The organism is Ligilactobacillus araffinosus DSM 20653, from assembly GCF_001435375.1.
GTDB classification, from domain to species: Bacteria; Bacillota; Bacilli; order Lactobacillales; family Lactobacillaceae; genus Ligilactobacillus; species Ligilactobacillus araffinosus.
Map to the genome: position 1 here is coordinate 128,607 of NZ_AYYZ01000029.1, position 57,671 is coordinate 186,277.

Annotated in this window: 55 protein-coding genes (2 of these 55 cut by a window edge); 48 read left to right on the plus strand and 7 right to left on the minus strand. The window is 38.4% G+C overall.

The features are described from left to right. The 25 genes from FC64_RS05130 to recD2 form a co-directional block, all read left to right on the plus strand. A protein-coding gene (locus FC64_RS05130; RefSeq protein WP_057906851.1) for a DUF3397 family protein crosses the window boundary here: on the plus strand, nucleotides 1-24 show its 3' end. It extends 339 nt beyond the left edge of the window; only the last 24 of its 363 coding nucleotides appear in the window; the start codon falls outside the window, past its left edge; the stop codon is at nucleotides 22-24. Nucleotides 25-243: 219 nt separating this feature from the next. After that, nucleotides 244-675 carry a division/cell wall cluster transcriptional repressor MraZ gene (gene mraZ, locus FC64_RS05135; protein WP_057827717.1) on the plus strand — a complete coding sequence of 144 codons (432 nt, stop codon included), beginning with the start codon at nucleotides 244-246 and terminating at the stop codon, nucleotides 673-675. An 8-nt stretch (nucleotides 676-683) separates the two neighbouring features. Beyond that, on the plus strand, nucleotides 684-1,631 hold the full coding sequence (gene rsmH / locus FC64_RS05140) for a 16S rRNA (cytosine(1402)-N(4))-methyltransferase RsmH (protein WP_057906852.1): 948 nt from the start codon (nucleotides 684-686) through the stop codon (nucleotides 1,629-1,631). 23 nt (nucleotides 1,632-1,654) lie between these two features. Then, a complete protein-coding gene (gene ftsL / locus FC64_RS05145) occupies nucleotides 1,655-2,014 on the plus strand; it encodes a cell division protein FtsL (protein WP_057906853.1) in 360 nt (119 codons plus the stop codon). Further along, complete coding sequence (locus tag FC64_RS05150; protein ID WP_057906854.1) at nucleotides 2,014-4,164, plus strand: penicillin-binding protein; 2,151 nt, start codon at nucleotides 2,014-2,016, stop codon at nucleotides 4,162-4,164. The genes ftsL and FC64_RS05150 overlap by 1 nt, the downstream gene beginning before the upstream one ends. 17 nt (nucleotides 4,165-4,181) lie before the next feature. Next, nucleotides 4,182-5,144, plus strand: coding sequence for a phospho-N-acetylmuramoyl-pentapeptide-transferase (gene mraY / locus FC64_RS05155; protein ID WP_057906855.1), 963 nt, complete (start codon nucleotides 4,182-4,184; stop codon nucleotides 5,142-5,144). 24 nt (nucleotides 5,145-5,168) lie between these two features. Then, nucleotides 5,169-6,548 carry a UDP-N-acetylmuramoyl-L-alanine--D-glutamate ligase gene (gene murD, locus FC64_RS05160; protein ID WP_057906856.1) on the plus strand — a complete coding sequence of 460 codons (1,380 nt, stop codon included), beginning with the start codon at nucleotides 5,169-5,171 and terminating at the stop codon, nucleotides 6,546-6,548. Then, entirely contained in the window at nucleotides 6,545-7,642 is a 1,098-nt protein-coding gene (murG, locus tag FC64_RS05165; protein WP_057906857.1) for an undecaprenyldiphospho-muramoylpentapeptide beta-N-acetylglucosaminyltransferase, read from the plus strand. Before murD ends, murG begins: the two co-directional genes overlap by 4 nt. A gap of 23 nt (nucleotides 7,643-7,665) precedes the next feature. Then, a complete protein-coding gene (locus FC64_RS05170; RefSeq protein ID WP_057906858.1) occupies nucleotides 7,666-8,496 on the plus strand; it encodes a cell division protein FtsQ/DivIB in 831 nt (276 codons plus the stop codon). 128 nt (nucleotides 8,497-8,624) lie between these two features. Further along, complete coding sequence (gene ftsA / locus FC64_RS05175) at nucleotides 8,625-9,995, plus strand: cell division protein FtsA (RefSeq protein WP_057906859.1); 1,371 nt, start codon at nucleotides 8,625-8,627, stop codon at nucleotides 9,993-9,995. A gap of 39 nt (nucleotides 9,996-10,034) precedes the next feature. Then, entirely contained in the window at nucleotides 10,035-11,276 is a 1,242-nt protein-coding gene (ftsZ, locus tag FC64_RS05180; protein WP_057906860.1) for a cell division protein FtsZ, read from the plus strand. An 18-nt stretch (nucleotides 11,277-11,294) separates the two neighbouring features. Then, on the plus strand, nucleotides 11,295-11,726 hold the full coding sequence (locus tag FC64_RS05185) for a cell division protein SepF (protein WP_057906861.1): 432 nt from the start codon (nucleotides 11,295-11,297) through the stop codon (nucleotides 11,724-11,726). A 14-nt stretch (nucleotides 11,727-11,740) separates the two neighbouring features. Next, complete coding sequence (locus FC64_RS05190) at nucleotides 11,741-11,998, plus strand: YggT family protein (RefSeq protein ID WP_057906862.1); 258 nt, start codon at nucleotides 11,741-11,743, stop codon at nucleotides 11,996-11,998. A gap of 16 nt (nucleotides 11,999-12,014) precedes the next feature. After that, nucleotides 12,015-12,797 (plus strand): YlmH family RNA-binding protein, encoded by a 783-nt coding sequence (locus FC64_RS05195; protein ID WP_057906863.1) that lies wholly within the window; start codon nucleotides 12,015-12,017, stop codon nucleotides 12,795-12,797. Nucleotides 12,798-12,862: 65 nt separating this feature from the next. Beyond that, a complete protein-coding gene (locus tag FC64_RS05200; RefSeq protein WP_057906864.1) occupies nucleotides 12,863-13,657 on the plus strand; it encodes a DivIVA domain-containing protein in 795 nt (264 codons plus the stop codon). 232 nt (nucleotides 13,658-13,889) lie between these two features. After that, on the plus strand, nucleotides 13,890-16,685 hold the full coding sequence (gene ileS / locus FC64_RS05205; protein WP_057906865.1) for an isoleucine--tRNA ligase: 2,796 nt from the start codon (nucleotides 13,890-13,892) through the stop codon (nucleotides 16,683-16,685). Between the two features lie 120 nt (nucleotides 16,686-16,805). Beyond that, nucleotides 16,806-17,348, plus strand: a complete 543-nt coding sequence (locus FC64_RS05210; protein ID WP_057906866.1) for an NUDIX hydrolase — start codon at nucleotides 16,806-16,808, stop codon at nucleotides 17,346-17,348. A gap of 4 nt (nucleotides 17,349-17,352) precedes the next feature. Then, nucleotides 17,353-17,718, plus strand: coding sequence for a hypothetical protein (locus tag FC64_RS05215; RefSeq protein WP_057906867.1), 366 nt, complete (start codon nucleotides 17,353-17,355; stop codon nucleotides 17,716-17,718). A 9-nt stretch (nucleotides 17,719-17,727) separates the two neighbouring features. Further along, nucleotides 17,728-18,420, plus strand: coding sequence for a 5'-methylthioadenosine/adenosylhomocysteine nucleosidase (locus tag FC64_RS05220; RefSeq protein WP_057906868.1), 693 nt, complete (start codon nucleotides 17,728-17,730; stop codon nucleotides 18,418-18,420). Between the two features lie 2 nt (nucleotides 18,421-18,422). Beyond that, complete coding sequence (locus FC64_RS05225) at nucleotides 18,423-19,577, plus strand: cysteine desulfurase family protein (RefSeq protein WP_057906869.1); 1,155 nt, start codon at nucleotides 18,423-18,425, stop codon at nucleotides 19,575-19,577. An 11-nt stretch (nucleotides 19,578-19,588) separates the two neighbouring features. Further along, nucleotides 19,589-19,930: a DUF1831 domain-containing protein gene (locus FC64_RS05230; RefSeq protein ID WP_057906870.1), complete on the plus strand. Its 342-nt coding sequence runs from the start codon at nucleotides 19,589-19,591 to the stop codon at nucleotides 19,928-19,930. A 128-nt stretch (nucleotides 19,931-20,058) separates the two neighbouring features. Then, a complete protein-coding gene (gene mnmA, locus FC64_RS05235; RefSeq protein WP_057906871.1) occupies nucleotides 20,059-21,186 on the plus strand; it encodes a tRNA 2-thiouridine(34) synthase MnmA in 1,128 nt (375 codons plus the stop codon). A 93-nt stretch (nucleotides 21,187-21,279) separates the two neighbouring features. Continuing rightward, complete coding sequence (locus FC64_RS05240) at nucleotides 21,280-21,942, plus strand: histidine phosphatase family protein (RefSeq protein WP_057906872.1); 663 nt, start codon at nucleotides 21,280-21,282, stop codon at nucleotides 21,940-21,942. An 11-nt stretch (nucleotides 21,943-21,953) separates the two neighbouring features. Next, nucleotides 21,954-22,628 carry a tetratricopeptide repeat protein gene (locus FC64_RS05245; RefSeq protein ID WP_057906873.1) on the plus strand — a complete coding sequence of 225 codons (675 nt, stop codon included), beginning with the start codon at nucleotides 21,954-21,956 and terminating at the stop codon, nucleotides 22,626-22,628. After that, nucleotides 22,621-25,092, plus strand: a complete 2,472-nt coding sequence (recD2, locus tag FC64_RS05250) for an SF1B family DNA helicase RecD2 (protein ID WP_202987280.1) — start codon at nucleotides 22,621-22,623, stop codon at nucleotides 25,090-25,092. The genes FC64_RS05245 and recD2 overlap by 8 nt, the downstream gene beginning before the upstream one ends. A 128-nt stretch (nucleotides 25,093-25,220) precedes the next feature. On the opposite strand, the gene FC64_RS05255 is transcribed toward recD2, so the two are convergent. The 3 genes from FC64_RS05255 to FC64_RS05265 all read right to left on the minus strand — a co-directional run bounded on the left by FC64_RS05255 (nucleotide 25,221) and on the right by FC64_RS05265 (nucleotide 28,200). After that, complete coding sequence (locus FC64_RS05255; protein WP_057906875.1) at nucleotides 25,221-26,177, minus strand: diacylglycerol/lipid kinase family protein; 957 nt, start codon at nucleotides 26,175-26,177, stop codon at nucleotides 25,221-25,223. A 127-nt stretch (nucleotides 26,178-26,304) separates the two neighbouring features. Further along, nucleotides 26,305-27,984 carry a ribonuclease J1 gene (rnjA, locus tag FC64_RS05260; RefSeq protein WP_057906876.1) on the minus strand — a complete coding sequence of 560 codons (1,680 nt, stop codon included), beginning with the start codon at nucleotides 27,982-27,984 and terminating at the stop codon, nucleotides 26,305-26,307. Between the two features lie 3 nt (nucleotides 27,985-27,987). Next, nucleotides 27,988-28,200: a DNA-directed RNA polymerase subunit epsilon gene (locus FC64_RS05265; protein ID WP_057827743.1), complete on the minus strand. Its 213-nt coding sequence runs from the start codon at nucleotides 28,198-28,200 to the stop codon at nucleotides 27,988-27,990. Between the two features lie 185 nt (nucleotides 28,201-28,385). Here FC64_RS05265 and FC64_RS05270 point away from each other — a divergent pair, with 185 nt between their 5' ends. Then, on the plus strand, nucleotides 28,386-28,868 hold the full coding sequence (locus FC64_RS05270; RefSeq protein WP_057906877.1) for a hypothetical protein: 483 nt from the start codon (nucleotides 28,386-28,388) through the stop codon (nucleotides 28,866-28,868). Nucleotides 28,869-28,914: 46 nt separating this feature from the next. On the opposite strand, the gene def is transcribed toward FC64_RS05270, so the two are convergent. Beyond that, complete coding sequence (gene def, locus FC64_RS05275; protein ID WP_057906878.1) at nucleotides 28,915-29,472, minus strand: peptide deformylase; 558 nt, start codon at nucleotides 29,470-29,472, stop codon at nucleotides 28,915-28,917. A 104-nt stretch (nucleotides 29,473-29,576) separates the two neighbouring features. Here def and FC64_RS05280 point away from each other — a divergent pair, with 104 nt between their 5' ends. From FC64_RS05280 to holA, 12 genes are all read left to right on the plus strand, one after another. Further along, on the plus strand, nucleotides 29,577-29,855 hold the full coding sequence (locus FC64_RS05280; RefSeq protein WP_057906879.1) for a UPF0223 family protein: 279 nt from the start codon (nucleotides 29,577-29,579) through the stop codon (nucleotides 29,853-29,855). Continuing rightward, nucleotides 29,852-30,625, plus strand: a complete 774-nt coding sequence (locus FC64_RS05285) for an inositol monophosphatase family protein (protein ID WP_202987281.1) — start codon at nucleotides 29,852-29,854, stop codon at nucleotides 30,623-30,625. The genes FC64_RS05280 and FC64_RS05285 overlap by 4 nt, the downstream gene beginning before the upstream one ends. A 122-nt stretch (nucleotides 30,626-30,747) precedes the next feature. After that, on the plus strand, nucleotides 30,748-32,589 hold the full coding sequence (typA, locus tag FC64_RS05290; protein WP_057906881.1) for a translational GTPase TypA: 1,842 nt from the start codon (nucleotides 30,748-30,750) through the stop codon (nucleotides 32,587-32,589). Nucleotides 32,590-32,749: 160 nt separating this feature from the next. After that, on the plus strand, nucleotides 32,750-33,949 hold the full coding sequence (locus FC64_RS05295) for an FtsW/RodA/SpoVE family cell cycle protein (RefSeq protein WP_057906882.1): 1,200 nt from the start codon (nucleotides 32,750-32,752) through the stop codon (nucleotides 33,947-33,949). An 11-nt stretch (nucleotides 33,950-33,960) separates the two neighbouring features. Next, nucleotides 33,961-34,278 carry a YlbG family protein gene (locus tag FC64_RS05300; RefSeq protein WP_057906883.1) on the plus strand — a complete coding sequence of 106 codons (318 nt, stop codon included), beginning with the start codon at nucleotides 33,961-33,963 and terminating at the stop codon, nucleotides 34,276-34,278. Beyond that, complete coding sequence (rsmD, locus tag FC64_RS05305) at nucleotides 34,275-34,832, plus strand: 16S rRNA (guanine(966)-N(2))-methyltransferase RsmD (RefSeq protein ID WP_057906884.1); 558 nt, start codon at nucleotides 34,275-34,277, stop codon at nucleotides 34,830-34,832. Before FC64_RS05300 ends, rsmD begins: the two co-directional genes overlap by 4 nt. A gap of 1 nt (nucleotide 34,833) precedes the next feature. Next, the gene (gene coaD, locus FC64_RS05310; protein ID WP_420805060.1) at nucleotides 34,834-35,322 is read left to right on the plus strand and encodes a pantetheine-phosphate adenylyltransferase; all 489 of its coding nucleotides are present in this window, start codon (nucleotides 34,834-34,836) and stop codon (nucleotides 35,320-35,322) included. Beyond that, nucleotides 35,306-36,355, plus strand: a complete 1,050-nt coding sequence (locus FC64_RS05315; RefSeq protein WP_057906885.1) for a SepM family pheromone-processing serine protease — start codon at nucleotides 35,306-35,308, stop codon at nucleotides 36,353-36,355. Before coaD ends, FC64_RS05315 begins: the two co-directional genes overlap by 17 nt. Nucleotides 36,356-36,442: 87 nt before the next feature. Further along, the gene (locus tag FC64_RS05320; protein WP_057906886.1) at nucleotides 36,443-37,120 is read left to right on the plus strand and encodes a helix-hairpin-helix domain-containing protein; all 678 of its coding nucleotides are present in this window, start codon (nucleotides 36,443-36,445) and stop codon (nucleotides 37,118-37,120) included. Between the two features lie 42 nt (nucleotides 37,121-37,162). Beyond that, a complete protein-coding gene (locus tag FC64_RS05325; RefSeq protein ID WP_057827754.1) occupies nucleotides 37,163-37,645 on the plus strand; it encodes a ComE operon protein 2 in 483 nt (160 codons plus the stop codon). A gap of 89 nt (nucleotides 37,646-37,734) precedes the next feature. After that, complete coding sequence (locus FC64_RS05330) at nucleotides 37,735-39,867, plus strand: ComEC/Rec2 family competence protein (protein WP_338033962.1); 2,133 nt, start codon at nucleotides 37,735-37,737, stop codon at nucleotides 39,865-39,867. Nucleotides 39,868-39,872: 5 nt separating this feature from the next. Then, a complete protein-coding gene (holA, locus tag FC64_RS05335) occupies nucleotides 39,873-40,907 on the plus strand; it encodes a DNA polymerase III subunit delta (protein WP_057906888.1) in 1,035 nt (344 codons plus the stop codon). A gap of 32 nt (nucleotides 40,908-40,939) precedes the next feature. On the opposite strand, the gene rpsT is transcribed toward holA, so the two are convergent. Further along, nucleotides 40,940-41,194 carry a 30S ribosomal protein S20 gene (gene rpsT / locus FC64_RS05340; RefSeq protein ID WP_057906889.1) on the minus strand — a complete coding sequence of 85 codons (255 nt, stop codon included), beginning with the start codon at nucleotides 41,192-41,194 and terminating at the stop codon, nucleotides 40,940-40,942. A gap of 267 nt (nucleotides 41,195-41,461) precedes the next feature. Here rpsT and rpsO point away from each other — a divergent pair, with 267 nt between their 5' ends. The 5 genes from rpsO (at nucleotide 41,462) to tig (ending at nucleotide 47,346) form a co-directional block, all read left to right on the plus strand. Next, nucleotides 41,462-41,731, plus strand: a complete 270-nt coding sequence (gene rpsO, locus FC64_RS05345) for a 30S ribosomal protein S15 (protein ID WP_057827758.1) — start codon at nucleotides 41,462-41,464, stop codon at nucleotides 41,729-41,731. A 142-nt stretch (nucleotides 41,732-41,873) separates the two neighbouring features. After that, complete coding sequence (locus FC64_RS05350; RefSeq protein WP_057906890.1) at nucleotides 41,874-43,583, plus strand: ribonuclease J; 1,710 nt, start codon at nucleotides 41,874-41,876, stop codon at nucleotides 43,581-43,583. 45 nt (nucleotides 43,584-43,628) lie between these two features. Next, nucleotides 43,629-44,519: a hypothetical protein gene (locus FC64_RS05355; RefSeq protein WP_057906891.1), complete on the plus strand. Its 891-nt coding sequence runs from the start codon at nucleotides 43,629-43,631 to the stop codon at nucleotides 44,517-44,519. Nucleotides 44,520-44,693: 174 nt separating this feature from the next. Further along, complete coding sequence (gene tuf, locus FC64_RS05360; protein WP_057906892.1) at nucleotides 44,694-45,881, plus strand: elongation factor Tu; 1,188 nt, start codon at nucleotides 44,694-44,696, stop codon at nucleotides 45,879-45,881. A gap of 154 nt (nucleotides 45,882-46,035) precedes the next feature. Further along, nucleotides 46,036-47,346, plus strand: coding sequence for a trigger factor (gene tig, locus FC64_RS05365; protein WP_057906893.1), 1,311 nt, complete (start codon nucleotides 46,036-46,038; stop codon nucleotides 47,344-47,346). A gap of 27 nt (nucleotides 47,347-47,373) precedes the next feature. On the opposite strand, the gene FC64_RS05370 is transcribed toward tig, so the two are convergent. Then, complete coding sequence (locus FC64_RS05370; protein WP_057906894.1) at nucleotides 47,374-48,033, minus strand: TetR/AcrR family transcriptional regulator; 660 nt, start codon at nucleotides 48,031-48,033, stop codon at nucleotides 47,374-47,376. A gap of 219 nt (nucleotides 48,034-48,252) precedes the next feature. Here FC64_RS05370 and FC64_RS05375 point away from each other — a divergent pair, with 219 nt between their 5' ends. From FC64_RS05375 to FC64_RS05395, 5 genes are all read left to right on the plus strand, one after another. After that, nucleotides 48,253-52,485, plus strand: a complete 4,233-nt coding sequence (locus FC64_RS05375; RefSeq protein ID WP_057906895.1) for an MMPL family transporter — start codon at nucleotides 48,253-48,255, stop codon at nucleotides 52,483-52,485. A 125-nt stretch (nucleotides 52,486-52,610) separates the two neighbouring features. Then, complete coding sequence (gene clpX / locus FC64_RS05380) at nucleotides 52,611-53,849, plus strand: ATP-dependent Clp protease ATP-binding subunit ClpX (RefSeq protein WP_057906896.1); 1,239 nt, start codon at nucleotides 52,611-52,613, stop codon at nucleotides 53,847-53,849. Between the two features lie 62 nt (nucleotides 53,850-53,911). Beyond that, nucleotides 53,912-55,336 carry an NADP-dependent phosphogluconate dehydrogenase gene (gene gndA / locus FC64_RS05385; RefSeq protein WP_057906897.1) on the plus strand — a complete coding sequence of 475 codons (1,425 nt, stop codon included), beginning with the start codon at nucleotides 53,912-53,914 and terminating at the stop codon, nucleotides 55,334-55,336. Between the two features lie 81 nt (nucleotides 55,337-55,417). Continuing rightward, the gene (locus FC64_RS05390; protein WP_057906898.1) at nucleotides 55,418-56,104 is read left to right on the plus strand and encodes a response regulator transcription factor; all 687 of its coding nucleotides are present in this window, start codon (nucleotides 55,418-55,420) and stop codon (nucleotides 56,102-56,104) included. A 4-nt stretch (nucleotides 56,105-56,108) separates the two neighbouring features. Further along, nucleotides 56,109-57,620: a HAMP domain-containing sensor histidine kinase gene (locus FC64_RS05395; protein WP_057907111.1), complete on the plus strand. Its 1,512-nt coding sequence runs from the start codon at nucleotides 56,109-56,111 to the stop codon at nucleotides 57,618-57,620. A 33-nt stretch (nucleotides 57,621-57,653) separates the two neighbouring features. Here the strand turns inward: FC64_RS05395 and yidC are convergent, their stop codons facing one another. Beyond that, a protein-coding gene (yidC, locus tag FC64_RS05400) for a membrane protein insertase YidC (RefSeq protein ID WP_057906899.1) crosses the window boundary here: on the minus strand, nucleotides 57,654-57,671 show its final stretch. 912 nt of this gene lie beyond the right edge of the window; the window shows 18 of its 930 coding nt (coding positions 913-930); its start codon lies off the right edge, out of view; it ends in the stop codon at nucleotides 57,654-57,656.

The window sequence follows — 57,671 nt, forward strand, 5'->3', positions numbered from 1 at the left end:
AAAATAGTATCGTTTTTCAATTAAAGAAGAAAAAAGGTTGGGATGACATTCCGGCCTTTTTTAATTGGCTTAAAAAATTAGATTTGGTGTAAAAGCGTTAGTTTTACAATGGTTTAGTGTCAAAAAAACATTGTAATAAAAACTTAATTTTTATTAGGTGGTTTTTACTCAATACTAAGTGGTTGAAAGTGGGGGAATGTGGTAAGATGTTAAATGAAGGTAATTAGAAGGTGGTGAGGGCACGTGTTCATGGGTGAATTTCAACATTCAATTGATTCAAAAGGTCGGTTGATTATTCCTGCAAAATTTCGTGATCAGCTTGGTTCGAAATTTGTAATCACCCGTGGATTGGATGGGTGTCTTTTTGGATATCCAATGGATGAATGGCGTGTTCTTGAAGAAAAACTGAAAAAATTGCCTCTTAATAAACGTGATGCCCGTTCGTTTGTACGTTTCTTTTATTCAGCAGCAACTGAAAGTGAATTAGATAAGCAAGGACGAATCAACGTTCCGAAAACTTTACGTTCCCATGCTGGACTAGAAAAGAAATGTGTGATCGTTGGTGTATCAAACCGCTTTGAAATTTGGTCAGAAGAACGGTGGAACTCATTTACTGATGAAGCCGAAGAAAACTTTGATGAGATTGCGGAAAATATGATTGATTTTGAATTTTAGGAGAGATTATGGCTGAGTTTAAACATGTGACGGTTTTGCTGAATGAAGCAGTTGAAAATTTAAAAGTCAAGCCAGACGGGGTTTATGTAGATTGTACCTTAGGCGGTGGCGGACATACCCGGAAGATTTTATCTCAGCTAAATGAAAACGGACGATTATTTTCCTTTGATCAGGATCAAACAGCGATTGAATATAATCAGAAAGCTCTTGACAATCATCTTCAAAGTGGGAAACTAACCTTAGTTAAGGATAATTTTCGGAATATTAAGAAACGTCTTAATGAATTGGGAGTTTCTAAAATTGATGGGGCCGTTTACGACCTTGGAGTTTCATCACCGCAATTTGATGTTGCTCAACGCGGGTTTAGTTATAAACTCGAAGCACCATTGGATATGCGAATGGACCAAGGTCAATCGTTAACTGCGAAACAGATCGTTAACGAATGGTCATTTAACGATCTTGTTCGGGTTTTCTCCCGTTATGGTGAAGAAAAATTTGCAAAGTCGATTGCCCGGAAGATTGAAAAGCAGCGGCAAATTCAGCCGATTCAAACAACAACGGAATTGGTTGAAGTGATTAAGGCTGGGATTCCGGCCAGGGCTCGTCGTAGGGGAGGCCATCCTGCTAAAAGAGTTTTTCAAGCTTTACGAATTGCGGTTAATGATGAACTTGGTGCCCTTGAAACTTCATTGGAACAAGTTCTTGAAATGTTAAATATTAATGGTCGAGTAAGTGTAATTACTTTCCAATCACTTGAGGATCGACTTGTTAAGAGCATGTTTAAAGAAAAAACTAGTTTACCGGATTTACCACAAGGATTACCGGTTATTCCTCAGGAAATGGAAGTTAATTATCGATTGATTAATCGCAAACCGATTTTACCAACTAAAAGCGAAATTGAAACAAATCACCGCGCACATTCTGCTAAGTTGCGCGTCATTGAACGAATAAAATAAGAGAATATGGGGTTGTGAATAGGATGGCTGAAACAGCACGCAAAATTGTAAATTATTCAAATATTAGGAAGCAAAAAACAGTTCAAATCGATCCGCTTGATGTGCAGAAGAAGAAATTTAAACGGCGGGAACGATTAGCTGTATGCGTTTCTTTAGGATGGGCAGCACTACTTGGCTGTGTGACGATTTCATCATCAATTCACGTTAATACGGCGCAAAGCGGTTTACAGGCGGTTACAACGCAAGTAACAAAGCTTAATAGTAAAAATTCAAATATTCGCCAGGAAATTAGTGAACTTTCAAGTCGTTCGCGTTTAATGGGAATCGCTAAGAAAGACGGCCTTTCATTGAATGAACAAAATACAAGGAATGTAACTAAATAATGAATAATCAAAATAAGCGCAAGATAGAAGAAAATACAGAAGATAGCAAGCAATTTGGAAAACTGATCTTTTTCATAGTTCTCAGTGTTTTTGTATTGATTATCTTCCGCTTTTTTTATGTCGGCATTTTTCATCGTGCTGACGGCGTTAATTTGCGTCAAAAAGTGGAACAGTTGTATGCAAAACGGACTGAAATCAAAGCTAAACGGGGAACGATTTATGATGCAAATGATCAAGTAGTCGCTGAAGATACAACAACATATTCTGTATATGTCGTCCTTTCAAAGGAAGCCCGGACATTTGACGGAAAACCTGCTTACTTGAAAGCTTCAGAAAAGGATAAGGCAGCTAAAGTTTTAAGCAAAAATCTTGGAACGTCATACTCAAAGATCAAGAAGATTTTGTCACCAAAAGATCCAGATGTTTACCAAGTTGAACTGGGAGCGGCTGGGAAGAATATTTCGCTTGAAACGAAAAAAAGAATTCAAGCAGCTCATATTACCGGAATCGACTTTACGCCTTCTGAAGCTCGACTATACCCAAATGGAACGTTTGCTTCACATTTGATTGGGTTAGCTGAAAACGAAAACGGTAAACTTCTTGGAATTATGGGAATTGAGAAGAACTATAATTCTGAATTAGCAGGACAAAATGGAGTCAAAAGCGAGCAAACAGATATCGAAGGAACTAAGTTGCCGTGGACGAAAGCAGTCGCTCGTCCGGTTAAAAATGGGGATAATGTCTATACGACACTTGATGGTCATTTGCAAAACTACTTGGAAACGTTAATGACCAAAGCCGAAGAAACATATCATCCCAAGAATATGAATGCAGTTTTAATGAATGCCAAAACGGGTGAAATTATTGCGGCAACTCAACGTCCAACGTTTAATGCTCAAACACGGGTCGGGTTAAACAATTCATGGACGAATACATTGACTGAATCTGCATATGAACCGGGTTCATGTATGAAGATTTTCTCAATGGCAGCTGCAATTAATAGTGGAATCTATAATCCAAACGCAACTTTTATGTCAGGAAAATACGACATTGATGGAGCGTATGTTTATGACTGGGATCGCAATGGTTGGGGACCAATCACATACCGGCAAGCATTCATTCGGTCATCAAATGTCGGAATGGCCCACTTGGAACAGCAAATGGGTGCTAAACGGTGGTTACGTTATTTGAAATCGTTTGGTTTTTTAAAAGCCGTAAATGGGCCTGGTTTAGGAACTGAAGCCAGCGGTGCGATCGGCTATAAATATCCAATCGATCAAGCTAATACAGCTTATGGTCAAAGTATTGATGTAACGGTCATGCAAATGATGCAAGGCTTCTCAATGCTGGCCAATAACGGTGAAATGGTTCAACCACGATTGATTAAGAAAATTGTTAATCCAAATACCGGAAAGACGGTTTACCGATCAAAACGAAAAGTTGTTGGTCATCCAGTAACAGCATCAACCGTTAAACAGGTTTTAGGAATGATGCAAGACGTTATTACTGATCCGAATGGGACAGGTCAAGCATATAAGATTAACGGTTATAATGTCGGAGTTAAAACTGGGACGGCTCAAATTGCCAATCCGAAGGGTGGCGGTTATCTGACTGGTGATATGAATTATATCTTCTCAGTTGCTGGGGTTGCACCATTGAATAATCCAAAATATGTATTGTACATTACGATGCAGCAACCGCAAACGTTTGGCAATGAAGAAGTTGCAACTAAGGCTCTTGCAACGGTCTTTAACCCAATGATGAAACAAGCGTTACAAGATGATAGTTCGAGTGGTTCAAACCAAAACAATAAGGTCCCAAATGTTAAGGGCTTAAGTATTGCAACGGCTAAACAAGAGTTGCAAAAGACAGGCGCAAACGTAATTGTTTGTGGTAACGGAGTAAAGATCAATCAGCAATCTGTTGCTGCGGGTCAAACAATTATGAAAGGTTCAAAGGTTATTCTTGTTACAAATGGTGCAAAGACGATTCCAGATATGACGGGATGGTCACGCAATGACGTAAACAACCTTGCAAACATGTTAGGAATCAAAGTTCACTTTGATGGAACAGGTTTTGTAAAATCCCAAAGTGTTTCACCAAATACGGTTGTAACAAAGAATCAGCAAGTTAACATTGCACTGCAATAAGACAAGGAGAAATAGCAATGACGTTTATTAAATTATTATTTCCATTTTGCATGAGCTTAATTTTGACGGTGGTATTTTTACCAGTGTTCATTAATTATGCCCATCGCAAAAAACAAGGCCAAATGATTCGTGAAGAAGGTCCGAAGTGGCACGAAAAAAAATCAGGGACCCCAACAATGGGAGGCTTTGTCTTTAATTTTGTAATTTTGATTACCGGGATTATTGTCCCGCTTGTTTATAAATGCTTAAATCCAAGTGTTTTAGTACTTGATTTTATTTTGATTTTGTATGGCTTTCTTGGGTTTTGGGATGACTCAATCAAATTATGGAAGAAACAAAATGAAGGGCTAAAACCGTGGCAGAAACTTGCCGGGCAGATTCTTGGCGGAATCGTTTTTCTGGCAGTCTACTATTTTGAAGGCTTTCCGTTCTCAATCAGTTTCTTTGGTCATGAAATTCATTTAGGATTTCTTTACGCTTTGTTCGTCATGTTCTGGTTAGTTGGATTTTCAAATGCGGTTAATTTAACGGATGGAATTGATGGCTTGGTTGCGGGACAGTCGATCATTGCTTTTGGAGCATATGCAGTCATTGCGTGGGCTCAAGATCAGTTCGGTGTTTTGATTTTCTGCGTTGCTGTAATGGGGGCATTGGTTGCATTTTTGTTCTTTAACCACAAGCCAGCAAAAATTTTTATGGGTGATATGGGTTCCCTTGCCCTTGGGGGTGCGCTTGCAGCTGTTTCAATTTTAGTTCATCACGAGTTGTCGCTACTTGTGATTGGAATTATCTTTGTAATTGAAACCGCAAGTGTAATTCTTCAGGTAACATTTTTCCGGTTAACTGGGAAGCGAATTTTTAAAATGAGTCCAATTCATCACCACTTTGAAATGTGTGGCTGGAATGAATGGCAAATTGACATTGTTTTTTGGATCGTCGGTTTAATTGCTGCTGCGATTTCAGTAATGGTAATTTTATAAAATATTAGGAAGAAGTTAGTTGTCATGAAAAACATTAGTTCTTACCAAAATAAACAAGTTCTTGTAATCGGAATGGGAAAAAGCGGGGTAAATTCAGCTAAACTTTTAATCAAGTTAGGAGCACAAGTAATTGTCAATGACAAGACTGATCAGCCTGATCAATCACAAGTCGATGAACTTAAAAAAATCGGGGTGAAGGTTGTTACTGGTAGTCACCCACTTGAGTTACTGGATGGAACAACGACGGTTGTTAAGAATCCGGTTGTTCCATATAACAACCCGTTAGTTGCGAAAGCAATTGAAGAAAAAATTTCAGTTATTACCGAACCTGAACTTGCATATCAGGTTTTAGATGCAACCATGATCGGAATTACCGGAACTAATGGAAAAACAACGACAACAACAATGATTACGGAAATGTTAAATCGGAACCGGTCAAAGGGTAAAGCCTATGCAGCTGGAAATATTGGAATTCCGGCAACGGAAATTGCGCAACAGGCAACCTCCGATGATGTGATGGTAACTGAATTATCAAGTTTCCAATTAATGGGAATTAAAACGTTACATCCACACATTGCGGTTTTAACTAATATTTATGAAGCTCATACAGATTGGCACGGATCACACGCCAATTATGTGAATGCCAAAATGCGGATTCTCATGAATCAAACGGAGAATGATTATTTTGTTGTTAACTGGGATAATGAAGAAGCCCGGCAATTTAGCAAGCATACTCAAGCAACCGTTGTTCCGTTTTCACGTGAAGGACGAACAGAAGAGGGCGCATACGAAAGGGACGGAGTACTTTATTTCAAAGGCGAGAAGATCATCGATGCTGATCAAATTGGTGTTCCAGGCTTGCACAACGTTGAAAATGCGCTTGCTGCCCTTGCTGTTGCCAAATTAATGGGACAAACAACTGAAAATATCAAAGAAGTTTTGCAACAGTTTACAGGTGTGCGTCACCGAATGCAATATATTACAACTTTTAATGAACGCAAATTTTACAACGATTCAAAGGCAACAGATATTGAAGCGACCCAAAAAGCATTAGATGGATTTAATCAATCAGTTGTTTTACTGGCAGGAGGGCTTGATCGTGGATTCAAATTTGATCGATTAGTACCGTATTTTAAAAAGCATGTACGAGCATTAGTTGTGTTTGGCGAAACAGCCGGTTTGATGGCTAATGCTGGGAAAAAAGCTGGAATAAAAGAAATTGTAAAGACCAAGAATGCGGTTACGGCAGTTCCTGAAGCATACCAGTTAAGCCAGCCTGGTGATGTGATTTTACTCTCACCTGCATGTGCAAGTTGGGATCAATGGCCAACTTTTGAAGTCCGCGGAGATCAGTACATTAAAGCGGTCGAAGATTTGATCAAGAAAAAGGAGGAAGCAAAATGAGGATATTAGTTTCTGGCGGTGGGACTGGAGGACATATTTATCCAGCCCTTGCATTAATTGATGAAGCCAAGAAAAAAGATCCAACAACGAAGGTTTTGTATGTTGGAACTAATCGCGGGCTTGAAAGCCGAATCGTTCCGGATGCGGGAATTGATTTTAAAACAATTGAGATTCAAGGCTTTAAACGGTCGCTTTCATTGGAAAACTTTAAGACGGTTTATTTGTTCTTAAAGAGTATTCATGAATCCAAAAAGATTATTAAAGAATTTAAGCCTGATGTCGTTGTTGGAACTGGCGGCTATGTTTGTGGATCAGTCGTTTTTGCGGCATCACAAATGCATATTCCGACTATCATTCATGAACAAAACAGTGTTGCCGGAGTAACCAATAAGTTTTTAAGTCATTTTGTTGATAAGGTTGCAATTTGTTTTGACGATGTTCGTTCAAATTTTCCTGAAAACAAAATTGTGTTTACCGGAAATCCGCGGGCACAACAAGTTGCATATATGGAAAACAAAAATCGATTAGAAGAATATGGGTTAAAAGATAATTATCCGACTGTTTTGATTTTTGGAGGATCACGAGGTGCGGAGGGCATTAATCAAGCTGCGTTAGATGCAGCTTCAAAGTTTAAGGATCAAGCTTACCAAGTTCTTTTTGTAACTGGTCAGGTTCATTACGAAGAAATTAAAAAACAGGCAGCTCAAAAAGAGATTCCTTCGAATATGGTGATTCAGCCATATATTGGTAATATGCCTGAAATCCTTCCGGAAATTGATTTGATTGTTGGTCGTGCAGGTGCAACAAGTTTAGCTGAAATTACGGCTCTTGGAATTCCTTCAATCTTAATTCCAAGTCCATACGTAACCGCTGATCATCAGACTAAAAATGCGATGAGTTTGGTAAACAGGAATGCTGCTAAAATGATTACCGAAAAGGAATTAACAGGTGCAAAATTAGCTGATGTCGTTGATCAATTGATGAATGATTCAACTCAACGAAGTGAAATGGCGAAGAATGCTTCAGATGCAGGAGTGCGGGATGCGGCCGATCGGTTGTATAATGTATTAAAAGATTTGGTTAACCAAAAATAAGTTTGAGGGATAATGATATCAAAATGAAGAAACTCAAAAAGTCAAATGCCGAGTTAACCCCATGGGAAAAGGCACAAAAGAAACGCAAACAAGCCAAAAAACATCATCGGCCAACGACTGCCCGGTCCTTTGTAAAAAAACTTCCGCGGACAAATAGTTTACGGAAACAGCGACTTGCAAAGGGAACAATTGCGTTAATTGCGTTTTTTGGAATCACGTTTGCAGTATCGTTATTTTTCATTCTTCCGTTTAGCAGAATCCTTTCACTTCAGGTGAATACGAATGACGATGCAACCCGAACAGCTGTTGTGAAAGCAAGTAATTTGCATTACTACGAATCATTGTTTGGGGTATGGCCTGAAACTGCGAAGATTGAAAATCAGATCCATGAAAAGGTTCCCTCTGTAAAAAAAGCAACGATTCAATATCAGGGAACACATGTAAAGATAAACGTTGAAGAGTATCCAACAATTGGGTATGTAGTGAGAAATAATAAATATTACAAGTTGACTTCTTCAGGAATGATCGATAATTATGGATCGAATAATCCAAAAGAAAATTATCCGATTTTCTATAATTTTAAAAATAAAGATCGTCTTCTTGAAATGACGAAGCAATTTAATAAATTACCAGCTAAAGTTAAAAAGGGAATTGCAGAAATTCACCTTGAACCGACGAAGGCCGATCCGGGTAAAATCAAATTGTATATGAACGACGGTAATCAAGTAATTGCTTCAATTGATACGTTTGCTGAAAAAATGCAATATTATCCAAGCATCGTTTCAAAGATGAATTACACGGGAGTTGTTGATCTGGAAGTTGGAGCGTACTCATATCCTTATGGTAAAAATTAATATTTTTGAAAAAAACTCGGAAACCCTTGATTAAAGGTAGTAAATTGTTTTATTTATATGGTAAAATTTAAACTAAGATACTTTTCTTGAAACTAATTAAGAAAAACTGGATTGGAGGATAAAAAAAGGTGGAAAATTCCGGAATTTATGTAGGATTGGACATCGGAACAACTTCGATCAAAGTCGTAATTGCAGAATTTATGAAAGGCCAGTTAAATATTATTGGCTATGGCAGTTCACATTCCGCTGGCTTGTCACGTGGTGTAATTGTAGACATTGACCAAGTTGTTGCTACAATTAAGGAAACAATTAAACAAGCAGAACAAAAAGCAAACATTGAAATTGAAAATGTAACGGTTGGGGTTCCAGCCAATATGTTACAAATTCAACGGTGCAAAGGCATGATCGCGGTTGGCGGTCAAGATGGCAATTCTGCTGAGATTACAGATGAGGATGTTCACGAAGTTACCCGGGCAGCGTTAGTTCAAAATTTGCCGCCAGAACGTGATGTGATCGATATCGTTCCAGACGAGTTCTTTGTTGATGACATTGATAATATTAAAGATCCGCGTGGAATGATGGGCGTTCGGTTAGAGATGCAAGGAGTAATGTACACAGGCCCGAAGACAATTTTACATAATATTCGTAAATGTGTTCAACGAGCAGGATTAAAGATTCAAGATATTGTGGTTGCTCCGATTGCACTTTCTGAATATGCATTGAGTGATGCCGAACAGGACTTTGGGGCGGTTTTGATCGATCTTGGTGGTGGTCAAACAACGGCGGCTGTTGTTCATGATCATAAAGTAAAGTATACTTATGTTGATCAGGAAGGCGGCGACTACGTAACCCGCGACATTTCAATTGTTTTGAATACATCCTTTGAAAATGCTGAAACGTTGAAGCGGAATTACGGGTATGCCCTTGCTGAAATGGCTTCATCTGAGGATTCAATTCCAGTTGAAGTTGTTGGTCAACAAGAGGATGAAATGGTTACTGAAGAATATCTTTCAGAAATTATTGAAGCTCGAATGCGGCAAATTTTTGAAAAAATTAAGCAATCACTTGGAAGCATTAATGCTTTTCAGCTTCCAGGTGGAGTCGTTTTAACAGGTGGAATGGCTGCATTACAAGGAGTAACAGAGCTAGCACAAGAAATTTTTGAGGTTCCGGTAAAAATTTTCTATCCTCAAGAAATGAATTTACGTTCACCACAATTCTCACAAGTTATTGGTTTAATTGAAGACACAACTCGTCAAAATGAAATCAATATGGTTGTTAAGAGCACATTGAATAACATTGACACTGTTGTAAAACAAGAACCAGTGCAAGCTTCTTCAATGAAAGTCGTTAAAAAGACTAACATGAAGAACGTAAAGACAAAACCGCGGAAAGCGGCTAAACCAGTTGAGAAACAAGCTAAACAAGATAAGTCAGCTGAAAAGAAGCATCATTCGATTTCAGGTTTGAAAGATTGGTTTGGCAGTTTCTTTGATTAATTAGTTTAAGAAACAGATTAAATAACGGAGGAGAACTAAATGGACTATGAAGTAGACGAAAACAACAAGGCAAACATTAAAGTAATCGGCGTCGGCGGTGCTGGTGGTAACGCGGTTAACCGGATGATTGCTGAAGACGTTAAGGGTGTTGAATTTATTGCTGCAAATACAGATGTTCAAGCATTAAAAAATTCAAATGCTGAAACAAAAATTCAATTAGGACCAAAATTGACAAAGGGGCTTGGGGCAGGTGCTAACCCTGATATCGGTGAAAAAGCTGCTGAAGAAAGTGAAGAACAAATTTCTGAAGCTTTACAAGGCGCTAACATGATCTTTGTTACTGCCGGAATGGGTGGCGGTACCGGTACCGGTGCAGCTCCAGTAATTGCAAAGGTTGCAAAGGAAATGGGTGCATTAACTGTGGGGGTCGTAACCCGTCCATTCTCATTTGAAGGTCCAAAGCGTGCCCGTTTTGCCGCTGAAGGCGTTCAAAAGATGAAGGAACACGTTGATACTTTGATCATCATTGCTAATAACCGTTTGTTAGAAATTGTTGATAAAAAGACTCCAATGCTTCAAGCATTCCAAGAAGCAGATAATGTTTTGCGTCAAGGTGTTCAAGGAATCACTGATTTGATTACGTCACCAGGTTACGTTAACTTGGACTTTGCCGACGTTACAACTGTGATGAAGGATAAAGGTTCAGCTTTGATGGGAATTGGTTCAGCAAACGGTGAAAACCGGATTGAAGAAGCAACTAAGAAAGCTATTTCATCACCATTGTTGGAAGTTTCAATTGATGGGGCTGAACAAGTGCTGTTAAACATTACTGGCGGTCCAGATTTGAGCTTGTTTGAAGCTCAAACTGCTTCAGAAATTGTAACGGACGCTGCTTCAAGTGACGTTAATATTATCTTTGGGACATCAATTAACGAAAATCTCGAAGATGAAGTGGTTGTTACCGTAATTGCAACCGGAATTGACAAAAAGCGCAACGCTCGTAAACCAGTTAAGAAGCCGGCTTCAAACGGAATTTTAAATTCAAACCGGAACGCTGCTTCAAGTCAACCAGCATCAAGTTCACGAGGAAATGATCCACTTGCTGATTGGGACATTACAACTGAAATGAACGGTAATTCTCATGTAGCAAACCAACGTGATAATTTCCAAGACGTTGAAAAGAAAGACTTTAATGTATTTGGTTCTGATTCATCAAATAATAATTTTGATCAAGATGATGATGACAGTATGCCACCATTCTTGCGTCATCGTCGGAAATAGTGAAGGAGGCTTGAGGTCATGTCATTAACTGATCGGATTAGTCATTTTTTTAATGGATACGACGATGAAACGGAATATGATAATTATGATAATGGTTCATCACAAGTAAGAACAGAAAGTGAAGGGCCTCAGGGCAATCAAAAAAATCGAATTATGTCAATTGTAGGTAAAGGTGATCATTCGCAAAAAAAGATCATGTTGTTCGAACCCCGGGTGTTTTCAGATGCTAAGCAAATCGCATCCCGCCTTTTAAATGGGCAAGCAGCAATTATCAATTTTGAACGGATGGACAACCAACAATCGCGTCGAATCGTTGATTTCTTATCAGGGGTGACTTATGCCATTGATGGGGATATTAAACGAATCGGTGAACAAATTTTTCTATGCACTCCGTCTGAATTTTCAGTTGAAGGAATGCTTAATGAAGCCGTCAAGCTTCAAGACTTTTAGTAAGGAGTCAGAAAGTGTTAGTAGGAATTATTAATGGCCTATTTCAACTTTATACGTTGGCAATTGTTGTGTATTGCTTAATGTCATGGTTCCCGGGGGCTTTACAGACTAAGTTTGGAATGTTTTTAGACCGGATCGTGAGTCCGTTCTTAAATCTTTTCCATTTTATTCCACCGATTTTTAACATCGATTTTTCACCAATCATTGCGTTGATTGTACTGGAATTGGTTGAACAAGGTTTTTTCTTCCTCTTACGGATTTTGATTGGATAATTGAGGTTAATTTCAGATGAATGATGGAATTTACCAGCATTTTCGAAAAGAGGAACGGGTAACAATTGACCAAATTGCATCTTATATTTCGGAAGCGGAATTAAATTATGCGCCGGTGTTAACTGATTTTTTTAATCCGCGAGAGCGGTTTATTGCTCAGGCATTGATTGGAAAGAATTTGGTAATTCAAATGGCAACCCAAGGTGGTTATCAAAATGCTGATCGAAAACGGGTTTTATTTTATCCCCAGTATTTTGAACCGCAAGTTGAGGATTTTGAAATTCAAGTTCTTGAAGTTAATTATCCGGTTAAGTTTGCATCATTGCATCATGGACAAATTTTAGGTGCGCTTGTCCATTCGGGGATTACACGAAATGTTCTTGGCGATATCATAACTGATGGAACACGCTGGCAATTGATTGTTGAAAAGAAAATTGCACCATTTTTGATTAGTCAGCTTGATCGAATCGGGCGAACAAAGGTGAAGCTTAATCCGAAAAAGTTGTCAGAGCTGTTGACGCCAGAAAGTGCATGGCAAGAAGCGCATTTACTTGTTAGTTCACAGCGAATTGATAGTATTATCGCTAGCAGCTATCATTTGTCACGTGGTAAAGCGAAAGAGCTGATTGAAAACGACAAGGTTCAATTAAATTGGATGGAAGTTGCTCGTCCAGATTACATGGTCAGCATTCGCGATATTATTTCAGTGCGTGGCTACGGACGAATTCGATTAGATGCAATTGGGGGAACGACCCATAAAGGAAAGTTGAAAGCTGAAATGGCAATTATTCGGAAGTAGTCCATTTAGACAATAGCGTGTCAATTATTTTAATGATAAAATAACTTATAGTGGAGGTGATAGGGATGGCTTTGACTCCCTTGGATATTCATAATAAAGAATTTCACGTAAAATTACGTGGGTATGATCAAGACGAAGTTAACGAATTCTTAGACCAAATTATCAAAGATTATGAAGCTTTGTTAAAGGAAAATGATTCACTTCGTGACAGCTTGGATCAAAATAAAGAAAAATTAAAATACTTCAATGATTTGAAAGATTCTTTGAATCAATCAATTATTGTTGCTCAAGAAGCAGCTGATAAAGTTAAGGCAAACTCACAACGTGAAGCTGAAATTATCAACCGTGAAGCTCAAAAGCAAGGTCAAGACATTATTGATCAAGCAAATGAAAAGGCACGGAATATTATTGATGAAGCTTCAAAGAAAGCTAAGAAACTTGCAATTGAAACAGATGATTTGCGGAAGCAAGCACGGATTTTCCGGCAAAAACTTCAAGTAATGATGGAATCACAATTGGAAGTTGTTAAGGGCAGCGAATGGGACGAAATCTTGAAGCAAGGCAAGACAAGCAGCTATGAAGAAATTCAAGATGCAATTCGTCAAGACGAAACGTTGGATAAAGAAACTGCACGTGAAATTAAGCCGGTTCAAGATGATGAAGAGTTTAACTTCCAACCAGTTGATCCAAATCCTCCTGAAGTTACTCCTGCAGACGATGGACAAGCGGAAACAGTTGTTGTATTCCCTGATAATAATGATTCGACGACTGAAACGGATCCAACTTCACAAAGTGAATCTGAAAATTCAAGCAATGGCCTTCAAGGACAACACTTTGCTGATACAGATGATTTAAATTAACTTGAAACACGACTTATTTTAAATACTTAAAAGCGAGTCAACGATGGTGAAAGGTTGATAGTCACTTTAAAGTAAGCCATCATTCAATCTATGAAATGCTGAATTTGGAGTAAGCATTTTCGGTTCACACCGTTATTTGTGATTAAAGTAGATTTGATAATCTAAAATTTGGGTGGTACCACGATAATCTCGTCCCTTGCGGATGAGATTATTTTTTTGAAAGGAGAAAACGATGCGAATTAAGAAAACCTTAAACATGGGTAGAACAAAATTCCCAATGCGTGGAAATCTTCCAGTTAAAGAAGCTGAAAGACAGAAGGTATGGGAAGAAAACAAAGTTTATGAAAAACGGCAAAAATTAAATGAAGGCAAGCCATCATTTGTTTTGCATGATGGTCCTCCATATGCGAACGGAAACATTCACATGGGACACGCAATGAACAAAATTTCAAAGGACTTTATTGTGCGTTCAAAATCAATGATGGGTTTTCGGGCACCATATGTTCCTGGATGGGATACTCACGGATTGCCAATTGAACAACAATTGAAAAAGCAAGGCGTTGATCGGAAGACGCTTTCAATTGCTGATTTCCGGGAAAAGTGTCGCGAATATGCTTTGCAACAAGTTGATAAGCAACGCCAAGACTTTAAGCGGTTAGGAATTTCTGCTGAATGGGATAACCCATATGTAACCCTTGATCCGAAATTTGAAGCTCAAGAAATCCGGGTTTTTGGTAAGATGGCTGAAAAAGGATTGATTTACAAAGGCCGGAAACCAGTTTATTGGTCATGGTCATCCGAATCAGCTTTAGCCGAAGCCGAAGTTGAATATCATGATGTAACTTCGCCATCAGCCTTTTACGGTGAAAAGGTTATCGATGGTAAAGGTATTTTAGATGATGATACATACATGGTCGTTTGGACAACAACGCCATGGACTATTCCTGGATCAGAAGGAATCACAATTTCTGCAAAATATGAATACTCAGTTGTTCAACATGATGATGATCCGCGGAAATTTGTTATCGCAACTGAATTGATTGAAAAAGATGCTGAATTATTTGGATGGAAAGATGTCAAGACATTAAAGACCGTTAAGGGTGCCGATATGGAAAATATTCTTGCACAACATCCATTTGATCCAGAACGGAAATTAGTTGTGATGCTTGGCGATTTCGTTACGCTTGATGCCGGAACCGGTTTAGTTCACACCGCTCCTGGATTTGGGGAAGACGATTATAATGTCGGAATGAAATACGGTTTAGATGTCTTTGCTCCAGTTGATGCCAAGGGATACTTGACTGATGAAGCTGGCAAAGACTTTGCAGGTGTCTTTTATGAAGATGCTAACCAGATCTCATTGGATAAGTTGAAAGCTTCAAATGCATTAATCAAACAGATGGATTATGAACATAGTTATCCATTTGACTGGCGAACAAAGAAACCGATCATTTTCCGCGCAACGCCGCAATGGTTTGCATCGGTGGATAAGATTCGGGATGATATTCTTGACGCTATCGACAGCGTGAAGTTCATGCCGGAATGGGGTCAAAAGCGGCTTCATAATATGATCCGTGACCGTGGAGATTGGGTAATCTCACGGCAACGAGTATGGGGAGTTCCATTACCGATTTTTTATGCCGAAGATGGTGAAGCAATCATGACACCGGAAACGATCGAACATGTTGCTCAGTTGATTGAAAAACATGGTTCAAATATTTGGTTTGAAAAGGACGCAAAGGATCTTTTGCCTGAAGGATTCACCAGTGAACATTCACCAAATGGAAAGTTTACCAAGGAAACCGATATTATGGATGTTTGGTTTGATTCTGGTTCATCTCATCAAGGTGTGCTTGCTTCACGGGATTACTTGACGTATCCAGCTGATTTGGTCCTTGAAGGTTCAGATCAATATCGGGGATGGTTCAACTCAAGCATGATCACGAGTGTTGCTGTTTCAGGAAAAGCACCATATAAACAGGTTATTTCACAAGGGTTTACCCTTGATGGCAAAGGTCACAAGATGAGTAAATCACTTGGAAACACAATCGTTCCAAATGATGTGATCAAGCAAATGGGTGCTGAAATTATCCGGTTATGGGTATTGAGTGCTGACACATCAGCAGACGTTCGTGTTTCAATGGGTAGTTTCCAACAAATTGCGGAAAGTTACCGGAAGATTCGGAATACCTTTAGATTTTTGCTTTCAAACGTTGCCGACTTTGATCCGGAAAAGAATCAAGTCGCATTTGATGATCTTGAAGCCATTGACCGTTACATGCAAATTCAAGTAAATGAATTTACAAAGGACATTTTAGATGACTATGCAACGTATGACTTTATGGACATCTACAAGAAGGTCATCAAGTTCATCACCACGGACTTATCAGCATTTTACCTTGATATTGCAAAGGATGTTATCTATATTGAAGAAGCTGACGGTCATAAGCGGCGTTCAATGCAAACTGTTTTGTATGACATTGTTGTTCGGTTGGCAAAATTGTTAACCCCAATTTTGCCACACACAACTGAAGAAGTTTGGGAATACTTGCATGAACCAGAAGAGTTTGCCCAATTATCAGAAATGCCGGCAGTGAACTACTATGATGGTCAAAAGAAGTTACTTGAAAACTGGAGTCGTTTCATGAAAGTGCGGTCAAACGTTTACAAGTCACTTGAAATTGCCCGGGATGATAAGATGATTGGAAAATCATTTGAAGCCCATGTCAAGTTGTATGTTACTGACGGAATCAAACAAGAATTGGACAGTTTAGATGCTGATATTCGGCAAGCAATGATCGTTTCAGCATTAGATATTCTTCCAATTGATAAAGCTCCTGCTGATGCAGATGACTATGATGAGGTAAAGGTTAAGATTGAAAAGGCAACGGGCGAAGTTTGTCCACGTTGCCGGATGATTAAGACCGATGTGGGTGCCGATCAAGAATTACCACAGGTTTGTGCTCACTGTGCTGAAATCATTCGTCATGACTTCCCTGAAGCAGTTGAAGAAGGATTAGAAGATTAATAATGAATAAAAAAGACTGAGCGTAGCGGCTCAGTCTTTTTTTGGGGTTTAATGAACTATATTTTTTAGAATTTCTCTGCTATTATTAGAGTTAAAGTGAGATAAAATGAGGAATGCAAAATGGATTTTAAAGAAAAGACCTTATCAACTGAAAATATCTATAATGGGAAAGTTGTTCATTTAGATAAAGAAATTGTTAAACTTCCTAATGGTAAGGAAGCCGTTCGCGAAGTTATTCGGCATCAAGGGGCGGTTGGAGTAATCGCCATTACTGATTCGAATAAAATTGTAATGATTCGACAATGGCGTGAACCGTTAAAGAAGGTCACCCTTGAAATTCCAGCGGGAAAAATTGAACTGAGCGAACATGATGATCCGGAAAAAACAGCTCGGCGTGAATTAAATGAAGAGACGCGGTTTGCAGCTGATCAGTTTGAATTAGTTACGAAATTTTACACCTCACCAGGTTTTGCTGATGAATTGATGTATTTATATCATGCAGTGGGATTAAAGGCGGTTAAAGATGAATTACCGCAGGATGATGATGAGTTTCTTGAATTAGTCGAATTATCACCGAAAGAAGTTCAGGAGGCAATTAGCCGCGGTGAAATTTGTGATGCGAAAACAATGATGGCCGTTATGTTTTGGCAAATGATGGGGTAGATCAATGAGTTTGGATAATGAAGGACGTCATTTTTACGACCAGGAAAATGATGGTTTAGATGAACCATTAAGAAGAAGTAAGACGCCAAGTTTTACTGATGAACCAGAAGGAAAAGCGTTGCGCCGGCATCAAGCAGCGGATGAAAAAAACAATTCTTTTCTTGAACGCTTTCGTCATCCGCAACGTTCTCAAAAAGTTGTTGAAGATGACAATGAAGTTTTGTCACGTTCAGAACAAAATAAACGACATCAAGATGAGGAAAATGAGCGCAAAGCTCAATTATTAGGTAAAAAGTTAAATAAAATAATTTGGATTTTAATCGGATTGATCATTATTACATATTTGATTATGCGATTTGTTAATTTTTAGGAGGAAACAATGAAATACGGAATTATTTGTGCAATGGAAGAAGAAATTAAAACGTTGGTTGAAAAGTTAGCAAATAAGCAGGAACAATCAATTGCTGACATGAAATACTACACCGGAACGATTAACGGACATGAGGTTGTCCTTGTTCAATCGGGAATTGGTAAGGTCCAAGCAGCAGTTAATACTGCATTTTTGGCAAATAATTTCCAAGTAGACTGTATTATCAATTCTGGTTCAGCTGGCGGAATTGGTGATGGAATACACGTTGGCGATGTTGTCCTTTCAACTGGAACAGCATATCATGATGCCGATTCAACGGCTTTTGGTTATAAAATGGGTCAAATGCCTGGTCAACCGCAAATCTTTGAAGCTGATGCTGACCTTCGTGCAGCAGTTAAAAAAGCTGCTGAAGAAAACGGTTTGCCAGTCCGGGAAGGATTGATCGTTACAGGGGATCAATTCATCAATTCAACTGCCAAGATCAAACAAATTAAGAATATTTTCCCAGATGCGCTTTGCAGTGAAATGGAGGGGGCAGCCGTTGGTCAAGTTGCCCATGAATTTAACATTCCATATTTAGTTATTCGTGCAATGTCAGATGTTGGTGATGAAGAAGCAAGTCAATCATTTGACGAATTCGTAATTGATGCAGGAAAACGGTCTGCAAAAATGATTTTAACTTTATTATCAGAAGAGGCATAAAAATGGAAAGGATTTATTTAGATAATGCGGCAACTACGCCGATGGATCCGAAAGTTGTTAAGGTTATTGCGGATGCAATGCAAAATAATTTTGGCAATGCGTCAGCGGTCAATTCATGGGGGAGAGAAGCCCGATCGATTTTGGACCAGAGTCGCCATATAATTGCCCAATCGATTAACGCGCGGCTTGATAATGAGATTATCTTTACAAGTGGCGGAACAGAAAGTGATAACACTGCAATTATTCAAACAGCGATGAAGCGGCAAAACGAAGGCCGGCATATTATCACGACTGCGGTTGAGCACGAAGCGGTTTTGAAGCCGATGCAGTATCTTGAAACTCAAGGATTTGAAGTTACGTATCTGCCAGTTGATCAAAACGGTGAAATCAGTCTTGATGATTTAAAGAAAGAATTACGCGATGATACGATTTTAGTTTCAGTAATGACTGGAAATAATGAAGTCGGCAGTAAAATGCCGATTCACGAGATCGGTGAAATCGTTGCGGATTCGAATGCATGGTTCCACACAGATGCCGTTCAAGCATATGGTCTTTTGGATATTGATGTTCAAGCTGATCACATTGATCTGCTATCAACTTCTGCACATAAATTAAACGGACCTAAATTTCTTGGTTTTTTATATCAACGTGATGGAATTAAATTTGATTCATATATTAAAGGCGGTGATCAGGAACTCACGCGCCGGGCTGGAACCGAGAATGTTCCGGCAATTGCGGGTTTTGCTAAAGCAGTTGAAATTGATAATTCTGAAGAAAAGCAACGGCGTCGTGATCGGTATTACGGCTTTAAGAAACAATTAACTGATGGATTGAAAGCCAACCACATTGATTTTGAAATTAATGGTAAAATGAACGAAGGCGAATTACCGCACGTTTTGAACATTTGGTTTAAAGGAATTCCGAATGATGCCTTTATTACAAATTTGGACCTCAATGGGATTGCGGTTGCTGCGGGTTCAGCATGTACGGCTGGTTCGCTTGAACCATCGCATGTTTTAAAAGCAATGTATGGTTCAGATTCGCCTCGAATTCGCGAATCAATTCGGTTCAGCTTTGGGATGGAAAATACCGCTGAGGAAATCGATCAGACAGTTGACCAAATTGTCAAAATCATTAATCGTTTTTTAAAGAAATAGGAGGAAGTTCGATGGCTTTTACAGAAGTAAATCAAATCAAGGGTGATAATCAAAAATATCGTTTATCACCGGAAATCAAGAAATATTCATTGCGCGATGTTGGTTTTATGGAAACCAAGACCGGCAAATTTGAATTAGAACGATCATTGGATCCAAATTCACCATATAATCAAGGATTTAAGTTTAAAATGACCGTCGAAGCTGACTTGAAAAAATTCAAGATGGCAACGTTGACGGCCAACGGAATGCGTGAAGTTGATGTTCACAAGGGGAAAGATGTGGATACTCACTTGGAACAATTAAACTTCATTCTTGATAATTTAATTGAACGACAAATTATTGAAAAAGTATAATTCGCTTATCAAAAGTAAGAAAGCCTCCTTGCAATAGGAGGCTTTTCGCGTTTATAATTAACATTACTGGACAAAACGACCTTCAAATCGTTGATGATTCAGAATCTAAATGAAATGATGGTGAGTTTATGAAAGATAACAGCAAGACACGCGTCGTTGTTGGAATGAGCGGCGGTGTAGATTCATCAGTTTCAGCGTACTTGCTTAAGCAACAAGGCTACGATGTTGTCGGCGTTTTTATGAAAAATTGGGATGAAAAAAATGACAGCGGAGTCTGTACGGTAACTGAAGATTATCAAGATGTTGCTAAGGTTGCCTCTAAAATTGGGATTCCATATTATTCCGTTAACTTTGAAAAGGAATACTGGGACAATGTTTTCTCATATTTTCTTGATGAGTATAAACGCGGACGAACTCCTAATCCCGATGTTTTATGTAATAAGGAAGTTAAGTTCAAAGCATTTTTAGATTATGCAATGGAGCTTGATGCTGATTACATTGCAATGGGTCACTATGCGCAAATTCGGCGGGATGAAGCCGGAACTGTGCACATGCTTCGCGGTGCGGATCCGAATAAGGACCAGACTTACTTTTTAAGTCAGTTGACCCAAAGGCATTTACAAAAGGCAATGTTCCCAATCGGCGGGATGCAAAAGTCTGAAGTTCGACGGATCGCTGAAGAAGCCGGATTAGCAACTGCTCACAAAAAAGATTCAACCGGAGTTTGCTTCATCGGTGAACGGAATTTTAGTAAGTTCTTAGGTGAATTCTTACCGGCTCAACCGGGAATAATGAAAACCTTTGAAGGTGAGGTTAAAGGACAACACTACGGTTTAATGAATTATACGATCGGTCAGCGGCGCGGATTGGGAATCGGTGGCGATGGCAAGAGTAATGAACCATGGTTTGTGGTTGGCAAGGACATTAAGACGAATACTTTATACGTTGGTCAGGGGTACCATAACGAACATTTATATGCAACCAGCCTTGATGCAAGCCAATTAAGTTTTGTTGCTCCAATCGACCGTTATGGGAATGACTTTCACTGCACGGCTAAATTCCGCTACCGTCAAAAAGACTGCGGTGTGACCGTTCATTTAAACGATGATCATACAGCAATGACCGTTGAATTTGATGATCCAGCTCGGGCAGTTACCCCAGGACAAGAAGTTGTCTTGTATGATGGAGAAGAATGCCTTGGAAGCGGAACGATTGATCATGCATATCAAGAAGGTAAACTTTTACAATACGTTTAATTAAGATCAGATTACGAGTAGAGGTGTGGGTAGCTCACGGCCTCTATTTTTTTGATGTATAATTAAACTAAATATGTTAAAGAGGAAATTGAAATGACGACTTTTTATTTTGTAAGACATGGAAAAACGGAATGGAATTCGGAAGGACGCTATCAAGGATCACATGGCGATTCACCGCTACTTCCAGAAAGTTATGAGGAAATCAAGCAATTAGCTGCGTATTTTAATAGTAAGAAGATCCGATTTGCAAAGATTTACTGCAGTCCATTGAAGCGGACGATGACAACGGCACAAGAAATCAATAAGAATCTTGATCAACCTGGATTAAAAATTGAAGCGGATCCAGCATTTATGGAATTTAATTTAGGAAAAATGGAAAAAATGAAGTTCGTGGATGCTGAAAAGAAGTATCCAGAAATGGTTGAAAATTTCCGTTATCATCCAGATAAATATGATCCGACTGCAATTGGCGGTGAATCATATGAAGATTTATTTAAGCGAATGACACCGAAGATCCAAGCAATTTATCAACGTTATCCAGAAGGTAATATTTTGGTTGTCAGTCATGGAGCTGCACTTGGAGCAGAAACCCGGCATTTGTTGGGCGTTCCGTTAGCGAAGATTCGCGAACGCGGCGGGTTGGCCAATACAAGTACAACTATTTTAAAAACTACGGACGGACAGCATTTTAAATGCATTGCGTGGAATAAAACTGATTATTTAAAACGAAAATTAGATCCGACTGATATTATTTGAGGAATGAGAAGATGACAAAAGAAGATAAAAAAACACAAGAAGCTGAAAAAGCTACGCATAAGCTAGTTCAAGCAATTGATCAGGATCCATACAATGTGGATAATTATTATCAACTGGGAACAATTTTGACTGAAATGCAAAGTTTTCCTCAAGCAGAAGAACTTTTTAAGCGGGCAATCAACATTTTCAGCGATCAACCGGCGAAAGTTGACCTTCTAACTTATGGCCTTGGCAATGTTTTTTATTCAGCAGGCCTGTACAGTGAAGCAATTCAAGAGTTTCAAAAGGTTACGGATTGCAAGCTAAAGGCGGAAGCATACTTAATGATTGGTCAGGCAAACTATGCTCAACAAAAGTATCAGCAAGCAATGGTTTTTGCGTTAACAGCTAGTGATGAAATGCCGCAAGATAAAGAGCCTAAGCGATTATTAGCCGACTGCTTTTTAGCATTGGGAAAGTTTGATCAGGCAGAGGATTTTTATCAACAGGTGCTTGAGATGGATGATACGGACTTACGAGCACTCTTTCAGTTAGGGATGATCAAGTTTACTCAGGAAAGTCCGGAAGCTGCAGATGAGTATTTTAATAAGGTCAAGCAACTTGACCAGGATTATTATGACCGGATGCAAGAGCGATTAAGTGACGTTCAACGTGCAATTAAATCAAAGGATCAAGATGATGAATAACACCCAGCAAGAGTTAATTCAAAATGAACAGCAATTTGTAAAGGGACGGGTCAAAAGTGTTTTTTTCCAAAGCAATGATAGTTTCTACAAGGTAATTTTAATTAGTGTGAAGGAAACGAATTTTGATTGGAAAGAGCATACGATCACGGTGACGGGCGACTTTGCTAATCTGCAGGAAGAAAATGAGTACCGATTTATTGGCCATGTCGTTGATCATCCGCGTTATGGTAAGCAATTCAAGGCGGAAACGTACGAAGTTGATGTTCCGGATACGACGGAAGGTCTTGTCCATTATTTTTCAAGTGATAAATTTCCGGGAATTGGGAAAAAATCAGCTGAACGAATTGTTAAAATTTTAGGCGATGATGCTTTAAACCTTTTGATCCAGGATCCTGAACGCGCGCAGGAACTTGGTTTAAGCTCCCGGCAAGCGCAAACCTTAATCGAAGGGGTTAAGGACAATAATCAAACTGATACCATCATCATTGGACTGAATAATTACGGTTTTTCAAGCAAAATTTCAGCTAGGATTTTTGCAAAGTATCATGAAAAGTCATTGACAGTGATCAATGAAAATCCGTATCAGTTATCAATTGATATTGATGGAATCGGGTTCATGAAGGCTGATCAAATTGCAAACCAAATCGGTATCAAGGATGATTCGGCCGTTCGAATTCGCGGGGCGATTTTTCAAGTTTTAAGTGATTTTTGTTATGAAAGCGGGAATACGTATGCAACTAGTCGTCAGGTAATTGAAAATGCAATCACTTTGCTTGAAAAGGGCCGACAAACCGCAATTGATCCGGAAATTGTGGCGGATCAAATTATCGAACTTGAAAAGAAACACCGAATCGTTGCGGATCAACAGCATATTTATGTTCGCCGGCTCTATCATGCAGAACACGGAATTGCTAATAAACTGTATACAATTGCGACAAATCAGGATCAAAAGAATTATGATGAAAAGAAGCTTGCTAAAATTTTACGCCGAATTGAACGCCATCTTGGAATCCAGTATGATGATGTGCAACAGGATGCAATTTTTACGGCGTTGAATTCACGATGCTTTTTGTTAACTGGAGGACCCGGGACAGGAAAAACAACCATTATTAACGGAATCGTGGCAATGTTCGCGGAATTAAATGGAATTGATCTTAAACAAATTCAACAGCAAAAAGATGACTCGCATCTTCCAATTTTATTGGCTGCCCCAACTGGCCGAGCTGCCAAACGGATGACAGAAACAACGGGCTTGCCAGCAAGAACAATTCATCGGCTGCTTGGGATTAACGGGCATGATGAGGAGTTATCAGAAAGTAAAGTGACCGAGCTTTCAGGTGATTTGTTGATTATCGATGAAACGTCAATGGTTGATACCGAGTTAATGGATGTTTTATTGGGTGCAATTCCATATAATATGCAGGTAATTTTCGTTGGTGACAAGGATCAGTTGCCATCAGTTGGCCCGGGACAGGTTTTTGCAGATTTGCTTGAAAGTGATCAATTACCAAAAAAGGAACTAACGCGAATTTACCGGCAATCGGATGATTCATCAATTGTTGAATTGTCACATAGCATTCAGCAGGGACAATTACCAACTGATTTTACGCAACAGCATGCCGATCGCTCATTTATCGCATGCAATGCGTTTCAGGTTCCAGATGTTCTTGAACAGGTTGTTAAGTTATGGATTAGTAAAGGAAATTTGATCGATGATCTGCAGGTTCTTGCTCCAATGTATAAGGGAGTGGCTGGAATCGATAGTTTAAATAACCGGATGCAGGCCATTGTTAACCCTGCAAAACATGGACGGAAAGAAGTTCAAGTCAACCAACAAGTCTTCCGAATCGGTGATCGGGTTTTGCAACTTGTTAATGATCCAGAACACAATATCTTCAATGGCGATATTGGAAAGGTAATTGGAATCGATCTTAAAAGTGCCAAAAACCATATTCCAGCAGATAAAATAATCGTTGATTTTGATGGCAATGAAGTTGGTTATGAAAAGCGCAATTGGAACCAACTGACCCTTGCATATTGCATGTCAATTCACAAATCGCAAGGGGGCGAATTTCCACTGATCATTTTACCAATGGTTCGTCAATTTTCACGGATGTTCGCGCGAAATTTGCTTTATACGGCGGTCAGCCGGGCAAAACAAAAACTGATTTTATTAGGTGAAGTTGATGCATTTGAAAAGTCAGTTTCAATCGTTTCCTCGAACCGACAAACCGGATTGAAAGAAATGCTATGGGAAGCGTTTGGTGATCATGAAAAGGTTAATTTATTAGATGAAACTGATAGTGAAGATGAAATTGAGACAGCGAAATCAGATGAGCAAGAGACAAATCAAGGTTTAAATGTGTTAACAAATTCATTAATTGAAAGTGGAAAAATAGATCCAATGATTGGAATGAATGGGATTCAACCAAAGAATTTTATGGAACAAAAACCGAAGGTGTGACAAAACATTAAAAATGAGCGAATCGCGTAGCATAGATTTGGGGATTTTCGAACTTCTACTCGGCTCGTTTGTTTTGAAATTCGATTATACGGATATAGTAAAGAGACTGCGACTTATGCCACAGTCTCTTATTTTTGCCGCCGTTCTTCAAGGGAAACACTATCGGCATTGATCCAAAACGGATAATTGATCAATTTTAAATAAAGGTCGTTATATTTGCCTCCTAATTCACGACAATCGACTTGGGTTTGTTCAAGCGAGTTAACGGTGATGTGAAGGGTATTGGTCCGCCAATGATGAACAAATGGTAATTTAGAAGGATCGCTGAATTTTCGGGTTGCAACAAGAATCAAAAACAGGAAAATATTGACGCGATCAACGATTGTGATTTCAATTGATTGATCGTTATTTGAAAAGTCACTTTCTTGAGCCCGATTTTGAATGTTAACGATAAATGCCCGTTTGTAAAATTTATACTTATGCCCGATTCGGAGGGTTGCATTGAAAGCATCTGCGCTATTGTAATATGCTTTGCAAATGTCGATGACGTTTGCAAACCACCGACAATGGGTGCGCAACCAGTGGTGACGTTCACGTGATTGAAGATTGGCAAGGTTAGCTGTCATTCCAATTGAATAGTTATCTAAAAAGTAACCTGTCTCTTCATGATTAGATTCATAGTATTGAATCAATGAATATTGGACTGCTTCGGTTGCATTTAAAATTTGTTGGAGGGCAACGAGGGGATTAGGCGCAATTCCAAGCTGATCAGCAAATTGATGATGTTTGCTTGTACAAATGAAGGCAAGCGGTAAATCATGAATATCAGCTTCTTTAATCCCCGTTAATACCTCATTTAAAGTTCCATTGCCACCAATCACGAGAACAACGTATTTTTCATAGTCAACGTAATCAAGATTTTTAAGGAAAGCTTGAATATTAGTTTGAGCATCGCCAGCAACACTGGTTTCGGTTGCCTGATAATCCACGTCATGTTCGTCTAGATAATTTTGAATTTGTTTCCAATCTTTTTGAGATTTGCCTAAATTCGCGTGTGGATTTGCAATCACGTAAAATGATTTCATTTTTTCCGCTCCCTTATTGATCTTGTCTAAAATAATTATCTCATGTTACAAAAAAATTACAAGCCAAATTATTTAGTCAAATGAATAAAAAAGATTGCGCCGAATAGCGCAATCTTTTTTGCTCGATTTAAATTGTTACAAGCATTGGTAAAATCATCGGATGCCGTTCAGTTTGTTCATAAAGGAACAATTGTAAATCAGAAATAATGGCATCTTTGATCATTGCTTCAGTAATTTTCTTATTATTTTTAAGGACCCGGTTAATTGTCCGTGTAATCCGGCGTTTACCTTTACTGATCAGTTCACCAGATTCACGCATGTAGATGAATCCCCGTGAAAGGAAGTCAGGCCCCGCAATAATCTTATGTTTCTTCATGTCGATCGTTGCGACAACGACAACTAATCCTTCTTCTGAAAGGGCCTTCCGATCACGCAGGACGATGTTACCGATATCACCGATTCCAGAACCGTCAACATAAACATCACTTGCATTGAAGTGACCAGCAACCCGGGCAGAGTCTGCTGTTAGTGCCAAAACGTCACCGTTTTCAAGGATAAATGAATGGTCTTGCGGAATATCACATTCTTCAGCCAATTCAGTGTGAATTTTTAACATTCGATATTCGCCGTGAATCGGCATGAAGAATTTTGGCTTGATCAGCCGCAACATTAATTTTTGTTCTTCTTGGCCACCATGACCGGAAGCATGGATATTATTGACTTTTCCGTGGATGACATTGGCACCGGCTTCTTCAAGTTCATTGATTACCCGGTTAACACTAGTTGTGTTTCCTGGAATTGGTGAACTTGAGAAAACAACCGTATCGCCAGGTTGAATTGATACTTGCCGGTGGGTTCCGTTAGCAATTCGACTTAACGCTGCCATTGGTTCACCTTGAGATCCTGTACATAAAATCATGACTTGATTTGCGGGAAGGTTATTGATATCTCGGGCATCAACGATCGCATCTTCCGGGATGTCAAGGTATCCTAATTCGCGTCCATTTACGATTGCAGCTTCCATACTTCTTCCAAAAACAGCAATTTTCCGACCGCGTTTAATGGCAGCATCGGCCGCTTGTTGAATTCGTGAAATATTTGAGGCAAATGTCGCGAATATGATCCGGCCATCAACCTTTTCAAAGATGTGGCGAATCGAATGACCAACCCATTTTTCAGATTTCGTAAAGTTTGGAATTTCGGCATTCGTACTGTCTGAAAGGAGACACAAAACACCATCTGAACCTAATTTAGCCATCTTTTGCAAGTTCGGTGGCTGGTGGGTAATCGGTGTTAGATCAAACTTGTAGTCTCCGGTTTCAACGATCGTTCCGGATGGAGTTTTAACTGCAACTCCTAAAGTATCTGGAATTGAGTGGGTCGTTCTGAAAAATGAAACACTTGTTTTTCTGAATTTAAGAACAGTGTCTTCATTGATTTCATGTAACTCGGCTGTCCGAAGTAATCCATGTTCATCAAGCTTGCTCTTGATCAGTGCAAGGGGAAGGGGCCCCGCATAAATCGGAACATTGATTTCCTTAAGTAAATATGGAATTCCCCCAATGTGGTCTTCATGACCGTGAGTAATTACAAGAGCTTTAACTTTCTGTTTATTAGCGACGAGGTATTGGAAGTTTGGAATGACGTAATCGATTCCAAGTAAATCATCTTCAGGGAACTTGATTCCAGCATCAATCACGATGATTTCATCTTGAAATTGGACTCCGTACATATTCTTTCCAATTTCACCAAGACCGCCGATCGCAAAAACAGCCGTTTCGTTATTTTTTACTTTAAGCTGTTTCATAGGCTAAAACTCCGTTAACTTAAAGTTCTCGCTTTGCTTTTCATATTCTAAAGTCTTGTCATCGAGGCCTTCGATAAATTCAACGTTATATTCTGTGTTTTCTTCAACGAGCAACCGGGCTTCAACTTCTGACTTGGCTTCAAGATATAAAGTTTCTGTGTTTTCACGCCGCGGGTTGATTCGTTTGGTTGGTTGATAATATACTTTAAAAATCATATTAAAATCTCCTTTAATAATGTATTATTTTAAAATTACCGAACAAGGATTGCTTACACAATAATTATTTCTATTTTAGCATATTGAAGAAATTAAGTATAGAAAGCAAATCAATTCAAGAATAAATGTTCCAATTTAGTGATTTAAAGCAACGTGTTTTATAATGAAAATGGTAGGTGATTAAAATGCTAGAGCGGATTTTGATAATCATGGTAATTTTGGTTGCTGGGACCACAATCTTAGTTTGGAAAAGTCAAAAGAAAAAGAAAGCTTTGCTTTTAGTTCAAAAGGAAAGTCAAAAAATTACAGATGAAGCATTTACAGCGGCAATTCAGCAGGTTTCGATGATCGGTTTTGAAAAGCCAATCAAATTGCATTCAGAGTTTGTTTCAAATATCTGGGGAAGTAAAGTAACGGCGTTTGAATATTCAATTGAAATCCCACAAATTGAAACCCAGGATCTTACTAAAATCAAGAAAGAATTAACTGAAAGATTACAAATATACGCAAATGAGAAACATCTTGTTGCATATGATGGTCATCCAATATTTGCTGTATCAGATATTTGGATTTTTGCCGGGGTCTTACACGTCGATGTTTCACATATTACAAATGCTGAAACGTGGTTGTATGTTGAAGATGTTGCCAGGTCAGATCGGACAAAATAAAAAGAAACTGCGACTTGATGTCGCAGCTTCTTTTTATTTCAGCAAATTATTCTAAAATCAAAGTTCCTTCAGGGACACTGAATGGATTATCTTTATTGACATGATCAAAGAACAAAATTCCATTTAAATGATCAATTTCATGTTGAACAACGATTGCAGGATAATCTTTTAATCGCTGAACATGTTCATTACCATCAAGATCAAACCAGCGCAGTTTAATGCGATCGGCTCGGGGAACATAGCCAGGAACATCACGATCAACTGAAAGACAACCTTCACCTTCAGCTAAAGCAGCCTTTTGAACTGATTCACTAACGATTGTTGGATTGACTAAAACGTGTTTAAAGATTGGATCTTCACCTTCAGCCCCGGGCACAAGAACGGCTGTCATCCGAATTGAACGGTCAACTTGTGGGGCAGCCAATCCTACTCCTGCCCGTAAATGATATTTTTCAGCAATTTTTTCATCTTGACTATTTTCAAGAAATTCCATTAAATCATGGGCAAGTTTTTGATTTTCTTCTGATAAGGGGAAGGTTAATTTTTCAGCCCGCTTACGCAGTGTTGGATGACCTTCACGGATAATGTTATCCATTGTAATCATGTAAATTTCCTCCTTATTACGATTAATACTTTACCATTAATCATACCACAAAGTATAATGATTTTAGAGTTATATCTTAAATCTAAAAAGGGTGATTGGTAGATATGAAAGAAGACTATGAATATCCGTTGATGCCAGAATGGTCAAAGGATGAAATCATCGCAATGGTTCAGTTTTATGCTCAAGTTGAAGATGCTTACACGACAGGCGTTGCAAGGGATAAATTCATGAAAATGGTGCGGAAGTTTAAGACAATTGAGCCGTCGATTGCTGCTCAAAAGCAGCTTGACCGCAAATTTAAGGAGTTGTCAGGATACAGTATTTATCAAGCAATTAAAACGGTAAGTAACTCATCTAAAGAACGTGTGAAGGTGGAAAAATAATGGAATGGCAAGTAATTGATGAAAAAATTAAACGGTGGATGTTCGAAGCGCGTGAAATGATTCTTGCAAGCTTTAATACGAAGCTGGATATCAATACCAAGTCAAACCGTAATGACTTGGTAACTAATATGGATAAAAAAATCGAAAAGTTTTATATTGATCACATTCATGAAAGTTTTTCAAATGCGAAAATCATGGGTGAGGAAAGCGAAAAGGATGCTTTGCAAGATGCTGATGGCCTTTTCTTCGTGATCGATCCGATTGATGGCACGATGAATTTTGTCAAGCAACAAGATAATTTTGCCAGCATGATTGCGATTTATCAAAATCATCGACCGATTTTGGGCTACATTCTTGATGTCCGAAATAATGAACTTTACTGGGGTGGAAAGTCAATTGGCGTTTATCGAAACTTTGAACGCTTAGATGCACCACAGGATTTAACGTTACGCGAAGGTCTTTTGGGCGCGGGCTTGCCGATGATTTTAAATGATGAATATCATTTTCAAGAAATTGCTCGCGAAACTTCCGGTGTTCGCATGTATGGCAGTGCAGGAATTGAATTTATCAACGTTTTAACGGGAAAAACATTGGGTTATGTTTCCCGGTTGCATGCTTGGGATTATGCTGCTGGAAAAATTCTCGCCGAAGAACTTGGTTTAGTTGTTCAGGCGATTGACGGAACTGATATTGATGTGCTATCATCAAAAGTTGTATTAGTATCGACAAAAAGCGCAAATGAAAAGATTAATGAAATTATCAAAGCCTAATATTAACTGTGGCGGTGGTCACAGTTTTTTTATGACACTATTTGAAAATTACATAGGTGGTTTTCAAAATTGATGAAAATGCACTTTTTGCGTAAAAAAGAAAAACGAAGGGAAGATAAACATTGAAAAGACGCGAAGACATCCGCAATGTTGCTATTATTGCGCACGTTGACCACGGTAAAACGACATTAGTTAACGAAATGTTAAAACAATCTGATACGCTTGATTCACACACTGAAATTAGCGATCGTGCAATGGATTCAAATGATATTGAAAAGGAACGTGGAATTACGATCCTTTCAAAGAATACAGCCGTTAAATATGGCGATAAGCAAATTAATATTCTTGATACCCCAGGGCACGCCGATTTTGGTGGTGAAGTTGAACGAATCATGAAGATGGTTGACGGGGTTCTTTTGGTTGTTGATGCTTTTGAAGGAACAATGCCGCAAACGCGGTTTGTTTTGAAAAAAGCCTTAGAACAACACTTGACACCAATCGTTGTGATTAACAAGATTGACCGTCAAGGGGCACGGCCAGAAGAGGTTGTTGACGAAGTTCTTGATTTGTTTATTGAACTTGGTGCAGATGAAGATCAACTTGATTTCCCTGTAATTTATGCATCAGCTGTTAACGGAACAACTTCAATGGATCCAGATCCATCAACTCAAGAACACACAATGGAGCCAATCTTTAAGACAATTTTAGATACGATTCCTGCACCAGTTGATAATTCTGATGAACCATTACAATTCCAAGTTGCAATGCTTGATTACAATGACTTCGTTGGCCGGATTGGAATCGGACGTGTATTTCGTGGAAAAATCAAGGTTGGCGACCAAGTTACGGTTATGAAACTTGACGGTTCACAACAAAACTTCCGGGTTACAAAATTATTCGGATTCATGGGACTTAACCAAGTTGAAATTCAAGAAGCTAAGGCCGGCGACTTGATTGCCGTTTCAGGAATGGAAGAAATCAACGTTGGGGAAACTGTATGTCCAGTTGATTATCCAGATGCATTGCCATTATTGCGGATCGATCCACCAACATTGCAGATGACATTTATGCAAAGTGACTCACCGTTTGTTGGTAAGGATGGCGATAAGGTTACTGCCCGGAAGATTGAAGATCGGTTAAGAAAGCAACTTCACACCGACGTTTCATTGAAGGTTGAAGATACTGATTCACCAGATGCATGGACAGTTTCAGGTCGTGGTGAATTGCACCTTTCAATTTTAATTGAAGAATTACGGCGTGAAGGCTTTGAATTAGCTGTTTCACGGCCAAAAGTTATTTACCGCGAAATTGACGGCAAGCTTTCAGAACCGTTTGAAGCAGTTACAATTGATACGCCGGATGAATATACTGGTTCAATCATTGATTCATTGGCACAACGTAAAGGTGAAATGAAGAATATGGAACCAAACGGCAATGGTCAAACACGGTTGGAATTCTCAGTTCCAACTCGGGGATTGATTGGTTATGATTCACAATTCTTGTCAATGACACGTGGATATGGAATTTTGAACCACACATTCGATGAATACAAACCAGTTATTCGGAACTGGGAACCTGGACGCCGGAATGGTGCTTTGGTATCAATCAACCAAGGCAAGGCAACAACGTATGCTATCATGGGGGTTGAAGGTCGCGGAACGATCTTTGTTGATCCAGGTACAGAAGTTTACGAAGGAATGATCGTTGGGAAATCATCCCGTGAACGTGACATTTCAGTAAACGTTACAAAAGGAAAGAACTTAACTAACGTTCGGGCAGCTGCAAAGGACCAAACAGCAACGATTAAGACTCCAGAACACCTTACATTGGAAGAAAGTATGGAATTCTTAAATGAAGATGAATTGCTCGAAGTTACACCAAATCACTTACGGTTGCGGAAGCGGATCTTAAATACAAATGCCCGTGAAAAAGCAGCTAAACGTGATAAGCGTGCTAAACAATAATATTTGACTGAAAAGGGTCGCTGCGGCGGCTCTTTTTTAGTTAGCATTTTGTAAACTTATTGCGGATTATTTTATGGTATAATTTTACAGAATGTTTCAAAATATTTAGAAGGGTGGTTAAGCATTAGGTTATTAATCACTTCTGGACCTAATATATAATATGTTAAAAAAGATTAGAGAGAAATTGAAATATTTTGATTGGATGCTGTTTATTCCGTATGCGATTCTGTGTGTTATTGGAATCTTGATGGTTTACTCGGCAAGTTCAATCAATTTATCATACGTTGGAATAAATTCAGCATCATATATGATCAAGCAAGCAGCTTACGTTGTGGTTGGAATGATTTTGATGTTCTTGCTAGCTCATTTCAAGACAAAGTGGTGGGTCAATTCAAAGCTATTAATGGCAGGATTTTTCGTTATGGCCATTTTGTTAATAATTGCTCGTTTTTTTACAAATGCAATTAATGGGGCAAATGGATGGATTCCACTGGGCTTTATCAGCATTCAACCATCAGAATTTGCCAAGTTGTTTAATATCCTCTTCTGTGCCTATACCTTTTCAAACTGGGCTGATCGGCGCGAACAAGGATTAGGTCATGGAAATGGTCCTTACTTTTTTATTGTGATTATTTTAGGATTGATTTTGATTGAACCGGATGTTGGGGGATTCATGATCAACTTTGCAATTATCATGATCATGTACCTTACTTACCGGGACCCAGAAACAAGTAAATGGAATCGAGTTAATAATCCAACTTTTCTGATTGGATTGATTATTTTGTTTATTATTATGTTACAGGTTCCACGACTTAAATTTATTCAAGATCTAAGCTCGCACTTTTATCAGATTCAACGATTCACGGCGTTTTATCATCCGTTTAAATACTCAACTAGCGTTGGCCGTCAGTTAGTTAACTCATACTATGCAATCAGTAATGGCGGATTCTTTGGTCTGGGCCTTGGAAATAGTATTGAAAAACGGGGATATTTACCGGAACCATATACTGATTTTATTTTGTCAGTTACAACGGAAGAGCTTGGGTTTATTGGGGCGGCCGTGTTGATCATCTTATTATTATTTATTATTTTACGAATTTACTTGGTTGGAATTCGGTCGAATAATTTATATAATCGTCTTTTCTGTTTTGGTGTTGGAACATTTATATTCGTTGAATCGTTCTTTAACATTGGGGCGGTAATCGGCCTTTTGCCAATCACTGGGGTTACATTCCCGTTTGTCTCATACGGGGGATCCAGTATGTTGGTTCTTTCGGCAGCTCTTGGAATGGTAATGAATATTTCGGCTAATCAGAAACGACGTACTGAAATCGATCCGTTTGAATATTACAAGAAATAGAGTGAATTGAAATGACAGAATTTGAAGAAAATCCACGTCAAGGGGTGATCGTTTATCTGTATCGGTTACGAAACAGTAGACAATTACGTAAGTTTGGGCAAATTCAATATATTTCAAAGAAAATGAAATATGTTGTTCTTTATATGGACCAAGCTGATGTGGAAGGCAACATTGAACGTTTAAAGAAATTAAGGTTTGTCAAACACGTTGAACCTTCAGTCCGGCCATTTCTGCGAGTTGAATATTCTGGCTCGGAAGATGGAAAACATTACGAAATGACTGAAGAAGATCGTGAAAAATTTAAGAAAATGAAGAGTGAAGCCAAATGAGAATTATTGCAGGAAAGTTTGGAGGCCGAAGATTAAAGGCGGTTCCGGGAATGAAGACCCGTCCGACAACGGATAAGGTTAAGGAATCAATGTTTAATATTATCGGTCCGTATTTCGATGGCGGCAATGTCCTTGACTTATTTGCTGGAAGCGGGGGCTTAAGTATTGAAGCCGTTTCGCGGGGAGCGGTTCAGGCCTACCTGATTGACCGACAGTACCAAGCAATTAAGACGATCAAGGAAAATGTGGCGGTTACGAAGGCGGAAGACCAATTTCAGATTTTTAAAACTGATGCCCGCAAAGCCTTGGCGAAGTTGGCTGAAAAGCAAATTAAGTTTGATTTGGTATTTCTTGACCCGCCATATAAGCAACAAAAAATCGTTGACGATTTATTAAAAATGAAGGAATTGGGATTGCTGAATCCAGGAGCAACCATTATGTGCGAAACTGATCAAAATGCAGGACTTCCTCAAAAAATTGATGGATTCGAATTTTTGAAGGCCGTGACGTATGGAATCACGGTACTCACAATTTATCATTATGTAGGTGATTAAAATGAAAGCGATGTTTCCTGGGAGTTTTGATCCAATTACAAACGGTCATTTAGATGTAATTGACCGCGGAAGTCGGATGTTTGATGAATTAGTTGTAGCAATCATGACGAATTCAAGCAAGCATGCGTTATTTTCGATTGAAGAAAAAATGGCCATGGTAACGGATGCCGTTCGGGCTTATCCAAATGTAAAGGTCATTGCGATGGCAGATGAATTGACCGTTAAGACGGCCGCTAAGTTAGGTGTAAATGTGATTTTACGAGGAGTTCGCAACGTTGAAGATTTTCAATTTGAACAGCAAATTGCAACAATGAATCGGGAACTAGATTCAAAAATTGAAACGCTATTGTTGCCGACTTCACCGAAAGTTGCGTCAATTTCATCATCGATCGTCAAAGAGATTGGACGGTTTCACGGGGATACAGTTAAGTTTTTGCCGGCAAAAGCGCAGGCAATGCTCGAGGTAAAATTTAATGAAAAAGAAAAGTAAGAAATTAATTATTGTAGTAATTTTAGCAGCAATTATGGTGTTGGCTGTCTTTTTGCCAATCCCGTATTATATTGAGGTTCCTGGATCAGCCCAGAATATTTCGCAATATATTCAAGTTGACAATCAACCGAAAAAGACTGCCAATCAAGATGGGACGTTGATGCTGGTTTATATTCGTCAAATGCACGCAACACCATTGTCTTATGCGATGAGTTTTTTGAATCCGTTTGCTGATCGTGACAGCGCAGCTGATCTGTATCAGGGATCAAACGAAAAGGATTACCAGACTGTTCAGCAGTATTACATGCAAGATGCAATTAATGAAGCAAAGTATATTGCTTTTAAAGCAGCTCATAAGAAGGTTGAACGTAAGTATTTAGGATTATATGTGATGTCAGTAATGCCGAATTCGAGTTTTAAAGGCAAACTCCATGTTGGTGATACGGTTCAATCTGTAAATGGAAAACATTTTGGCGATTCGCAAGCGTATATTAACTACATTAAAGGTTTACCTCGCGGCTCAAAAATCAAGATTGGGGTTTTAAGCGGATCGAAACATAAAACATTGACAGGAATTACGAAACGTTTAGGGGATACGCAACAGTATGGAATCGGAATTACGCTTGCAGACCGAACCGAAGTCAAAACGCCGGTCAAGGTTCAAGCTAATATGGATGGAATTGAAGGTCCCTCGGCAGGGTTGATGATGTCATTGCAGATTTATGATGATGTGACCCATCAAAATCTTCTTCATGGGCGTAAGGTTGCAGGAACGGGAACAATTAATGCTCAAGGACAAGTCGGGGATATAGGTGGCGCTGATAAAAAGGTGGTTGCTGCATCACGAGCAGGGGCATCAATTTTCTTTGTCCCGGATAACCCGATCCCGCCAGCAATCAAAAAAGCTTATCCTGATTTACAAACAAATTATCAAGAAGCGAAAAAAGCTGCGAAGAAGATTCACACCAAGATGAAGATCGTTCCAGTACGAACCTTTAATCAAGCACTTGAATATTTGGAAAAAACAAAATAATAAAGTTAAGGAAAGTCGATTTGATTTTATCAAACCGGCTTTCTTTTTTCGTAGTTAATAGTAGGCAAGCTTCAAGGAGGAAATGAAATGTTGATTGAGTCTCTTCAAGAATTTTGGGAAAAATACCGGATTCAGATAATTATTGGCGGATTAGTGGTTGGAATTTTAGGCTTTTTATTTTTACCTGGCATCGGCGGACAGTCGAATGAACAGCAATCGATGAATGATATTCGGTCAATGTCGATCAGTCAAAGATCGAAAAAGAACCAGGCCGGAGAAATAAAATCTCTAACAGCTTCAACTGGGGATGTCTATGTTGATATTAAAGGAGCTGTTCTTCATCCCGGAGCATATCAAATGGCAGCCCAGCAACGCGTCGGGGATGCGGTTCAAAAAGCCGGCGGTTATACGCCGGAAGCAGATCCCATTCAGGTCAATCTTGCACAAAAAATTACTGATCAAATGGTAATTTATATTCCGCGAAGGGGCGAAAAGATTCCGATTGTCAATTCGATTTCGGGACAGAATTCGGGAACGACATTAAATCCAATGGTCACTGAATCCAATTCGAACGGAAAGGTTAATTTAAATACGGCAACTCTTGAACAACTGAAAGGATTAACTGGCGTTGGTGAAAAGAAAGCGCAAAAAATTCTTGAATACCGGCAACAGCATGGACAATTTAAGTCGGTTGAGGAATTAAAAAATGTAAACGGCTTTGGTGAAAAAAGTTTGGCAACTTTGGCAGAACAAATTTGTGTATAAGCTTCTAGGTATATAATAATTAATATTAACGGAGGTGTTTTTATGAAAAATCAACGGATCCCTTGGAATCAGTATTTTATGTGTCAGGCAATTTTACTGTCAATGAGAGGAACATGCAAACGGCTTTCAGTGGGAGCAATTTTGGTGCGTGATGACCGAATCATTGCTGGCGGTTATAATGGTTCAGTTTCTGGTGATGTGCACTGTATTGATGAAGGATGTTATTTAGTTGACGGTCATTGTTTACGAACGATTCACGCTGAGATGAATGCCATTTTGCAGTGTGCAAAATTTGGCATTCCGACAAGCGGAGCGGAAATCTACGTAACTGATTTTCCATGTTTGCAATGTACGAAGAGTCTTTTACAAGCCGGAATCAAGAAAATTCATTATTTGAGAAATTATCATAATGATCCGTATGCTGTTTCATTACTTAAAAAGAAAAATATCGAGGTTGAACAGGTGAAAATTAATCCTAAATATCTCGAATCGGTTGTTCAAGTTGCTGACGAAAACGCGGAATAATTTTTCGAAAGTATTTTCTATTATTTTATGCCCTTGAAGCGCTTGCGATTAACTATTGGATCGTTTCCCGAAATTTACTAGCATGTTTTCTGTTAATTGTTATTATTATTCGAATCGGATTGACTAAATGGCGGTCACTAATTATCGGTGGAATAATTTTTGGAATTTTATGGGGACTATTCATGATTCCTACGATTCGAAATCTGACCCAGCATTTTGAAAGCTATAAGGTTGAAAAACGGGTTTATCAAACATATGCTGATCAGCTAAAAATTTCTGATGAAATAGTTTCGTTTGATGCGGTTGATCGTATTCAAAACAGACGTGTTAAAGTAATTTATTTTTTTAAAAATGATAATGAACGAGAGAGCTTAAATCAGCAAAAAGGATGTTTATTATTTAACGTTGATGCTGAAGTGAAGCTTCCTGATCAGCCAACCAATGAAAATCAATTTGATTATCGGCAATTTCTTCAAAGTCGAAATATTAATCAAATTGTCCAAATTACTAAAATCCATCGGATTGAGAATGGCCATTCGAATCTTGGAACTGATTGTGGTCATTTGCTTCGAAACACGGTACTTCAGAATCTTAATCGATTGCCAACTGCATTAAAAAATTATGCAAAGGCACTGATTTTAGGCATTATTGATGATGATTTTCAAGTTATGATCACGCAAATTCGCAAACTCGGATTACTTTATCTGTTTTGCTTATCGGGAATGCATGTTTTTTTTATTCGTAAATATTTAATGATGGTAGGAACGCTTTTTAAAATTCCAATCGAAGAAATTGATTTAATTTTACTATTAGGATTTCCATTTTATTTGATCATTGGTGGTGGAAGTTTAAGCCTTTCACGAGCAATTTTGATGGCGTGGCTTGCAATTTTGTCCCAGTTTATTTTGAAGCGGGGATTAAGCGGGATTGAATGTTGGAGCATTGTGTTAATTGTTAGTTTATTCAAATTTCCTTTAATGTTCTTTTCGTTAGGTGCGTTATTGAGTTATCTGATGACATTTATTCTTTTGCTTGTAAACAGTGAGTCAGCATTCAGAATGAACTTTAAATTGAATAACTTTAGTATCCCGTTAATTTTAAACAGTACGTATCAATGGAATGTTTTAACATCTGGACTTGCATTTGCCGTTGGGTGGATTTTTGAGAAACTGATTTTTCCAATGACGCTTTTGGGAAGTTTGGTTCCAGGAGTCAGAGAAATTTGTAATCAGCTTTTACGGCTGGTAAATCAAGGATTTTGCTTGTTGGCAACGATTCCGTCGACAGTTACTTTTGGAAAACTTCCGGTTGTAGTTGGAAGTTTAATTGTCCTAATGATGTTTTTCCTTGGAAATCGGCGTCATCGGTTTATAAAATGGGGAATTATCGGAATGCTTTATTTAGGAAGCTGGCTGTGGATTTATTTCCCAATCAAGTCAAAGGTCATTTACTTTGATATTGGCCAGGGAGATGCAACGTTAATTCAAAAAGCGTTTCAGCATCGGGTGATTTTGATCGATACTGGTGGAAAATTAAATTATGGAAGGAAACAATCATTTAAGCGTCCAACTGCTGGACAACGAATCATTGCTAATTACCTTTTAAGTAAGGGATTAACGACGGTCGATGGTCTATATTTAACTCATCAAGATACTGATCATATTGGATATATGGTAAGTATTGGAAAGCAAATCAGGTATAATAAGATTTATGTTCCCGCTGGAATGGAGAAATTGGAATCTTTTCAGCAAAAATTATTATGGCTGAGTCAACCTGTGAAAAAAATCATTCCGGTAACGGATCAGGTTTCGAATAAAGATTTCAAAATCATGCACCCGTTTGAAGAGGGGAAAGGAACTAATCAAGATTCAATGGTTTTATATCAAAAAATTGGGAATTATCACTTTTTGTTTACCGGCGATCTTGATCGTGCAGGTGAATTAAAGGTAATTGATCGTTACCCAGATTTGAAAATTGATGTGTTAAAGGCAGGACATCACGGGAGTAAAACATCATCTGATCCGCAATTTATTGATCAGATTACGCCTAGACTGGCAATCATTTCAGTTGGAAAAAATAATCGTTATCATCATCCGAATTTAGAAACGCTTCAAACATTTAATGAACGAGCAATTCCATTTTTAAATACCGCTAAAAGTGGAATGATTCAGGTTGAAATCAGTGATTCAAAAATTAACGTAATTGAGTGGTTAAAGAGGTAAATAAAGTGAATGTAAATGAATTAATTTTAAATATAAAAGAACGGAAGGTGAATCCGGTAAACATAATTCTCGGCGAAGAGCAATATCAGATTCAACGGATCCGTCAAGCCTACCTTGACCTAATTCCGGATGAGGAGCGGGAATTTAATGTTGGTCAATATGACATGGAAACCGTTCCGTTAAGTACGGCTCTTGACGATGCAATGTCAGTTCCGTTTTTTGGTGAGTATCGACTTGTAATGGTTACTAATCCGTATTTTTTAACGGGGGAAAACAAAAAAAGTAAGATCGAACATGATGTGAACGGATTAATCAACTATATTCAAGATCCACAACCAACAACGATTTTAGTAATCATTGCACCTTATCCGAAACTTGATGAGCGGAAGAAAGTTGTTAAGCTGTTAAAACAAAATGGGAACGTGGTTGATAATCATTTAATGACTGAAAAAGAAGTTCAGACGGAATTGATCCACGTGTTAAAACGAAAAAAAGTTGAAATTGAACCCCAAGCGCTTCAACTATTGCTTGAAAAGACAGGATCTAAAATTGAAATAGCAATTAATGAACTTCAGAAATTGATAATCGCTGCCGGCGAAGAGCGTTTGATAACTGCTGAATACGTAAAGCAACTTGTCGCAACCTCACTTGAACAAAATGTATTTGATTTAATTGATCTGGTAATGAAGCATAATGGAGCGGCAGCTTTGAAAATGTATCATGAATTACTTGATCAACAGGAAGAGCCGTTGAAAATCAATGCGATCCTTTTAGGAAATTTTCGGTTACTGTTACAAGTTAAGGTTTTGCATAAACATGGTTATGCTCAAGGGAACATTGCTGGAACGTTAAAGGTTCATCCATACCGGGTAAAGTTAGCTTTGAGAAAGATCAAACGTTTTTCGCTTGGCGATTTAAGAAAAGCTTATCTTGGATTGCTTGAAAATGAGGAAAAAATGAAATCAACATCTCAAGATTCAGAATTGTTGTTTCAGATGTTTTTGTTAAAATTTAATCAAAATAAAAAAGCTGGAAATTAATCCAGCTTTTTTATTTTATTAATTAATAAAAATTACTTGTTTAAACGAGCTGCCATTCGTGACTTGTCACGAGCTGCTTTGTTAGCCTTAATTAAGCCCTTTGAAGCTGCCTTATCAACTGCAGAAACAGCTGCTTGGTAAAGTTCTTCAATGTTATCTGCACCAGCAGTAACAGCTTTTTCAAATTTCTTAACAGCAGTGCGCATCTTGCTTAATTGTGAAGAATTGCGACTGTTAGCTTTTTCGCTTGTCTTTACACGTTTAATAGCTGATTTGATGATTGGCATGATTTCACCTCCAAAATTATGAATTCCGTTACCGGTCATCACTAAACTTTAACATAGACAATTATACAAGAGCAATTCCGACAATGCAATAAAAAAATCAAAGTTTGTCAAGGAGTTTCGCTTGACACTAAAACAGACTTGATTTTATCTGGTGATTCATATAAAATATTCCTCGTGTTTAACACAGACCTCTTACTGAGTAAATTTCGATTCACCGACGTTTTACTCGGTATAAGGCGACTACTAAATGAAAGGGTGGAAGTCATTATGGCTATTACACAAGAAAAGAAAAACGAAATCATGAAGAAGTATGCTCGTCATGAAGGCGACACAGGTTCAGCGGAAGTTCAAATCGCTGTTTTAACTGCTGATATCAACGAATTAAACGATCACGTTAAGGAACATAAGAAAGACTTTGCTGCTCAACGCGGTTTGATGAAGAAAATCGGTCACCGTCGTAACTTACTTGCATACTTACGGAACACAGATATTCAACGTTACCGTGAATTAATCAAGAGTTTAGGTTTACGTCGTTAATCTTATTAATGGGGTGCTTGGGTTTCCAAGCACTTTTTTTCTAGCTAAAATTTCTTGAATTAAATCAAATGATTAAACTGTGGTATACTTAATATTAATTGATTTGAACGGTTAGAATTTAAGAATTTTTAGGAGTGAAAATATGAGTGATATTAAATTAGATATCCTCAGCGGTGTCCGTGAAAACGGGAAAAACATGTATGCCGTTGAGGTTGATGATCAGATTTTTATTTTAGATTGCGGGTTAATGTACCCGGAAAATGAACTTTTGGGAATTGATATTGTAATTCCAAATTTGGAATACTTGGAAGAAAATGCCAATCGGATTGCTGGCATCTTTTTGACTCATGGTCATGCGGATGCAATTGGAGCACTTCCTTATTTTGTTGAAAATCATCCGGTTCCAGTTTTTGGTTCAGAATTAACAGTGGCATTAGCTAAAATTGCGTGTGAAAATGTTCCGCAAGCAAAGAAGTTTAATGATTTTCACATTGTTGATGATCAAACGGAGATCGATTTTGGCGACGTAACGGTTTCATTCTTTAAGACGACTCACTCGGTTCCAGAATCTCTTGGAATTGTAATTGAAACTGACCAAGGGAATATTGTTTACACCGGAGATTTTAAGTTTGACCAAACAGCAACGGATGGTTACCAAACTGATTTTGGACGGATTGCTGAAATTGGGCGTCAAGGGGTGCTTGCAGTTTTAAGTGATTCGACGAATGCTGAAAATCCAATCGAAATTGAAAATGAAAAAGACGTAATGGATTACATTATGGACACGTTTGAGTACCATAATGGACGGATCGTTGTTTCAGCTCATTCATCAAATTTAGCGCGCATTCAACAGGTATTGTGTGCAGCATATCAAAATGACCGTAAAGTTGCGATGATTGGACATGATGTTGAAAAAATTGTCCAGACTGCCATTAAGCTTGATAAACTTCATTTGCCAGCCGATAATATTTTTGTTGATGTGAAGGAAATTAATGATTTGAAGGATAATCAAATCGTCATTTTGCAAACCGGACGTTCTGGTGAACCATTGAAATCATTACAAAAGATGGCTCTTGGCCGTCATCGGTCAGTTAAGTTGTATCAAGGTGATTTGGTATTAATTACTTCAACTCCGTCACCAGCACGCGAAACAAATGTTGCCCGGACACGTGATATGATTTTCCGTTCAGGAGCAACGGTCAAGACAGTTGCAGATGATCTTAACCTGTCAGGGCATGCGAGTCGAAATGATCTTCAGTTGATGTTTAACCTTTTGAAGCCAAATTATGTTATTCCAGTTCAAGGAGAATATCGGCAATTAGACGCTACGAAGGAGTGTGCCTTGGAAACAGGAATTGAAAGTGATCACATTTTAATGGTCAATAAGGGTGATGTTCTTCAATACGCTCACGGAAAATTCCAACCAGCGCCGGCAATTGACGCAAGCAATACATTAATTGACGGAATTGGAGTCGGTGATATTGGAAATATCGTCCTTCGGGATCGGAAGCTGCTTGCTGAAGACGGAATCTTTATTGCGGTTGTAACGATTGATCGGAAGAAACGGAAAATTGTTGATACGCCGAAGTTAACTTCGCGTGGATTTGTGTACGTGAAGACAAGTCGCGATTTAATGACCGAAGCACGAAAAATTGTCACGAAGGTTGTTCAAAACAATCTTGACAATAAGGAATTTGATTGGACTCATCTTAAACAGGATATTCGTGATCAGCTGAATCACTTTTTGTATGAACAAACGAAACGTCATCCAGTGATTATGCCGGTAATAATGGAAATTAATCAAACATTTCCAAAGAAGAATTATAAGAAATCAAAATCTCATAAGGGATAAGATAAAAGGTCGCGTTGCGACCTTTTATTTGTAGAGGAGGAGTCAATGAACGAAGAATTGATTGAAAAAGCTCAACAAGCTTATGATAGTGGACATTATGATCAAGCGGTAGCATTGATGGAGGAAGTCTATTTAAAAAATAAAAACTTCCATAATAATTATTATTTATTTAAATTTTTAAAAAAAGATCAAAAATGGATTGAGGCAGTTACGGTTGCTAATGAATATCTCAATGAATATATTCAAAATGATGATTATTTTTACCAATATTTTGATTGCCGACTTCACGCTGGTGATATTTTAGGATGCTTCGAACTTTTAAATCGATTGGATCCATATTTAAATTCAATTGAGCGACAGACTTTGGCGAAAAAAATCAAATCATATCCAAGTTATTTAAGTAAAAAACAACAAGAATTAAAGCAGGAAACACTAAGAAAGTTAAAGTATTTAGGCGGATTTTCAGTTCGTGAGCAACGCGAAATTTTAAATAATATTAAGCTTTTAAACCCGCAAGAATTGTTTTTAAACTGTAAAACTGTATTTCTTGATAAGGATGTTCCATGTGTTGTTCGAATGTCGTTATTGAATACATTACGAAAAGTATCTAATAATCAAGTTAAAGTTCTGAATTTATTCAACGAAGTAATTCAAGTTGATCTGTCAACGCTTGCGCCAATTGAAAAATTTCCAATATATGTTAAAATCAGGCAGCAGATTTTGGATTCGAAAGAAATTGCTGAACCATTAAAGTTAAGAGTGTTTAGCGAAGCAAAGATGAAGCTTTTTACAATTTATCCAGAAATTACCAAAATAGATCAAAGCGAGTTGTTGGAGATTGCCTTAACACGGAGACAAAATCTTTCTGCAAAGGGAAAAATTTTATGTTCTAAAATTGATGAGGAAATTGATCGAATTAACGATTTTAAAATTTAATTGTTTTTTTATTTACAAACTTCAAGGACACTTATATAATGAATCAAGGATTCTTCTTTTAGAACAAAATCATTTTATTACTTGGTTTTATTTAAAAGAAGTAGTATAATACATATCAAGGATTATCAACATTTAATTTTGATATCTTTGGAAAAATATAGGAGGTTCGTATTAATGCCAAAAGAACATTACGAAAGAACAAAGCCGCACGTTAACATTGGTACAATCGGCCACGTTGACCACGGTAAAACAACTTTAACAGCAGCTATTACAAAAGTTTTAGCTGAAAAAGGTTTAGCCCAAGCTGAAGACTACGCTTCAATCGATGCTGCTCCAGAAGAACGTGAACGTGGTATTACAATCAACACAGCTCACGTTGAATATGAAACAGAAAAGCGCCACTATGCTCACATCGATGCTCCAGGCCACGCTGACTATGTTAAGAACATGATCACTGGTGCTGCTCAAATGGATGGTGCTATCTTAGTTGTAGCTGCAACAGATGGCCCTATGCCACAAACACGTGAACACATTTTGCTTGCTCGTCAAGTTGGTGTTAAGTACATCGTTGTCTTCTTAAACAAGACAGACTTGGTTGACGATGACGAATTGTTAGACTTAGTTGAAATGGAAGTTCGTGACTTATTAAGTGAATACGAATTCCCTGGCGATGATATTCCTGTTATCCGTGGTTCAGCTTTGAAGGCCCTTGAAGGTGACAAAGAACAAGAAGCTAACATCATGAAATTAATGGACACAATTGATGAATACATCCCAACACCAGAACGTCCAACAGATAAGCCATTCTTAATGCCTGTTGAAGACGTATTTACAATTACTGGTCGTGGTACTGTTGCTTCAGGTCGTATTGATCGTGGTACAGTTAAAGTCGGTGATGAAGTTGAAATTGTTGGTTTGAAGGACGAAGTTCTTAAGACAACAATCACAGGTGTTGAAATGTTCCGGAAGACTCTTGATTTAGGTGAAGCCGGCGATAACATCGGTGCATTACTTCGTGGTATCAACCGTGACCAAGTAGAACGTGGTCAAGTTTTAGCTAAGCCAGGTTCAATCCAAACTCACAAGAAGTTCAAGGGTGAAGTTTATGTCTTAACTAAAGAAGAAGGTGGACGTCACACACCATTCTTCTCAAACTACCGTCCACAATTCTACTTCCACACAACAGACGTTACAGGTGTTATTGAATTACCAGAAGGTGTAGAAATGGTAATGCCTGGTGATAACGTTACATTTACAGTAGAATTAATCGCACCAGTTGCTATTGAAAAAGGTCTTAAGTTCACAGTTCGTGAAGGTGGCCGTACAGTTGGTGCCGGTGTCGTATCAGACATCCTTGACTAATTTGAAATCAATTAAAGGTCTGGGTTTATCCCAGGCTTTTTTGTTATCTCAACAATTTTTGAGATTTCGTTTACATTTTGCGATTTCTAAGGTAAAATTAGTTAATATACAGATACTGTTTATCGTATAAAATTTAAAGTACGGAGGGAATAAAATGTCTGTTAAATGGGAAAAAAAAGAAGGTACAAATGACGGAAAGTTAACCTTCGAAATCCAACCAGATAAAATTAAGGAAGGCTTGGACATCGCATTCAACAAAGTAAAGAAGTCGCTTAATGTGCCAGGCTTCCGTAAAGGCCGGGTACCACGTCAAATCTTCAATAAGATGTACGGTGAAGAAGCATTATATCAAGATGCTTTAAATGCTCTTTTGCCAGAAGCTTATGCAAATGCGGTATCAGAATCAAAGATCAAGCCTGTTTCACAACCTGAAATCAACGTTGAATCAATGGAAAAGGATTCAGCTTGGGTTCTTTCAGCTAAAGTAACAGTTGAACCTGAAGTTGAATTAGGTGAATACAAAGGCCTTGAAGTTATGAAGCACTCAACTGATGTTTCAGACAAGGAAGTTGCTGATGAATTAGAACGTCGGCGTCAACAACAAGCTGAACTTGTATTAAAGGAAGATGAACCGGCTGCAGAAGGCGATACAGTTGTGATCGACTTTGAAGGTAAGGTCGACGGTAAGCCATTTGATGGTGGCAAGGCTGAAAATTACTCACTTGAACTAGGTTCAAAGACATTCATCCCTGGTTTTGAAGATCAATTAGTTGGTCATAAGGCTGGCGACGAAGTTGAAGTTAAGGTTACATTCCCAGATGATTACCAAGCAAAGGACTTGCAAGGTAAAGATGCAGTCTTTGAAGTTAAGATTCATGAAGTTAAGCAAAAAGAACTTCCAGAATTAGATGATGACTTTGCTAAGGATATCGACGATGACGTTGATACATTGGAAGAATTAAAAGCAAAAGTTAAAGACGAAATTAAGGAACAAAAGGAAGCAGCTGCTAAGAATGCCGTTCAAGAAGAAGCAATCTCAAAGGCAGTTGAAAATGCTAAAATTGGTGACATTCCAGAAGCAATGATTGAAGACGATGTTCAACGTCAAATGGATCAATACTTCAGTGGAATGCAACAACAAGGAATCAATCCAGATATGTACTTCAAGTTAACTGGAACTTCAGAAGAAGACTTACGGAAGCAATTCCGTGAAGGTTCAGAAGAACGGGTTAAGACAAATCTTGTTCTTGAAGCAATCGTTGAAAAAGAAAACATTGAAATTTCAGAAGACGAAATCAATGATGAAATCAAAGATTTAGCAACTCAATATGGAATGGATGAAAAGGCCGTTCGTTCTGCTTTATCAGATGACATGTTGAAACATGATATTTCAATTCGGAAAGTCGTTCAAGAAATGACAGACTCAGCAAAACAAGATTTACCAGAAAAGAAAGAAGAAAAATAGTTTTTCATTAAAAAGGACCAACTCCCATTAGGAGTTGGTCCTTTTTTTATCATCTAAGTTGTTTCCAAGTTGAATGAAATTTTGAAATCCTAGTAGTTCATTAGGACTGAGATACCTTGTTTTTATAATGATTTCAGAAATTTTTTGCGGCGGTTCGGGATTACTTTTTGCCAACCAAAGCTTAATAATACTAATTAATTCTGAGATTATAATTTCATGTGCATAGTCTTCAGGAATGAAATTTTGAACATTCATTTTTCCTTTAATTAGCTTGATATCAGAATTTAGAATTTTTCGTAATAACTCTTTAATCTTTTCTTCGAAAAAGGGATCGCCATTAGGGCCAATTAAAGCCTTAGCAAGCTCCAATTCATCGTAGATGTATTCAATAATCTTATTAATTTTAGAATATAACTGCAATTGTATTTCTTCAATACTTTGTTCTGAAATATCATTTTTATCAGCAACTTTAAACATATTGTTAACATGCTCAAAGAATTGTTCTTCATAACGGTTAACAAGATGTGGTTTATCAACAAAATGTTTATAAAATGTACTTCGATTTATATTTGCAGTTTTAGTAATATCTTTAACTGTAACGTGATTTAAACCTTTTTCATTTACTAAATAGATAAACGCTGCTTTAATTTTTTTCTCCGTGGTAGCAATTTTTTGATGAACTGCCATAAGAATTCTCCTTTTACATTTCTATCACCTTATTATGAAGGTTTTAGATAAAAAATACAATAATTAGTCAATTTTCGACGATTAAAAAAAATTTTCAACAAATTTATTTTAAATCAACACCTTGTTGGATTTTGATGATTGATATTCCTGGTAAATTAATATATATTTGTATGGTAAAAACAACACGGTGTCTATTTAAAAGAGAAAAGAGGAAATTTAATGAAACAAAAGGACGGTTCAAAGAAACGCTATATCGTTCAAGCAATTATTTGGATCATTTTATTAATTGCTTCCTTGATTACGTTACCAAATATTAATCAATTAGTCCGTGAAAAAGGTCAAATCAAGCTGCCAAGCGATTTGACCAGTCAAGTGGCTGATAATATTCAAAATCATTGGGGACGGCATGAAGACAATACGCGCCAGGTCGTTGTTGTTTTCAATAATGGTGATCGAAAGTTATCCGCAAACCAACAGGATAACATTGACGCCACGATCAACTCCTTCAAACATCAGGAGAATAAGTACCACATTAAATCAATGACTGCACCGAACGAAAACAAATATACGCGTGCTCAATTGATTTCCAAAGATAAAACGACTGAAATTCTTCAATTGAACGTTGATAAGAAGATTACGGTTGCAAAAACGCGTGAACTGATCACAAAAGGTGCAAAAACTCCGGGAGTGAAGACTTACGTTACCGGAAGTGACATCTTAAATGATGATTTTATTAGTGAAACGCAAGAAGGAATTAAAAAAACCGAAACGATTACGATCGTCTTTATCTTTATCGTTTTAGCTCTGATTTTCCGTTCACCACTGACTCCGATTTTCTCATTGTTGTCAGTTGGAATTTCAATGCTGATTTCATTAAGTGTTGTAATGAACTTAGCAAAACATTTTAATTTCCCATTATCCAACTTTACTCAAGTTTTCATGGTTGTTGTTTTATTCGGGATTGGGACTGACTATAACATTTTGATGTTTGATCAGTTTAAAGAAGAACTTAGTAAAGGGCTATCGCCGCTGCAGGCTACCCGCCGGTCATTGCGAATTGCCGGCAAGACGATTTTGTTTAGTGGATCTTCCGTTTTAATTGGATTTTCAACATTAGGATTAGCAAAATTCAGTATTTATCGTTCAGCTGTCGGAGTTGCGGTCTCAGTTGCTATTTTGTTGCTGGCATTGCTGACTCTTAACCCATTCTTTATGGCAATGCTTGGAAAGAAGATCTTCTGGCCAAGTAAGAAATTTAACGGTTCATCAACCAACAAGATGTGGCATAACATTTCAAAGACAATGGTCAAGATGCCGTTTATTGGATTGATCGTTACTGCGTTATGTGCTTTGCCATTCCTTTTATCAAAGGGAAGTCCGTTAAATTACGATACGTTAGTTGAATTGAACGATTCTGTACCAGCTAAGCAAGGATTTAAGGTTGTTCAAAAGCACTTCTCAAAGGGGACGGCAGAACCGACAACCCTGTACATCAAGACGGATCATCCGGTTGATAACGAAAAAGATCTCAAGGAAATTGATGAACTTGCGCGGCAAATTCAAGCCGTTAAGGGCGTCAAAACTGTTGCAACCGTTACTGAACCGGGGGGATCAAAATTAAAAGAATTATATGTAAATGATCAATTAAAGACCGTTACAAACGGAACCAAGGATGCCCGGAAAGGCTTAAACCAAATTAGTGACGGGTTGGATGGCGCCAACTTTCAATTGAAAGGGGCCAACATTCAAACTGGTGTTGATGGAGCCAAGAAGTTATATGACGGAAGTCAACAGCTTCAAGCGGGAGCAAACACATTAGCAAACGGTGCATCAACATTAGGCAATGGAATGGTTACTTACGCTAATGGAGTTTATACCTTAAATAATGGAATGAGCCAACTTGCTGCTGCAACAGGCGGATTAGGCTCAGGGGTCGATGCATTGTATAACGGAGCCAATGCATTGAATAGTGGTCTTGCAACGTTGAACAGTAAAACTAGTACTTTAAGTACAGGAGTGAATGCATTATTTAATGGGGCAAACGCCTTAAATGGTGGTTTATCAACGTTAAATAGCAAGACTGGTGCTTTAAGTACAGGAGTGAATGCATTATTTAACGGAGCAAACGCCTTAAATGGCGGTTTATCAACGCTGAATAGTAAGACTGGTGCTTTAAGCACAGGGGTCAATAAGTTGACTGACGGAAGCAATCAACTTGTAAATGGTTCAAATGAACTTGCTGATAAGTTGAATGCCGCCAAGAATAATCAACAATTAGCTCAATTGGGACCAAAAGTTAAGGAACTTCAGACTGGTGCAAACCAAGTTGCAGATGGCTTGAAACAGGTTCAAAATCAATTGAATTCTTCTCAAATGCAACAACTTAAAAGCCAACTTGGCAACTTAACGAATGCATTGAGTCAGTTGCAAAATGCTGCAACACCGGATATCAGCGGAATTCAAAAGACGGCCCAAGCACTTTCATCGAATAGCGATAAGGCTAAAACAGATGCTGGCAACTTGCAAAATGCTTTGAACCAATTAAAACAGGCTGCAGGGTCAGCTTCATCAGGAAGTGCTGGCTTATCAAACCAGGATATCAATAATATTGTTAACTCGGTTCAAGGATTAAACGATTCACAAAAGCAACAGCTTCAGGGAGCATTGCAAAGTGCATCAAATCAAATTATGCAAAAACAACAGCAAATGATGAGCGGTTTAAGCAATAGTATCAATAATGCAACTAATAGTGCGCAAGCATTACAAAATGATATGCAATCTGTTTCATCAAGCGGTTCTGATTTATCAAATCAATTGAATCAATTGCAATCAACGGCTGAACAATTAAGTAAATTAAAAACAATGGCTTCACAATCACAAACACAGGAAGCAGTTAATAACTTGAACAACGCCGTTAACCAATTACAAGGGGCTATCAATAAGTTAGCTCCAGGTTCAAGTCAAGTTGCAGATGGGGTTGGACAATTAAGCCAAGCAACTGGTCAAATCCAAGACATGGTTAACCAGGCAGCAGCTGGGGCAACTCAAATTAGCAATGGTGCCAATGCTTTAAACGGCGGATTAAATCAATTAGGTTCACAAGTACCAGCATTGACAAGCGGCATTGCTCAACTTGCAAATGGTTCAAATCAATTGGCAGGTGGTATTGGTTCAATGAAAGGTCAATTACCAACCTTGACAGGTGGCATTGCTCAACTTGCAAATGGTTCAAATCAATTAGCAGGCGGCATCGGTTCAATGAAGAATCAGTTACCAGCATTGACAGGTGGTGTTGCCCAACTTGCAAATGGTTCAAATCAATTAGCAGGTGGCATTGGTTCAATGAGAAGTCAAATGCCTACAATGCTTGGTGCAATTTCAGCACTGTCAGCTGGGACAGGTGAATTGGCAGCTAATGCTCCTGCATTAGTTTCAGGTGCCGGCCAAGTATCGTCAGGAGCGGCATTGCTTGCACAAAACCAAGGAACATTAACAAACGGCCTTGGTCAAATGTACAGTCAGATTAATGGAATGGCTGGCCAAGTTAATGAATTAGAAACGGGATTAACAACGGCAAGTAATGGTGCCAAGAAGATCAACAGCGGCTTAGGAACGGCTAACAGTTACTTAACTGGATTAAAGGATTCAGCGGCAGCAGATACTTACTATGTGCCAAAGGATGTACTTCGCAGTAAAGAATACAAGAAGGCCGAAGATAGTTATCTTTCACAAAACAAACATGCGGTTAAATTTACGATCGTCTTAAATGAAAATCCAAGCTCATTGAGTGCGATGAAGACGGTTGAAAATATTCAAAGTCTTGTGAATAAGTCAATTAAGGGAACTTCACTTTCAGGAGCGAAGGTTGCATTAGGTGGTCAAACAGCATACATTAATGATACGCGGAATGTTGCTTCAAAGGACTTCATTCGGACAGCGATTATCATGTTGACCGGAATCTTGTTAGCATTGATGCTGATCACCCGGTCAATCTTACAACCATTCTATATTCTTGGAACATTATTATTGGCATACATCATGTCATTAGATATTACGCATTTGATCAGTAAGGCATTCTTAGGTCAAAGCATGTTGACATGGAATACACCATTCTTTAGTTTCATCATGCTGATCGCTTTGGGAGTTGACTACAGTATCTTCTTGATGATGAAGTATCAAGAATACGATGGTTTCCTCGCAACACCGGGAGCACGGATTGTGAAGGCTGCAACCGAAATCGGAGCCGTTGTTGTTTCGGCTGCTTTGATTTTGAGCGGAACCTTCGCTGCTTTGATGCCATCCGGGGTCTTGACATTGATTCAAGTTGCGTTAGTTGTAATTATCGGATTAACGATTCTGGTATTTGCAATTCCAACGATTATTCCAAGTCTTTTGAGCCTGACATATCCGATTAAGGATAAGATGGACAAGAAGACGAAAAAGAAGCATTAATCAAAAATAAAAAATTGCAGGTTTAGCCTGCAATTTTTTTATTGACGTGAAAGTGTTTAGTTAGAATAAATAATTAAAATTTGGTAAGATAGAGTTAATGATTTTTTGATGATAGGGTGAGAATGATGCACGATAATAAGGAAACACAGGAAGAAATCCGCTGTTCGTTTTGCGGAAAGTCTGAATCACAAGTTAACAATATGATTTCAGGACCTGGAGTTTACATCTGTGATGAATGTGTTGAAGTTGCAGATTCAATTATTAAGCAGGAACAACGAGCACAATTAGCAAGTGATTTTTCACGGATTCCAACACCGCAAGAAATCGTGAAAACGTTGGACCAATATGTGATCGGTCAAAAACAAGCTAAGAAAGTTTTGGCAGTTGCGGTATACAATCACTACAAACGAATCTCATCATCGCTTGATAGTGATGACGATACAGAATTGCAGAAAAGCAATATTTGTTTAGTTGGTCCAACAGGTTCAGGGAAAACGTACCTTGCCCAAAACCTAGCTCGAGTCTTAAACGTTCCGTTTGCGATCGCAGATGCAACCACGTTAACGGAAGCTGGTTATGTTGGGGAAGACGTTGAAAATATTCTGTTGAAGTTGATTCAAAATGCAGATTATGATATTGAACGGGCTCAACGCGGGATTATCTATATTGACGAAATTGATAAGATTGCTAAGAAAGCGGAAAATGTTTCGATCACCCGGGATGTTTCTGGTGAAGGGGTTCAACAAGCATTGTTGAAGATTCTTGAAGGAACGGTCGCAAGCGTTCCACCGCAAGGAGGTAGGAAACATCCACAACAAGAATTGATTCAAATTGATACAACGAATATTTTATTTATTGTCGGCGGAGCGTTTGATGGCATTGAAAATATTGTTAAACATCGTCTTGGTGATAAGACGATCGGATTTGGAACAAATTCAGGCTCGTCCCTTGATGAAAGCAAGAGTTTGATGCAGCAGATCATCCCAGAAGATTTGATGAAATTTGGATTAATTCCGGAATTTATCGGACGACTTCCAATCTTGACTTCACTTGAGAAGTTAAATGAACATGATTTGGTTCGAATCTTAACGGAACCGAAGAATGCGTTAGTCAAACAGTATAAGAAGTTAATGGCATTAGACGATGTTGAGCTTGAATTTACCGATGAAGCCTTAAGTGAAATGGCTCAGTTAGCTATTCGGCGGAATACTGGTGCGCGAGGATTACGTTCAATTGTTGAGCATACAATGATGGATGTAATGTATGAAACTCCAAGTAATGATCAAATCAAGAAGGTAATTATTACTGGAGATGCCGTTAAGGGTACTGGGAAACCGGAAGTTATCATGGCAAATGAAAAATAGACTTTCAGGACCATCCTTTTTTTGCTAGAATAGTTTTGAGATTAGTAGTGGGAGGCTTTAAAATGGGAAAAGCACAGATCGGTGTTATTGGAATGGCTGTCATGGGGAAGAACCTCGCGTTGAACATTGAACGACAAGGGTATCGCGTTGCTGTATACGATTGGAATTCAACGTATACAAAGCAAGTAATGAAGGATCATGGCGACAAGAATTTTGTTGCAAGTTATGAAATGAAGGATTTCGTTGAATCAATTGAGAAACCACGACGAATATTAATGATGGTTAAGGCCGGCGCTCCAACCGATTCAACTATCCAAAATGTTTTACCTTACCTTGATAAGGGAGATGTCCTAATCGATGGCGGAAATACCTTCTTTAAAGATACAATGCGTCGGAATAAGGAACTTGAAAATTCCGGAATCAATTTCATCGGAATGGGAACTTCAGGCGGACAAAAGGGTGCATTGAACGGTCCTTCATTGATGCCTGGTGGTCAAAAAGAGGCCTATGATCTGGTTGCTCCAATTTTAAAGCAAATTGCTGCCAAGGCACCTGAAGATGGCGAACCATGTGTTGCTTACATTGGACCAAACGGTGCTGGGCACTACGTTAAAATGGTTCACAATGGAATTGAATATGGCGATATGGAATTGATTGCTGAAAGCTATGACTTGATGAAGCGCGTCCTTCATATGTCAAATGCTGAAATTGCAGCAACGTTTAACGAATGGCGGCACACTGAATTAAATAGTTACCTGATCGATATTACAGCTGAAATTTTGACGCGGAAAGATGATCTTGGAACTGGGAAAGACATTATCGATGTGATTCTTGATCGGGCTGGAAATAAAGGAACTGGAAAGTGGAGTTCACAAAGTGCGCTCGACCTTGGAATGCCGCAAACATTGATTACTGAAGCTGTTTATGCCCGCTATATTTCAGCCATGAAGAAGGAACGGGTTCAAGCAAATAAGGTTTTACCGCATCCTGAAAATCAAGTTCCAGAAGTAGACAAGCAAGAAACAATTGAAAAGATTCGGAAAGCCCTTTACTTTAGTAAGATCATGAGTTATGCTCAAGGATTTGAACAGATCAAGGTAGCTTCTGACAATTATCAATGGAACATTCACCTTGGAGAGCTTGCAAAGATTTGGCGTGCAGGATGCATTATTCGGGCTCAATTCTTACAAAAGATCACCGATGCATACGATCGTGATCCAGAATTGGATAACCTGTTGCTTGATGACTACTTTAAAGAAATCGTTACTAAATATCAAAGTGATGTCCGTGATGTGGTTGCGTTAGCTGTTCGGGCTGGTATTCCATGTCCGTGCTTTACATCAGCGGTAACATACTATGATCAATACCGGTCAATTGATCTTCCAGCAAATATGATTCAGGCCCAACGTGATTACTTTGGGGCCCATACATTTGAACGGACTGACCGTGAAGGTAACTTCCACTATGAATGGTATCCTGAAGAGTAATTAGTAAATAAAAATCAAGAAAACGCCACGAGATAGTTTTCGTGACGTTTTTGATTATTTAATAATTGGAGTGAGAAATTAATGAGCAGAATATTGATTATTGAAGATGAAGAAAATTTAGCACGATTTGTTGAATTGGAATTAAAACATGAAGGATATGAGACGGAAGTCAGTTATGACGGCCGGGAAGCACTTGAATTGGCGCTGAATGAAGATTGGAATGCTATTCTTTTGGACTTGATGCTTCCGGGTTTGAACGGACTTGAAGTTTGTCGCCGGATTCGCCAAGTGAAAACAACCCCGATTATTATGATGACGGCCCGCGACTCGGTCATCGATCGGGTTTCAGGGTTGGACCACGGGGCCGATGACTACATTGTCAAACCGTTTGCCATTGAAGAATTATTGGCTCGTTTACGGGCCGTTCTTCGGCGGGTTGATTTAGAAGATGAAGGCAAGGCGGACAAAACAACAACGGTCACATATAAAGACTTGACGATTGAAAAGGAAAATCGAATTGTTCGACGTGGTGATGAAGTAATTGAATTAACGAAACGGGAATACGAATTACTGTTGACGTTAATGGAAAATGTCAACGTTGTCCTTGCTCGGGAAGACCTTTTGAAAAAAGTTTGGGGATATGAAAGTAAAATTGAAACCAATGTGGTCGATGTTTATATCCGGTACTTACGGAACAAGATCGATCGTCCTGGTGAAGATAGCTATATTCAAACAGTTCGTGGAACTGGATATGTAATGCGGTCGTAAAGTGATGAACAACGAAGTTATTAACGGTGAAAAAATACAGGAAAACACAAAGCGGCCAACTTCAATAAAAGTTAAGTGGTCGCTAGGAACAGCTCTGGGAACGACGATTATTTTCGCGATTTTTGCAGTGCTGCTTTTTCAGTGCTTTTCAAGCATGTTGCTGAAACAGGATCAAAATAATGTGCGCATTGCGTTGAATGCGACAGAACAAAAGCTGAATAACTGTCATCATAATTTAACGATTGAGGATATTCAACGATCATTTAATATTGATTATTCACCGCAACGCCCGTCAAAGGACAGTCCGTATAAAGATTCGTTTATTCAATCGGCATCGCATGAAGGACTGACGGTGAGTGTTTATGACTGTTCAGGCCGTGAGTTATATACAACGAAGCATAATACGATCAAGTTTCATAAGGTTAAGGAATTAACGGAAACGCATTACCGTCAAAATGGGCATACGATCTTGCTTTTACGGAAGCCAATTATGGATAAAGGAAACCATCATTTAATTGGTTACGTTCAGATTTCAAACCGGCTCGTACAATACGACCAAAGCCGGCATAAGCTGATCACTTTATTCATTATTATTGGGTTAACGGTTTGTTTTGCAATTGCATTGATGAGTTATTGGTTGTCATCTCTTCTTTTACAACCGATCGATACGTTGAATGAAACGATCCATAAAATCAATAGCAATGATGATGAAGGAAAGGCCTTGTCAGAAGTGCGGGTTCCAGTGGTTTCAAAGGATGATGAGCTTGCGGAGTTAACGGTTTTGTTTAATCGTATGTTAGATCGAATGCACCGGTATGTTGAACAACAGCAGCAATTTGTTGGGGATGTTTCGCATGAATTGCGAACTCCGGTTGCTATTATTCAAGGTCATTTAGAATTACTTGAACGCTGGGGAAAAGATGATCCGCAAGTGCTTGATGAGTCAATTAAGGCTTCTCTTCAAGAAATTGATCGGATGAAGAACTTAGTTCAGGAAATGCTTGATTTATCCCGGGCAGAACAAGTTGAAATTCAGTATAAAAATAAAATTGCTGATGCGCGGGAAGTCGGCTTACAAGTCTTTAATGACTTTAAGATGATCCATCCAGATTTTCAAATCGTACTAGATAATGATTTAAAAACGAAGACCCCGGTTCGAATTTATCGTAACCATCTTGAACAGATTTTGATTATTTTGCTTGATAATGCAGTCAAGTACTCAAATGATCGCAAGGAAATTCACATGGCAATGTCCAAAAATACCCGGTACGTTGAATTGGTTGTTCAGGATTTCGGAGAAGGAATTTCACAGGCAAATATTAAAAAAATTTTTGATCGGTTCTATCGGGTCGATAAGGCTCGCAGCCGAAACAAGGGTGGAAACGGATTAGGGCTTTCGATTGCCCATCGGTTAGTTGAAGGTTATCGTGGCTCAATCAGCGTTGAAAGTGTTGAAGGACAAGGATCGGTGTTTAAAGTTCAATTGCCACTGGCTAAAGATGTTCAAAAAGAATAATAAAAAACTCGAAGTTCAACTTCGAGTTTTTTATTATTTATTTCGATGTTG

What these genes read in the sequence shown, in the direction of transcription:
- FC64_RS05280 (WP_057906879.1), top strand. Translation starts at nt 29,577, where the DNA reads ATGAAAGAAGACTATGAATATCCGTTGATGCCAGAATGGTCAAAGGAT.
- FC64_RS05230 (WP_057906870.1), top strand. Translation starts at nt 19,589, where the DNA reads ATGGCTTTTACAGAAGTAAATCAAATCAAGGGTGATAATCAAAAATAT.
- FC64_RS05225 (WP_057906869.1), top strand. Translation starts at nt 18,423, where the DNA reads ATGGAAAGGATTTATTTAGATAATGCGGCAACTACGCCGATGGATCCG.
- ileS (WP_057906865.1), top strand. Translation starts at nt 13,890, where the DNA reads ATGCGAATTAAGAAAACCTTAAACATGGGTAGAACAAAATTCCCAATG.
- tuf (WP_057906892.1), top strand. Translation starts at nt 44,694, where the DNA reads ATGCCAAAAGAACATTACGAAAGAACAAAGCCGCACGTTAACATTGGT.
- FC64_RS05320 (WP_057906886.1), top strand. Translation starts at nt 36,443, where the DNA reads ATGTTGATTGAGTCTCTTCAAGAATTTTGGGAAAAATACCGGATTCAG.
- mraY (WP_057906855.1), top strand. Translation starts at nt 4,182, where the DNA reads ATGACGTTTATTAAATTATTATTTCCATTTTGCATGAGCTTAATTTTG.
- FC64_RS05215 (WP_057906867.1), top strand. Translation starts at nt 17,353, where the DNA reads ATGAGTTTGGATAATGAAGGACGTCATTTTTACGACCAGGAAAATGAT.
- rsmD (WP_057906884.1), top strand. Translation starts at nt 34,275, where the DNA reads ATGAGAATTATTGCAGGAAAGTTTGGAGGCCGAAGATTAAAGGCGGTT.
- ftsZ (WP_057906860.1), top strand. Translation starts at nt 10,035, where the DNA reads ATGGACTATGAAGTAGACGAAAACAACAAGGCAAACATTAAAGTAATC.
- FC64_RS05220 (WP_057906868.1), top strand. Translation starts at nt 17,728, where the DNA reads ATGAAATACGGAATTATTTGTGCAATGGAAGAAGAAATTAAAACGTTG.
- mnmA (WP_057906871.1), top strand. Translation starts at nt 20,059, where the DNA reads ATGAAAGATAACAGCAAGACACGCGTCGTTGTTGGAATGAGCGGCGGT.
- rnjA (WP_057906876.1), bottom strand. Translation starts at nt 27,984, where the DNA reads ATGAAACAGCTTAAAGTAAAAAATAACGAAACGGCTGTTTTTGCGATC.
- FC64_RS05370 (WP_057906894.1), bottom strand. Translation starts at nt 48,033, where the DNA reads ATGGCAGTTCATCAAAAAATTGCTACCACGGAGAAAAAAATTAAAGCA.
- tig (WP_057906893.1), top strand. Translation starts at nt 46,036, where the DNA reads ATGTCTGTTAAATGGGAAAAAAAAGAAGGTACAAATGACGGAAAGTTA.
- FC64_RS05270 (WP_057906877.1), top strand. Translation starts at nt 28,386, where the DNA reads ATGCTAGAGCGGATTTTGATAATCATGGTAATTTTGGTTGCTGGGACC.
- FC64_RS05395 (WP_057907111.1), top strand. Translation starts at nt 56,109, where the DNA reads ATGAACAACGAAGTTATTAACGGTGAAAAAATACAGGAAAACACAAAG.
- FC64_RS05170 (WP_057906858.1), top strand. Translation starts at nt 7,666, where the DNA reads ATGAAGAAACTCAAAAAGTCAAATGCCGAGTTAACCCCATGGGAAAAG.
- gndA (WP_057906897.1), top strand. Translation starts at nt 53,912, where the DNA reads ATGGGAAAAGCACAGATCGGTGTTATTGGAATGGCTGTCATGGGGAAG.
- FC64_RS05325 (WP_057827754.1), top strand. Translation starts at nt 37,163, where the DNA reads ATGAAAAATCAACGGATCCCTTGGAATCAGTATTTTATGTGTCAGGCA.
- murG (WP_057906857.1), top strand. Translation starts at nt 6,545, where the DNA reads ATGAGGATATTAGTTTCTGGCGGTGGGACTGGAGGACATATTTATCCA.
- FC64_RS05375 (WP_057906895.1), top strand. Translation starts at nt 48,253, where the DNA reads ATGAAACAAAAGGACGGTTCAAAGAAACGCTATATCGTTCAAGCAATT.
- rpsO (WP_057827758.1), top strand. Translation starts at nt 41,462, where the DNA reads ATGGCTATTACACAAGAAAAGAAAAACGAAATCATGAAGAAGTATGCT.
- FC64_RS05315 (WP_057906885.1), top strand. Translation starts at nt 35,306, where the DNA reads ATGAAAAAGAAAAGTAAGAAATTAATTATTGTAGTAATTTTAGCAGCA.
- FC64_RS05355 (WP_057906891.1), top strand. Translation starts at nt 43,629, where the DNA reads ATGAACGAAGAATTGATTGAAAAAGCTCAACAAGCTTATGATAGTGGA.
- FC64_RS05185 (WP_057906861.1), top strand. Translation starts at nt 11,295, where the DNA reads ATGTCATTAACTGATCGGATTAGTCATTTTTTTAATGGATACGACGAT.
- coaD (WP_420805060.1), top strand. Translation starts at nt 34,834, where the DNA reads ATGAAAGCGATGTTTCCTGGGAGTTTTGATCCAATTACAAACGGTCAT.
- FC64_RS05200 (WP_057906864.1), top strand. Translation starts at nt 12,863, where the DNA reads ATGGCTTTGACTCCCTTGGATATTCATAATAAAGAATTTCACGTAAAA.
- FC64_RS05265 (WP_057827743.1), bottom strand. Translation starts at nt 28,200, where the DNA reads ATGATTTTTAAAGTATATTATCAACCAACCAAACGAATCAACCCGCGG.
- FC64_RS05295 (WP_057906882.1), top strand. Translation starts at nt 32,750, where the DNA reads ATGTTAAAAAAGATTAGAGAGAAATTGAAATATTTTGATTGGATGCTG.
- rsmH (WP_057906852.1), top strand. Translation starts at nt 684, where the DNA reads ATGGCTGAGTTTAAACATGTGACGGTTTTGCTGAATGAAGCAGTTGAA.
- FC64_RS05195 (WP_057906863.1), top strand. Translation starts at nt 12,015, where the DNA reads ATGAATGATGGAATTTACCAGCATTTTCGAAAAGAGGAACGGGTAACA.
- FC64_RS05350 (WP_057906890.1), top strand. Translation starts at nt 41,874, where the DNA reads ATGAGTGATATTAAATTAGATATCCTCAGCGGTGTCCGTGAAAACGGG.
- FC64_RS05210 (WP_057906866.1), top strand. Translation starts at nt 16,806, where the DNA reads ATGGATTTTAAAGAAAAGACCTTATCAACTGAAAATATCTATAATGGG.
- def (WP_057906878.1), bottom strand. Translation starts at nt 29,472, where the DNA reads ATGATTACAATGGATAACATTATCCGTGAAGGTCATCCAACACTGCGT.
- recD2 (WP_202987280.1), top strand. Translation starts at nt 22,621, where the DNA reads ATGAATAACACCCAGCAAGAGTTAATTCAAAATGAACAGCAATTTGTA.
- ftsL (WP_057906853.1), top strand. Translation starts at nt 1,655, where the DNA reads ATGGCTGAAACAGCACGCAAAATTGTAAATTATTCAAATATTAGGAAG.
- FC64_RS05240 (WP_057906872.1), top strand. Translation starts at nt 21,280, where the DNA reads ATGACGACTTTTTATTTTGTAAGACATGGAAAAACGGAATGGAATTCG.
- FC64_RS05390 (WP_057906898.1), top strand. Translation starts at nt 55,418, where the DNA reads ATGAGCAGAATATTGATTATTGAAGATGAAGAAAATTTAGCACGATTT.
- FC64_RS05245 (WP_057906873.1), top strand. Translation starts at nt 21,954, where the DNA reads ATGACAAAAGAAGATAAAAAAACACAAGAAGCTGAAAAAGCTACGCAT.
- FC64_RS05150 (WP_057906854.1), top strand. Translation starts at nt 2,014, where the DNA reads ATGAATAATCAAAATAAGCGCAAGATAGAAGAAAATACAGAAGATAGC.
- clpX (WP_057906896.1), top strand. Translation starts at nt 52,611, where the DNA reads ATGCACGATAATAAGGAAACACAGGAAGAAATCCGCTGTTCGTTTTGC.
- rpsT (WP_057906889.1), bottom strand. Translation starts at nt 41,194, where the DNA reads ATGCCAATCATCAAATCAGCTATTAAACGTGTAAAGACAAGCGAAAAA.
- murD (WP_057906856.1), top strand. Translation starts at nt 5,169, where the DNA reads ATGAAAAACATTAGTTCTTACCAAAATAAACAAGTTCTTGTAATCGGA.
- FC64_RS05255 (WP_057906875.1), bottom strand. Translation starts at nt 26,177, where the DNA reads ATGAAATCATTTTACGTGATTGCAAATCCACACGCGAATTTAGGCAAA.
- FC64_RS05300 (WP_057906883.1), top strand. Translation starts at nt 33,961, where the DNA reads ATGACAGAATTTGAAGAAAATCCACGTCAAGGGGTGATCGTTTATCTG.